Below are 56,033 nucleotides of genomic sequence, written 5' to 3' on the forward strand. Positions count from 1 at the left end.
GAGACGACGGCAAAGGCCGAGAGGATGGTGGCGATCACCGGCAGACCCACCGACTGGAAGGCGACGGCGAACGCGGCCGTCGGGTCGATGTCCTGCCAGTTCTGCATGCCTGTGAGTACGAGGGTAGCCAGCACGTACAGCACCATGGCAATGGCCAGGGAAAGCAGAATCGCCTTCGGCATGTGCTTCTTGCCGTCCTTGGCCTCCTCGGCCGCGGTGCTCATGGCGTCGTAGCCGAACACCGCAAAGAACACCGTGGCCGCGCCGGTGAAGACGGCGCCGAATCCATTGGGGAGGAACGGGATGTAATTCTGGGTGTTGATGTAGAAAAAGCCGAGCACGATGATGGCCAGAATCAGCAGCACCTTCAGGCCAACCGCGACGAGTTCGAAGCGGCCGAAAGTCTGGGTGCCGCGGCTGAGGATGAACGTGACGAGCAGACAGACGATGATCGCCGGCAGGTTGATCAGTCCGCCGTCGAGGGTGTCGGCCGTGCCCTGCATCCAGATCGGCACCTGCACGCCAACCCCGGACATGAATTCGGTGAAATAGCCCGAGATACCGATGGCCACCACGGCCACGATGGCAATGTATTCCAGCAAAAGGTCCCAACCGATGAACCAACCCACGATTTCGCCGAGGGCGACATAACCGTACGTGTAGGCCGACCCTGCGCGCGGGATCATTCCCGCGAACTCGGCATAAGACAGGGCGGCGGCGGCGCTGGCCAGGCCAGCGATAAGAAACGAGATGAGTACGGCGGGGCCGGCGCCCTCGCCGTCGGGGCCGCCGTTGGCGACCAGGCCGGCCAGGGTGAAAATGCCGATGCCGATGATGCCACCGACGCCGATCGCGGTGAGCTGCCAGAGTCCGAGGCTCTTGAACAGTCCGTTCTTCTTGGATTCATCGCCGACATCGTTGATGGGCTTTCGCCGCAAGACAGAGTGGGGATTCTGAGCGGACATGACGCCTCCATTGGCTAATCGGCCTGTCCCCGGCTCGCGGGGCACGAAAATAACCTATACCTTCGGTTTGCCGGGGACGAGGCGGCCTGGCAGCCGATCTAGCAGCAGCGTCCCTGCGGGTTCGCATCCTGACGGTCGGTCTGGTCGCGCCAGAATTCCCGCTCAGTCATAAGCGGATGCGGTGCCGCGCCGTCAGTACCGTCATCAGCACCGGCCGCATGCAGCGCCGCGTGGTGCGCCACATATTTCTCGTAGGCATCCTCGCCGAGGATCCCCTTGAGGTACCAAACCACCCCGCGGGCGCCCTTGCGGACGCCCGCCAGCAGGGTCATCAGTGACCCTTGATTTTGATCTTCTTGTGCACCGGCAGGGCATCCCACTCGGCCTGCAGCACCTTCTCGGGCGGGGTCATGATGAATCCAGCCGGGGCGTAGGTCTGCGACTGCACGGCGTCATCTTCACTCGTCGCACTGGAGTTCTTGCGGTACGCGTTCCAAGTGGCCTGAAGAGCCGTGAGAATCACGATGATCGCGAGCACCACGAACACGATCGACAGCACGCCCTGCACCATCGTGTTGCGCACGACAGCTTCCATGGCTTCGACGCTCGGTGCGGTGCCAAAGCTCGTCTCGCCAGCGGCGAGGGCCTCGGAGAATGCGCGGTTCTGCGCGAAGTAACCGATGCCCGGGGTGGTCGAGAAGATCTTCAGGAACGACGCCGAAATCGTGACGACGGCAGCGAATCCGAGCGGAAGCGCCACGACCCAGAGGTATCTGAACAGTCCACGCTTGGCGACGATGGCCATGCACACGGCCAGCGCGATCGCCGCAAGCAGCTGGTTGGCGATTCCGAACAGCGGGAACAGCGTGTTGATGCCGCCGAGCGGGTCGGTCACCCCCATCAGCAGCACTGCACCCCAGGCGGCGACCATGATGGCCGTGGCGGCCCAGGCGCCAGGACGCCAGGAGGTGTTCTTGAACTTCGGGAAGAAGTTGCCGAGGCTGTCCTGCAGCATGAAGCGGGCGACGCGGGTGCCGGCATCCACTGCGGTGAGAATGAAGAGTGCTTCGAACATGATGGCGAAGTGATACCAGAAGCTCATCATTGACGTGCCACCGACGAGCTGCTGCATGATGTGCGAGAGGCCGACGGCGAGCGTCGGCGCGCCGCCGGTGCGGGAAACGATCGACTCCTCGCCGACGTTGGTCGCCATGTCGGTCAGCATGTCGGGCGTGAGGTTGACGCCGGTCAGGCCGAGGCTGTTCACGAAGGCGACCGCACCCTGCACGGTGCCGCCAGTGAGGGCGGGCGAGGAGTTCATGGCGAAGTAGATGCCGCGGTCGATCGACAGCGCGGCGACGAGGGCCATGATCGCGACGAGCGACTCCATAAGCATGCCGCCGTAACCGATGAAGCGGGTCTGGCGTTCCTTCTGAATGAGCTTCGGCGTGGTTCCCGAGGCGATGAGCGCGTGAAAACCCGACAGGGCGCCGCAGGCGATCGTGACGAACAGGAAGGGGAACAGCGTTCCGGCGACGACCGGACCGGTGCCGCTCGATGCGAATTCGCTCACGGCCGGCACGCTGATTTCGGGACGGATGATGACGATCGCCACGGCGAGCATGCCGATCGTGCCGATCTTCATGAAGGTCGACAGGTAGTCGCGCGGGGCGAGCAGCAGCCAGACCGGCAGGATAGCGGCGATAAAGCCGTAGAGGATGATGCCCCAGGCGATGGTCACCTTGTCGAGCAGCAGGTAGGTCTGACCCCAGTCGGTGCCAGCCACCACGCCGCCGCCGATGATGGCGGCGATGAGCAGCACGAAGCCGATGATGGATATTTCGGTGATCTTGCCCGGGCGGAAGAAGCGCAGGTAGCAGCCCATGAACAGCGCGATCGGGATGGTCATGCCGACCGAGAAGACGCCCCACGGGCTTTCGGCGAGGGCGTTCGTCACCACGAGGGCGAGGATCGCCACGATGATGACCATGATCACGAGGGTCGCGATGAGGGCGGCGGTGCCGCCGATCACACCGAGTTCGTCGCGGGCCATCTGGCCGAGCGAACGACCGCCGCGGCGCATGCTGAAGTGCAGAATCAGGTAATCCTGTACCGCGCCGGCGAGAACGACGCCGACAATGATCCAGATAGTGCCGGGCAGGTAGCCCATCTGCGCGGCCAGAACGGGGCCGACCAAGGGGCCGGCGCCGGCGATGGCAGCGAAATGGTGGCCGAACAGCACGCGACGGTCGGTCGCGGCGAAGTCCTTGCCATCGGCCTTGTACTCGGCCGGGGTGGCGCGACGGTCATCCGGGCGAATGATGTGCTTCTCGATGAACTTCGAGTAAAAACGATAGCCAATGAGATAGGTGCAGATCGCGGCGAACACGAACCAGATCGCGTTGACGGTTTCACCGCGCACGACGGCGAGCATGACCCAGCTGAGGCCACCGAGCAGTGAAATAGCTGACCAGATCGCAATTTTTAGGGGCGTCCAGTGGCGATCGTGGGCGTCAAGTTCCTCTGGATCCAGAGCGACCGCGAGGTCGTGCGGAATCCGTTTCAGAGCGGTCGGTGATTCGGTCGTGTTGGACGCGGCGCCCATTTCTCCTCCTTGAGCCAAGGCAAATCCTGTGAATCTGCCTACTAACGTTACCTCCGCGCGAGAAAGGCTCCGAACCAGAGCGGGAACTCGGGTCGGATCGAGCGCGTAAAATGGATAACCGGGCATTCGCTCGCATTCTGCGCCTTCGACCATTGGAGCCACCGTGGCCGCACCCACTCATCTTGATTCCGTCATCGCCCTCGCCCGCCACCGCGGCTTCGTTTTTCAGGCCGGCGAGATCTACGGCGGTTCCCGCTCCGCCTGGGACTACGGACCCCTCGGCGTTGAGCTTAAGGAAAACATCAAGAAGCAGTGGTGGCGTTCGATGGTCACCAGCCGAGACGACGTCGTCGGCCTCGACTCCTCCGTGATTTTGCCTCGCCAGGTCTGGGAAGCATCCGGTCACGTCGAGGTTTTCAGCGACCCGCTGATCGAGTGCACGAGCTGCCACAAGCGTTTTCGCGCCGACCACCTCGAAGAGCAATATGAGGAGAAGAAGGGCCGCCCGCCCGAAAACGGCCTCGACGACATTGCCTGCCCGAACTGCGGCAATCGTCACATCTGGACCGAGCCGCGTGCCTTCTCCGGCTTGCTCAAGACCTACCTTGGCCCGGTCGATGACGAGGCCGGTATGCACTACCTGCGCCCCGAAACCGCGCAGGGCATCTTCGTGAACTTCGCCAACGTGCTGCAGGCGTCGCGCTCCAAGCCTCCGTTCGGCATCGGCCAGATCGGCAAGAGCTTTCGTAACGAGATCACCCCCGGAAACTTCATCTTTCGCACCCGCGAGTTCGAGCAGATGGAGATGGAATTCTTCGTCGAGCCCGGTACGGACGAGACCTGGCACCAGTACTGGATCGACACCCGCATGAAGTGGTACACCGACCTCGGAATCAACCCCGAAAACCTGCGCCTGTTCGAGCACCCGGCCGAGAAGCTCTCGCACTACTCCAAGCGCACCGTCGATATCGAATACCGCTTCGGCTTCACCGGCACCGAGTTCGGTGAACTCGAGGGCGTGGCGAACCGCGGCGACTTCGACCTGTCGACGCACGCCAAGGCATCCGGTAAAGACCTCTCCTACTTCGACCAGACCAAAAACGAGCGCTGGACGCCCTGGGTGATCGAGCCCGCGGCCGGCCTGACCCGCTCGCTCATGGCCTTCCTGGTCGATGCGTATGTCGAAGAAGAGGTTCCGAACAATAAGGGCGGCGTCGACAGGCGCACCGTGCTCAAGCTTGACCCGCGCCTGTCGCCGGTCAAGGCCGCCATCCTGCCGCTGTCGCGCAACGAGAAGCTCTCCCCGATGGCGCGCGAGCTCGCCGCGAGCCTGCGCCAGCTCTGGAACGTCGACTTCGACGACGCCGGCGCCATCGGCCGTCGCTACCGTCGCCAGGACGAGATCGGCACCCCGTTCTGCATCACGGTCGACTTCGACTCGCTCGACGACCAGGCCGTCACCGTACGCGACCGCGACACCATGGCGCAGGAGCGCGTGCCGCTCGCCGAGCTCGAGGCCTACCTCGCCGCGCGCCTCCGCGGCGCGTAGCGTTCAACCAACGGATGCCGCGACTCGGTCTCGAAAACCGCGCCGCGGGCATCCGTCGGGCAGACTGTAGAGCATGAAAGCGGTCTATTTCGAAGAATTCGGCGTGCTTCCGGTGCTGCGCGAGGTGCCAGAGCCGCTGATAAGTGCGGCGGGCGTGATCGTGCGGGTCGAGGCGACCGGACTCTGCCGCAGCGACTGGCACGGCTGGCTCGGCCATGACGCCGACATTGCGCTGCCGCACGTTCCCGGCCACGAACTGGTCGGCGTGATCGACGTTGTCGGGCCGCTCGTGCGCCGATTTCGGGTTGGTCAGCGCGTGACGGTGCCGTTCGTCTGCGCCTGCGGCGAGTGCCCGGAGTGCGACGCCGGCAACGGACAGGTCTGTCGCAACCAGACCCAGCCCGGATTCACCCACTGGGGTTCCTACGCCGAGCGGGTCGCGCTGCACAACGCCGACGTGAACCTCATCGCCATCCCCGATGACCTCGACGCCGGCGCTGCCGCGATGCTCGGCTGCCGGTTCGCCACCTCGTACCGCGGACTCGTGCACCAGGCACGGCTGCAGGCGGGCGAAACCCTTGTGGTCGTCGGCTGCGGTGGAGTCGGCCTAAGCGCGGTCATGATTGGGCAGGCGCTCGGCGCCATCGTCATCGCCGTCGACATCAATTCCGACGCGCTCGAGGCGGCGAGCCGGGTGGGAGCTGCTCACGTCGTCAACTCGGCCGAACTGCCCGACGACGAGGTGGTCGAGCGCATTCGGGCGCTCGCATCAGGGGGTGCAGACGTGAGTCTCGAGGCGCTCGGCCGGGAGAATACGGTGGCCATCGGAATCCGTTCCCTGGCAACGCGTGGGCGGCACGTGCAGATCGGCCTGCTGGCGGACGACCCGCGGATACCGCTCGGCACGGTGATTGCGCGGGAACTGACTGTACTCGGCAGCCATGGCATGCCCGCCCACGACTATCCGGCGCTGCTGGACCTTGTGCTGAGCGGCGGGTTGCGCCCTCAGGACCTGATCAGCCGCCGAATCACCCTCGCCGAAGCGCCGGCGGCACTCGCCGCCATGTCCACGCCCGGTGCGGCCGCCGGAGTCACCCTGATCGAGGTGACCCGGCCGATCTGACCCTCGAGAATTGCCTCGTTTGGCCCCCTGAGACCGCAGCGCCTGGCCCGTCGGTATCAGCAGGCGGCGCTGAACGGATGCTCAGGGCTGGCCGACACCGTCGGCCGTTCGGGAAAGCTAGGAGGCGATTGCACCGGCATCCGCTGCGCCGGTGGCGGGTAGCGTCACGTCGATGCCGAACAGGGCGTCGAGGCCCCCGAGGTAGGCGTCTTGCTCGCCGGCGCGGGCGAGCTCGCGGGCCCGCACCATGGGAGTGTGCAGCAGCACGCCGGCCAGGTGGCGCAGGGCCGACTCGGTCGCCTCGCTCGAATCGCCGCGGCTGCGGGCCCGGGCGATTTCGGCGTCGCGCAGCTCGAACACGTAGCTGCGTAGCGCCACCACGGCCGGGGTGAGGCTCTGCTCTTCGGCAACGTCGGAGAACTTGCGGGCCGCCTTGCCGACGATTTCCCGGGCTTCGGTCGTGGCGTTGAGCTCTTCGAGCGGGGCGTGGATGCTGATGGTTTCAAGGTCGAGCAGCTCGACGCCGGGTACCAGGGTCACGTCGGGGGCGACGTTGCGGGGCAGGCCGAGGTCGATGATGAGCTGCGGCGGCGCCTCTGGACCGGCGTCGGCCGGGCAGATGCGGGTCGGAGCATCGGCGGTGGCGCCCGAAATGGCGAACGGATCAATGCCGATCTCGGCGCGGCCACGACTGATCAGGGCCGCATCGATCACGTGGTCATCGCGCAGGGTACAGGTGACGACAACGTCGGCACGCGCCACCTCGGCAGCGAAATCCGCAGCGGGAACGGCTTCGATGCCGTGCGAGGTCGCGAATCCAACGGCGCGCCCGGACGGCGAGTAGACGCGAACGTTCTCGGCTCCGCGGTCGCGCAGGGCGGCGAGCGAGGCGCCGGCGTAGCGGCCGGTACCGACGAGCAGCACGCGGGCACTCGACCAGTCGCTGACCCGGCTTTCGGCCAGTTCGAGGGCGAGGCGCACGATCGAGCGGCCGGCCGAGCCGATGCCGGTGCGATTCTTGACGCCGCGAGAAGTTTGGGAGGCGCGCTGAAACAGACGCTCAAGTTCGGGGCTCGTGGTGCCATCGGCGCGAGCCTGTTCCAGTGCGCGCCGCACCTGGCCGGCGATCTCGACCTCGCCGACGACGACCGATTCGAGGCCGCTGGTCACGGCGAACAGGTGCTCGGCGACGCCATTACCGTGCACGAGGGTGAGATTGTCACGCAGGGTGTCTTCGGCGACGCCGGTGCTCGCGCTCACGGCTTCGATCGCCGCGTACACGGCGGGCAGCGGCGACACGCCGTAGGGTTCATCGAGATCGAGGTAGGCCTCGAAGCGGTTGCAGGTCGCGACGACGACGGCACCGCTGAGCCGACCGTGCTGCGCGACCATGCGGGTGGCCGCAACGCTTCCGCCGACAGACAATTTCTCCAGCACATCGAAGGTGGAGTTTTTGTGACTGGCCGACAGAAGAATGAGCACTAGCCAATTCTACGACTTATTGCTGTACGCTCCCGGCGCGCATCGTCAGGGATGTTTGAGAGGATGGGGGGGATGATCCTCGACGCGCAGCATCCACTCTCCTCCGGCCTCACCGCCGACTCCCGCCTGATTCAGGCCTATCAGGGCGTTCGACCCGACGTGACCCCGGTGTGGTTCATGCGCCAGGCCGGGCGATCACTGCCCGAATACCGTGAACTGCGCGTCGGTACGCGCATGCTCGACGTGTGCCTCGACCCCGAACTGGCGAGCGAAATCTCGCTGCAGCCGGTGCGGCGCCACAACGTCGACGCCGGAATCTTCTTCAGCGACATCGTCGTTCCACTCAAGCTCGTCGGTGTCGATGTGACGATTGTGGCCGGCAAGGGCCCGGTGCTCGGCAAGGCCGTGCGCACGTCAGCGGATGTCGACGAGCTCACCGCCCTGGATCCCGCGATTCTCGATGAGGCTCTCGCGCCGATTCGCGACGCCGTGGGCCGCGCGGTGTCCCAGCTCGGATCGACCCCGCTGATCGGTTTCGCCGGCGCGCCATTCACCCTGGCCGCGTACCTGGTCGAGGGCGGTCCGTCGAAGGATCACATCCACGCCCGCACGCTCATGCACGCCGAGCCCGAAGCGTGGGCGCGGCTCATGGCCTGGACCGCCGATGTCACCGGCCGGTTCCTGCGCGCCCAGGTGCTCGCCGGCGCGAGCGCTGCCCAACTGTTTGACTCGTGGGCCGGAGCCCTGTCACTGGTCGACTATGCGGCATCCGTTGCGCCAGCTTCGGCGGCAGCGATCGCGCACGTGCGCGACCTCAGCTACAGCGTCAACGGCGCTGATCGCAATGTACCGATCGTGCATTTCGGCGTGGGCACCGGCGAACTGCTGAAGGAAATGCACAATATCGGCGCCGACGTCGTGGGCGTCGACTACCGGGTGCCGCTCGATGAGGCCAACCGCCGACTCGGCGGAGCTGTTCCGGTACAGGGAAACGTCGACCCGGCCCTGCTGACGGCGCCGTGGCCCGTGCTCGAAGCGCACGTGCGCGACGTCCTCGAACGCGGACGCAGCGCACCCTCGCACGTGCTCAACCTCGGCCACGGCGTTCCGCCCGACACCGACCCCGACGTGCTCACCCGCCTGGTCAGCCTCGTGCACGACGTCAGCGCGGCCGAGTAGGAGCCAGCATGACCAGACCAATCGACGTTGTCGTCATCGGCGGGGGAGTGGCCGGCCTGGTCGCCGCCCGCGAATGCGCCCAGGTCGGCCTGGCCGTGACCGTCATCGAGACAACGGATGCCGTCGGCGGTCCGGTCGCCGGCCACGTTCTCGACGGGCTCACCCTCGACAGCGGCGCCGAGAGCTTCGCTGTGCGCGGAGGCACGGTCGCGTCATTCATCGAGGATCTCGGCCTCACCGACCAGGTCGTGGCCCCCAATGTCGCCGGGGCCTGGCTGCACTTGCCGGCCCTCAAGCAAGCGGATGCCGCGATGAGCGTTCCGCTCCCCAAGGCCGGCGTTCTAGGAATCCCCGGTTCACCGCTATCCGACGACGTGCGCCGCGTCATTGGCTGGAAAGGGTCGCTGCGCGCTTACGCCGACCGACTCATGCCCGTGCTCACGATCGGCCGCGAGCACAGCCTCGGTGACCTCGTGAAGAAGCGCATGGGCCAGCGCGTGCTCGACCGGCTGGTGGAACCCGTCGCGTCCGGCGTCTACACGACGAGCGCCGTCGACCTCGAGATCGATGTGGTCGCCCCCGGACTCAACCGTGCCCTCACCACGGCCGGCTCCCTCTCCGGCGCGGTCTCGGCCCTGCGTGCTGGCGCCCCGGCCGGGTCCAACGTCGGCGGCCTGCTCGGCGGAATGGCCAGCCTGCCCGCCGCGATCGTGGCCGCCCTGCAACGCCACGACGTGGCGATTCTGACCGGAACCACGGCCACAGCGCTGGCCCGCTCGGGCACAGACGACGCGCCGACCTGGTCCGTCACCGTCACCCGGCAAGCGGATGCCGCCCCGACCGACCCCGCTGCCGAGCGAACCACCAGCACCCTCACCGCCCGTTACCTCATCATCGCGACCCAGGGCGCGCAGGCACTGCGCCTGGTCAACCCGCTCGGTGACCAGTTCGACGCCCTCGCCGAGCTCGACTGGCCAGCACCGACTGCCGTCACTCTCACCACGCTCGTGCTCGATGCGCCAGCCCTCGACGCGCACCCACGCGGCACCGGCGTGCTCGTCTCGGCCGATGCCCCCGACGTCACCGCAAAAGCGCTCACCCACGTCACGGCGAAGTGGGCCTGGGTCGCCGAAGCGGCCGGCCCCGGCCGCCACGTCGTGCGGCTGTCTTACGGCCGTGCCGGCCAGCCCAACCCGACCGACGACCTGAGCGACAAGGAGCTGCAGGCCCTCGCCCTGCACGACGCGAGCGCCCTGCTCGGTGTGCCACTGGCAGCGGCCGCGGTGCGCGCTTTCGCCCGCACCGAGTGGCGCGACGCCCTGTCGCCGGCCACCCTCGGTGCTCCGGAACGCGCGCAGCAGGTGCGCGAGGCCGTCGCCGCGACCCCCGCAATCGAGATCACCGGTGCCTGGCTGGCCGGAACCGGCCTCGCCTCGGTCATCCCACACGCACTCGAGGCCGGCGACCGCATCCGCCACGCCGCCCTCGGCCTGACCATCACCGGGCCGGACGAGTAGTCCCGGTACCGAACCGCGGAGATCCTCGTCTTGAACCGCGAATGCGGCCCGATTCGCCGGATTCTCCGAAGTTATGCACGGGCCCCCGAACGGTGGGCGCGCGGGTGCCCCAAACTGTGCACTTCCTGTATTGATACGAGCACTACGAGACATACCCGGGCATCACCCGAGATCGAAACGGCGAACCGGGTTACTCTGGGGAGACCTTACGAAAGTGGAGACTCAATGCGCGGAAAGCTTCTGTTCATCACGGGCGGACTCGTTGGCTATGTGCTCGGTGCACGCGCCGGCCGCAAACGTTACGACCAGATCGCCGCCGCCGCCAATGACCTCTGGAACGCCAAACCTGTGCAACGCCGGGTGACCGAGGTGCGCGACGCCGCGCTCGAACTCGTCGGCGACGTTCCCGTGACCCTGTACAACGCCGGCAAGAAGGCCGTCACGCAGGCTGTCGCCAAAAAGAAGAAGAACAAGACGGCGGCTGCCCAGACCTCGACAACGTCAGCGAAAGCGGATGCCGCCGCCCCCGCAACCACGGCCAGCACCACGACGAGCCGCACGGCCGCCGCGAAGCCGAAGGCGACCGAGAAGCCGACACCGACGGCCAAGGCCAAGCCGGCGGCTGACGACGCCCAGTAGCTCGTAGAATTCGGACACCCGTTACATCGCCGGGCGCGACACCCCGACGACACCCGAAAACAGGGAAGGCAATTCGTGACTAGCAGTGGATTCAACCCGAAGAGCAAACGTCCGTTGCTCGCGCTGATCGGGGAACTGCCCGGCCAGATCAGCGCTCTCGTGAAAGCCGAACTCGATGCCTTCAAGGCCGAGTTCACGGCCAAAGCCAAGAATTTCGGCATCGGTGCCGGCCTCTTCATCGTGGCCGGGGCTTTTCTGTTCTTCGCGCTCGGGGTGCTCGTTGCCCTCTTCGTGATCTTGCTGGCCCTCGTGCTGCCGCTGTGGCTTGCCACGCTCATCGTGCTGGTCGTGCTCCTGCTCATTGCCGCACTCCTCGTGCTCATCGGCGTCAACCGGGTGAAGGCGGCAACGAAACCCGACCCAGAGGGCGTGCACGCGAGCATCCGTCACGACGTTGATGCATTCAAGGGAGTTGGCGAATATGACCACAAATGACCTGCGCGCCGAAGCCCGACACGCTCGCGCCGAGCTCGCCTCGACGCTCGATGCGATCGAGTACAAGCTCAATATCCCCAAGCAGCTGCGCATCAAGCGCCGCCGCCTGACCCACGCCCTGTACCAACTCGGCGAAGACAGCCCGGCCGCCCTCATCAGCATCGCCCTCGGTGCGGCGACCGTGGTCGGTGTCATCGTCTGGTTCGGCGCCTCCGCGGTGGCCAAAAACCGGTAGCAAGTGGGGTGGGTTCACAGCAACCGCACTGCTCATTTTGGTACCGGGGGCAATTCAGAGCAAACTAGACCCATGACTCACCCGGCTGCCGGAGAGGCAGTAACCAGCGTTCAGCCCACCACTCCCACCGATACCGAGGTAACCGCGGCTTCGCCGCAAGGATTCACCCTCTTTACCGTGCTGCGAAGAGACCCGCACAACCCCGATGATCTCGACGGCCGCGATGTTCCGCACGCCGTGAACGAGCTCGACGACGTGGTGGCCTTGATCGAAGCCGAGGGCGTCACCGTGCGCGGCTTCTACGATGTCTCCGGCCTCAAGGCCGATTCCGACGTCATGATCTGGACCCACGCGCCCGAGGCAGAGACCTTGCAGTGGGCGAACCGTGAGCTGCGCCGCAGCCGCCTGCTGAAGAGCCTGTTGCCAACCTGGAACGCCATGGGCGTGCATCGGGACGCCGAATTCAACAAGAGCCACGTGCCCGGATTCCTGCGCGGAGTCGAGCCCAAGGCCTGGCTCACCATCTACCCCTTCGTGCGCAGCTTCGAGTGGTATCTGCTGCCCGAGACTGAGCGCAGCGCCATGCTCGCCGACCACGGCCGCAAGGGCGCCGCCTACCGCGGTGCAATCGCCAACACCGTCTCCGCCTTCGCCCTCGGCGACTACGAATGGCTGCTGCCGATCGAGAGCGACGAGCTCACCGAGCTCGTCGACCTGATGCGCGGCCTGCGCGACACCGAGGCGCGTCGCCACGTGCGCGAGGAGATCCCGTTCTATACCGGACGCCGCATCTCCACCGCCGAGCTGGTCGAGGTGCTTCAGTAATGACCGCGTACGACGCAGTGCTGCTCGCCGGTTTCGGCGGACCCGAAGGCCAGGACGACGTGATTCCGTTCCTGCGCAACGTGACCGGTGGTCGCGGCATCCCGGAAGAGCGCCTCGAAGAGGTGGCCACCCACTACCGCCACTTCGGCGGTGTGAGCCCGATCAACGACCAGAACCGCGTGCTCAAGGCCGCTCTGCAGGTTGAACTCCAGCGTCGAGGCATCGACCTGCCCGTGATCTGGGGCAACCGAAACTGGGCGCCCTACCTGAAAGACACGATCAGTGAGGCCCACGATGCCGGTCAGGATCGCCTGCTGGCCATCGCGACGAGTGCCTACAGCTCCTACAGCGGATGCCGCCAGTACCGTGAAGACTTCGCCGCAGCCCTGACCGACACGGGCCTAAACGACAAGGTCCACATCGACAAGATCCGCCAGTTCTTCGACCACCCCGGCTTCGTCACCCCGTTCATCGTCGGTGTCACCCAAGGACTCCAGGATGTCGTCGCGGCCATGCCCGGCATCGACGTCGACTCCGAGGTCGAGATTCTGTTCTCGACCCACTCGATCCCGATGACGGACGCCAACAAGAGCGGCCCGGCCGATCGCGGCTTCGGCGAGGGTGGCGCCTACGAGGCGCAGCACCGCGCCGTCGCCCAGGTCGTCATGGACGCCCTCGTGGAACCCGAAGACGCGTCCACCCCGCTCAAAACGCAATGGCAGCTGGTCTACCAGTCCCGCAGTGGACCGCCCAGCATGCCGTGGCTCGAACCCGATATCAACGATGCGATCGCCCTGCTGCCGGCCCGCGGCATCCGTGCTGTGATTATTGTGCCGCTCGGTTTCGTGAGCGATCATATGGAGGTCATGTGGGACCTCGACAACGAGGCCATGGAAACCAGTGCGAAGTTCGGGATTCACGCCGTGCGCGTACCGACCCCCGGCATTTCGCCCGACTTCGTCAGCGGCCTGGGCGACCTGATCGAGGAACGCCTCAACGACACCCCGGTCGAAGACCGTCCGGCCAAGACCACGCTCGGCCCCTGGTACGACGTCTGTCGCCCCGGCTGCTGTGAAAACGTGCGGCTCGGCTTCAAGCCGGCCGTCGCGGGAATGGCACCATGACCGTCATTCGAGTAGGTACCCGCGCGAGTGCCCTCGCCCTCGCGCAGACCCAGACCATCGTCAACCGCATCGCTGCGTCGGCCGGCGTCGAAGTTGAAATCGTGAGCGTCACCACGCACGGCGATACCTCCACCGAGCCACTCTCGAGCCTCGGCGGCACCGGAGTGTTCGCGAGCGCCCTGCGTGAAGCCCTGCTGAATGACGAGTGCGACGTCATCGTGCACTCGTTCAAAGATTTGCCGACCGAGGCCCACGCAGGCTTGCGCATTGGCGCAATCCCCAAGAGAGCGGATGCCCGCGACGTGCTGGTCGCGCGCGCCGGCTTCACCCTCGATACCCTTCCGGAGGGTGCCCGCGTCGGTACGGGTTCGCCCCGCCGCGTCGCCCAGTTGCTGGAGCGTCGCCCCGACCTCACGATCGTGGACATTCGCGGCAACATCGACACTCGGATCGGGCGCGTCGCCGAGGGCGACCTCGACGCCGTCGTGCTGGCCGCGGCTGGCCTAGGTCGTCTCGGTCGTCTCGAATCCCTCGCGCCGGAGTTTCTCGAGCTGTCAGCCTGGCCGACCGCTCCCGGCCAGGGTGCGCTCGCGATCGAGGTGCGTGACGGCAAGCCGGAGCGCCTGCTCGGCGTGGCACTCGCGGCGATGAACCATGGCTCTACTCAGGCGACAACCGCCGCCGAACGCACCGTGCTGGCCCGACTGGAGGCCGGTTGCGCCGCGCCGATCGGCGCCACCGCCGTGGTCGACGATGGACTGCTCTTTCTCACCGCAACCGTGTACAGCCCGGATGGATCCCGCAAGATCACCAGCTCGCACGCGGCGACGCCCGATTCCCACTCCGCACCCCATCTCACCGAAGCCGCGCTCGATGTGGCCGAACGAGTGTCCATAGATCTTCTGGCCGGTGGCGCGGCCGAGTTCGCTCCCCTGAAAGTGACTGAGTGACCACGTGACCAATCGACTGACCAAGCCCCTCGCGGGCTGGCGTGTTCTCGTTCCGCGCGGCGGCCCCTGGGGCGACCAGGTCGCAGCGAACCTGCGCGCCAAGGGCGCACACCCGATCGTCGCACCGATGATCAACTTCGCCGCCACCGATGACGCCCCGGCTCTGAACGCGGCGCTGACCCGTCTGGCCGCCGGGGATTTCGACTGGATGACCATCACCAGCGCCACGACCGTCGACGTACTCTCGTCGCACCGCGCGGTCGTCGCCCCGGGAACTCGCATCGCCGCCGTCGGTGAGACCACGGCCGCCGCACTCATCGCGGCCGGCTACCACGTGGACATCGTGCCCTCCGAAGACAACTCCGCCCGAGGACTGCTCGAGGAATGGGAAACCGCGACCGCGGGGGTTATTCCGTTGCGCGTGCTCACCCTGCGCAGTGAGATCGCCAAGCCGCTGCTCAGCGAGGGACTGCGCCGCGTCGGCCACGACGTTGAATCGGTCGTCGCTTACCGCACCATCGGTGTTCCGGTCAGCGACCAGGTGGTCGCCGACGTTAAGGCTGGGCTCGTGCACGCCGTACTCGTCACGAGCGGCAGCGTTGCTCGTCAAGTGCGCGAACAGTTCGGGGACATTCCCGAACGCACCCTGGTTGCCTGCATCGGCCCGCAGACCGCCAGGGACTCCCGGACCCTCGGACTGCGCGTCGACGTTGTCGCCTCGGAGCGCAGCGCCGAGTCACTCATCGATGCACTCGTCGATGCAGCACTCGCGGGGAGCACGCCAGCAGCCTGACCCAGCGCGGTAACGAGCCTATAACGAAATGCACAGCCGGGCGGCGTAGTGTAAAGGGGTGACCAAACCCGTTATCCGCCCACGACGACTGCGCACCAGCGGCGCGCTTCGTCGCCTGGCCAGTGAAATCCGTCTCCACCCGGCCGAGCTCGTGCTCCCCATGTTCATTCGGGAGGGCAACGAGCAGCGGCCGATCAGCTCGATGCCCGGCGTCGTGCAGCACAGCATCGACAGCGCCCGTCGGGCCGTGGCTGAGGCGGCAGAAGCTGGTGTCGGGGGCATCATGCTGTTCGGAGTGCCAGAGGTGCGCGACGCGACCGGGACCGGCGCGACCGACCCCAACGGCATCCTCAACCTGGCCACCCGTGCTCTCGTCGACGAGATCGGTGATGCGCTCGTGGTGCAGACCGACTTGTGCCTGGATGAATTCACCGACCACGGCCATTGCGGCGTGCTCGCCGCCGATGGCCATGTCGATAACGACGCCACCCTCGAACGCTACCGCGACATGGCGCTGGCCCAGGCGAGCGCCGGTTCCGCGCTGCTCGGCCTCTCCGGCATGATGGACGGCCAGGTCGCCGCCGTGCGCGAAACCCTCGACTCCAATGGTTTCGAAGACACCGCTGTGCTGGCTTACTCGGCCAAGTACGCCTCGGCCTACTACGGCCCGTTCCGGGAGGCCGTCGCCTCGACCCTGGTCGGCGACCGCCGCACCTACCAGCTCGACCCGGCGAATCGACGCGAGGGCGTACGCGAAGCCCAGCTGGACATTGACGAGGGCGCCGACATCGTCATGGTCAAACCGGCCGGCAGCTACCTCGACGTGCTCGCCGAGGTCGCCGCGATGAGTGATATTCCCGTTTGGGCATATCAAGTCTCTGGCGAATACGCCATGATCGAAGCCGCAGCTGCGCAGGGCTGGATCGACCGGCGCCGCGCCGTCGAAGAGTCGGTACTGAGCATCCGTCGGGCCGGTGCCGACGCTGTACTTACCTATTGGGCCGTTGAATTGGCCACCTGGCTCAAGGAGGAGCGAGCATGACCGACACACTGTCAACCGAAGTGCACCACGTGGCCACCCGCAACGACGAGCTGTTCGACCGAGCCCGGAAGGTCATTCCCGGGGGGGTGAACTCTCCGGTGCGGGCCTTTGGCTCGGTCGGCGGCACTCCGCTGTTTCTGGTGAAGGCCGCCGGCGCCTATGTCACCGACTCCGACGGTCGCGAATACGTCGACCTCGTCAACTCCTGGGGACCGGCCATTCTGGGCCACGCCCATCCCGAGGTCATCAAGGCCGTTCAGGATGCCGCCGCTCTCGGCCTGTCCTTTGGCGCCTCGACGCCCGCCGAGACCGAACTGGCCGAGCTCGTCGCCGAGAGGGTCGGCGCGGTCGAAAAGCTGCGCCTGGTGTCCACCGGCACCGAGGCGACCATGACCGCCATCCGACTGGCCCGCGGTTTCACCGGTCGTGACCTGCTGATCAAGTTCGCCGGGCACTACCACGGCCACTCCGACGGCCTGCTGGCCCAGGCCGGTTCCGGCCTCGCTACCCTCGCCCTGCCCGGTTCGGCCGGCGTCACGGCCGCGACCGCCGCGCAGACCCTCGTGTTGCCGTACAACGACCTCGATGCCGTGCGCGCCGCCTTTGAGGCACACCCGGGGCGCATCGCCGCGATCATCACCGAGGCTGCCGCCGCTAATATGGGCGTCGTCGCGCCGGATGCCGGCTTCAACGCGGCCCTGTCGGCGATCGCGCACGAGAACGGTTCCCTGCTCATCCTCGACGAGGTGCTCACTGGTTTTCGAGTGAGTCGCTCGGGCTTCTGGGGACTCGAGACCAGCAGTCTCGAGTCGGCCGGTGAAGAGTTTTACACGCCCGACCTGCTCGCCTTCGGCAAGATCATCGGCGGCGGCCTGCCCGTTGCTGCCCTCGGTGGCCGGGCCGATGTGATGGACTTTCTGGCACCGACCGGCCCGGTCTACCAAGCCGGAACGTTGTCGGGCAACCCGGTCGCGGTTGCGGCGGGCATCGCCACGCTCAACCTGCTCGACGAGAGCGTGTATGACCGGCTCAACGCGACCGCCATCATCCTCTCTGAGGCTGTTTCTGCCTCGCTTGCCGCCGAGGGTGTCGCGCACCGGGTACAGCGGGCCGGCAACCTGTTCAGCTTCGTGTTCGGCGAGGAGGCGCAGGGTTCGGCTCCGCGCACCTACGCCGATGTACAGCGCCAGGAGGCTTTTCGCTACGCCCCGTTCTTTCACGCCATGCTCGATGGCGGCGTCTCGCTGCCGCCGAGCGTGTTCGAGGCCTGGTTTGTCTCCGACGCACACGATCAGAGCGCGATCGGGCGCATCTTCGAGGCGCTGCCCGCCGCGGCCAAAGCTGCAGCGGCAGCCCAGCCAACGGTCTAATTGAGCACACGCTCCCGGACCGGCCGGGAGCGTGTGCTTCAGTTGGAGAGTTCCTGCGCTGGGACATTACTGCTTTATTCGCGTCAGACAACGAGTTTTCGGGCCGGACCGGGCAGACTGGGATAATGGCTTCCCTGAGCGTGCATTCCGACCGGCTCGAGATCCACTTGACGCGCACGGAAAGAACGCTCGCGCTGCGGCGTGACTCGATTGTGGTGCAGCGGGAGAACATCCGCTCGGTGATCATCACGGAAGATCCGTGGATCTGGCTGCGCGGCATCCGCTCACCGGGATCGATGATTCCGCTCGTGCTGGCGGCCGGAACCTGGAAGTTTCACGGCGGCAAGGACTTCGTCTCGATCAAGCGTCACCGCCCGGCCGTGGTGATCGACCTGGTCGACGAAGAATTCGCCCGCGTCATTCTCACCAGCCAGCACGCGGCCGACTTCGTCGACTCGCTGAAACTCCCCGCCTGACCCACTCGGGCTTGGCGTGGGCGCCATTGTCTTTGCGGCACCAACTTAGGACAATGCCGTGCGCCCCTGTGCCATCAGGTGTTCTGCTGTGACAACATCAGTGACAAGTACGTTGACCCATCCACCAGAAATAGCGGCATGAATGGCCTTATATTTGCTGGGGCCACCGGCCACCCCGAGCCTTCGGTCGGTATTACGCAGCTGCTTGAGGGTCACCCCGATGACAAGTTCATCGAGCTCTGACATTACCGGCTCACCATGAGCATCGATGAAGCGGAGATTTACTTCACCAACAGCTCCGAGCGACTTCGCGAGATCAAACTGCTCCTGGCTGAAGAAATTGCCTCCGGCCTCCAGTGGCGGTACGATTTCGCAGTTTCCGATACCCATCAAGGCGATATCCATCTCGTCTAGGGCGCTCAAGGCTGCCCGAGTATGGAGGTCCTGCCCGAGTATTGCCGCCTTGACTTCCCGGGACGACACCACACCGGGGACCCGCAAGAATAGGGCGGCGGCTCCGGTGAGATGGGCCAAACGCTGAGTTGCACGAGTTGCTTCGTGCTGGAGCGTTGGCGGACCGACATCTCCCAGCATTTCCACGACTCGCGTCGCGGCCAAACGTTGCAGGGGTTGTAGAGCTGACGTCATTTCTCGAAGCGATCGGCTCCAGGAAGTGAAACCTATCGTTTTTGTTTCTAAGGGCATGATGCGCAATATCGATGCCACAGCGTTTCCGAGGTCTTGGGTCAGGCGCGCCTCATCGTCATCGATCACGTCCACCACGTGAACTTCATCGATACCAAATTCTTGCTCGAGGGAGTCTTCGAGGTCCACGTGCAAACCTGGAGGGATCACGACGATCGTTCTGATTACATTAGCCTCTTCGGCGGCGCGCAGCAGCCGCGAAACGCGGGCCTGCGACACGCCGAGCAGGCTCGCAATCTCCGTTTGACGCATGTTGCGCGTGTGATAAAGCCTCGCGACTTTGGTGATCAAGCGTAGGTGCTCAACGTCGGCGCCACTGTCGTGGATCAAATTGTTCCTCAATCATTCTGGTCACCCGGGCCGTGACATTCCAAGCCTCGATGTGCCAGACGAGTTTCGCGCTTTGATGCCCAGTTTCTCATTTGACACCTTCAACACCGACCCATATAGTTTCGATGAACGGTGGATTTTCAGTCCAGGCTAGCATAAATATGTTGGCAACATTGTTCGAGTTCCGTTCGTCCTCGGAGGACGAGTCATGAACCATGATGTTTCAAGGAAGAAACGTAATGATCAAACGCAATTTTGCTCTGCGCATCGCCGTTGCGGCGGTGGGGGCTGTTGCTGCAGCCTCCGTATTCTCAGCCTGCAGCCAAACGGTCACTCCATCCACTACGGAGCCCGCCGCTGGCGGAAACAAAACCATTGGAATCGCAGTGGCCGACCAGAAATCTCTGTTCTATGTTGCCGCCGTCGACGGAATGGAGCAGGCGGCAAAGGAGGCTGGTTACAAGCTGATCACGCTGTCGGCCAACAACAACTCCAGCCAGCAGGTGAACCAGGTACAGGACCTGATCACTCAGCAGGTCGGCGCCATCATCTTTATCGCTCAGGACGCTACTTCAGCCGCTGCGGGAGTAAAGCTCGCCAACGATGCGGGCATTCCGATCATTGCTGTTGACCAGAAGCCTGAATCGGGTGATGGAAAACTGGCCACGTACATTGCAACGGACAGCGTCAAGGCCGCCGAAGAACTGTGCACCTGGCTTTTCGATCAGATCGGTGGCGCTGGAGACCTGGCAATTCTGCAGGGGCCGCTTGGAGCCACGGCCGAACTGCAGCGCAGCGAAGGCTGCGACAAGGCGCTGGCGAATTATCCAGACATCAACGTCGTGGCGATGGAATCGGCAAATTGGGACGAGACTGAGGCCTTCACCGCCGCGCAGAACATCCTCACCGCGAACCCCAACCTGAAGGCATTCTTCGGCGAGAGTGACGCGATGGCCATGGGCGCCGCCAAGGCAGCCAAGCAGGATGGCCGCGAAGGACTGTTCTTCGTCGGAATCGACGGGTTCCCGACCATGTTTGAGGCCATCACTGGCGGACTGACGCAGGCCACCATGGCCCAGCAGCCTTACCTCATGGGTCAGATGTCCGTCAAGAACGCGGTCCAGATCGCGGAGGGAAAGACGGCCGACGTTCCGGAACTTCAGTACATGGACACTGTCCTCGTCACCAAAGAAAACGTCGCGGACAACGACCCGACGAAGTTTTACGGGCCCGACTTCTAAATAGAACGGGTGCGTGTGGGGCCGTCCCGAAGGTGAGGGCCCCATACGCACCACTGAGCTTTGACTGCAACGAGGTGGAACACGGTGACAGAAGTAGTATCCGACACCCTGTATTCGGCGGACCGGGTGTCCAACGCGAATGGTTCCTCGGCGGGCTTGGTTTGCCTGGGGCTGTCGAAGAGCTACGGCGGAACATCCGTCCTAACTCAAGTGGATCTTTCCCTGACCCCCGGCAGTGTGCTCGGGCTGGTCGGGGAAAACGGAGCGGGAAAGTCGACGACTTCGTCCATCATCGCGGGAATGGTGCGCCCCGACGGGGGCAGCATGACCATCGACGGAGAGATTTACGATCCACAGTCGCCTGCCGATGCCCTCAAGGCCGGGGTGGCGCTCATTCACCAGGAAATTCGGATGGTTTCCGAACTGTCGGTTGCCGAGAACATCTTCTTGGGTCGGCTCCCGATGCGGCGCGGCCGTGTCGACCGCAAGCTCATGAATGAAGAATCCCGCAGTATCCTCAAGCTTCTTGGCTCTGACACCGATCCCCGGCGTCAAGTAGCTGGCTTGTCGATAGCAGCCCAGCAAGAAATCGAAATTGCGCGGGCGCTAACTCGCGAACCGCGATACATCATCTTTGACGAACCCTCTGCTTCCCTCGGCGAGTCCGAAACCGAGCGCGTGTTCGACCAAATTCGTATTTTGCGTGACCAGGGCGCTGGAATCGTCTATATCTCCCACCGGTTGGAAGAAATTCGCACCCTCGCGGATACCGTCGTGTGCCTGCGGGACGGTAAGCGGGTAGCCGCGTGGGAAACGGGAGACGTTTCGAAAGAAGACATTGTTCGAGCAATGGTTGGCCGAGACTTTGTCTTTAGCCACCTCGCGCCCAAAGACGCCACCACTGAGGTTGCGCTCGAAGTGCGCGGGCTCGGTCGAACCGGCGTCTTTGAGGGAATTAACTTTGCGGTAAATCGTGGAGAAATTCTCGGGTTTTCGGGCCTCGTCGGCGCCGGTCGCACCGAGATGGTGCGAACGATCGCCGGAGCCGATCGACATGACGCCGGGGAGATCCTGGTTGACGGTACTGCCGTCAAGATCCGCGGACCGCGTTCAGCGATTAATGCCGGCATCGCTATGGTCCCGGAAGATCGCAAGGGTCAGGGTCTTAACCTGGACCGCACCGGCGCCGAAAACATTACCTTGCCCTGGGAGCCCAGCCTTACAACGGGTGGAATAATGACCGTTCGCACGGTCAACGCGACAGCGAATCTGCAACGGGAATTTCTCGACATTAGAAGCAAGCTCGACATTCCGGTTGGTTCGCTGTCGGGGGGTAACCAGCAAAAGGTCCTCCTCGGAAAATGGCTCGTCACGCGACCGCGTGTGCTGATTCTCGACGAACCAACCCGCGGCGTAGATGTTGGCGCAAAAATGGCCATCTACAAGACGATTCGATCGTTGGCCGAACAGGGTGTTGCCATCATCGTCATTTCTTCCGAACTCGAAGAAGTCCTCGGTCTCTCGCACCGTGTCCTCGTCATGTCCGGCGGAAGGCAACGCGGCATCCTCGACCGCGCCGACGCCACCCCGGAAGCCGTGATGGCGCTCGCGCTGATCACCGACTCGAGTGACGATGCCCAACCCTCGAACCAACCCGGCAGCTCGCCACAGGGAAGAAGTGAATCACAATGACGCAAATCAATAACGAGCCCCGCACGTCCGGTGCGGTGGACAGTGCCGCCGCTGCGCCCTCCGACCTCGGCACCGGGTCGTGGAAGTCAACCGCCGGAAGCAAGATGGCGTCGGTTATGGGCAGTGTTCCGGGCCCCCTTATCGGCCTGATCATCATCTTCATTGCGCTGTCATTTCTTTCCCCGTTCTTTCTCACACCGCGCAACCTGCTCAATATTCTGAGCCAGGTTTCAGCAATCGGCGTGATGTCGGTTGGTGCTGTCCTGATTATTATCATCGGGGGCATCGATCTCTCCGTCGGCTCGGTGGTGGCTTTGAGCTCCATGTCGATGGCGTGGCTATTCCGAGTTGCCGAGCTCCCCTTTGAAATTGCCCTCGTCGGCGGACTGGTTGTCGGCGCATTGATCGGATTGATCAATGGTCTTCTGACTGCATATGGAAAGCTTCAGCCGTTCATCGCCACACTCGCAACGATGTCTGCGGCTGCGGGCCTCGCCCTCTTCCTCACGAATGGAAACCCGGTCAACGGGTTCCCGCAGTGGTTCTTGGCGATTACCTCAACCAGTTTCATCGGCATCCCGATTCAGGGAATTGTCCTTATTCTGATCTTTGCCATTACGGCATTCTGGCTCCGGTATCGGCCGAGCGGTCGAGCGCTTTACGCCATTGGTGGAAATGAAGAGGTAGCACGACTTTCGGGCCTGCCGATCCGACGGGCCAAAATAGCCGTTTACGTGATTGCCGGGATTCTCGCGGCGATTGCTGGCCTCCTCGTTACATCGCGGCTCGACTCCGCCCAGCCGACCGCTGGAGTCGCCGATCTGCTTAATGTGATCGCCGTCGTGGTAATCGGCGGGGCGAGCCTGTCTGGCGGCTCCGGGAGCATGCTCGGCACTTTCGTCGGCCTCCTGATCATCGGAGTGCTCAACAACGGGATGTCGCTTCTCAATGTCTCCCCCAACCTCCAGCCCGTTGTCGTCGGCTTCGTCATCGTTGCCGCAGTCATGACGGATCGACGCACTAGCCGGAAGAAATCATGACTTCATTCTTAGACATCTCGGATCCCACTGATCTAGACAGCTTGCGTCTGGTTATTGCCGCTGCTCCCGGCGCGGACGAACTGGTACCGCTGGGGCTGCGGCTTCTGGACATCTCGCCGCTTGCCACCGACAGAATTAGCGAGGTGGTCGGCGAGGAACTGCGCCTGGCCGGTCGGGTGAGCGCCGGGGCCAAGGTTATTATCCTGGTGGACTCGACGACGATCCTGCGTGATGGCGAAGACTTGAAAGCAAAAATCGCCGACCTTCTCGTCGAAAACTTCAGTGTGGAAACCTACGTTCTCGGCGATGACGCTCATCTGCTGGCCAACGAGGCGTCGCTGGATCTGGCCACCGAGGCGGTCCGTTCCGCGGAGTGTGTTGTCACCATCGGCGGCGGCACGATCACCGACATCGGCAAGGTGGCCACAAATCGAAACGGCGACATCCCCCTCGTCGTCGTGCAGACGGCCGCGTCGGTAGACGGCTTCACGGACAACGTGTCCGTCATTCTCAAGAACGGCGTCAAGCGCACGGTCCCGTCCCGATGGCCCAACGCTGTTCTTGCCGACACGGTGACGATCGCGGGCGCTCCTCGGGCAATGAACACGGCCGGTTTCGGCGAAGTTCTGTCGCTTTACACGGCCCCGGCCGATTGGTACCTCGCCTCCCTCTTCGGTCTGGATTCGACCTTTCACGAAACGCCCCGCGACCTATTGCTGGCATTTGCGGGTGACGTCAGCGAGTGGGGAAACGGTCTTTCGGATGGCGACAGCGCCTCGGTCGAGCAACTCACCCGAGTCTTGGCCATTCGGGGAATCGGCACCGGCGTTGCCGGCACGACCGCGTGCCTGTCCGGGGTTGAGCACGTCATCAGTCACATGCTCGACATGTACTCGGGATCGCACCACCTGCCCATCGGTCTTCACGGCGCGCAAGTGGGGGTGGCTTCCCTCATCGGAGCGGCCGCCTGGCAGCTTCTGTTCGAGCGCCTCGGCGAGGGCGCACCGGCGCTGGACTTCCCCACCGATGATGAGCTCGAGCTACGCGTGCGCTCCGCGTTCGACTGGTGCGACCCGACGGGGGAAAAGGGCGCCGAGTGCTGGGCGGGTTACAGTGCGAAGCTCGCGGATTGGCGCGAGAACAAGCCTCGCGCGCTAGCGGTCCTGCAGGACTGGAAAGACTACGAGCCGGTATTCTCGGGATCGCTGCCGACGCCGGACACGCTCTCCAGCGGACTTCGCATCGCCGGGGCGCCCTCCCAGCCGGCACAGCTCGGCGAGTGGGTCACCGCCGATGTCTGGAAATGGGCCGTACTCAACTGCCTCTTCATGCGAGACCGTTTCACGGTCGTCGATCTGCTCTTCTTTTACGGCTGGTGGACCGCCGAAGATGTTGACCTTGTCATTGCTCGGGCCGCCAGCGCATCTGTAGCGGAAGGCTGATGACCCAAGATGTTGTGGTGTCCGTAGATTGCTCGACCACGGGCGTCAAGAGTGTGGTGTGGGATTCGCAGGGACGGCTCGTCGGTGAGGGCCGGTCGTCCTTAGATCTGAGTATTCCGTCCATCGGTTACGGCGAACAAGACCCGCGTCAATGGTGGAGTGCCATGTGTATTGCCGTCACCGAGGCGGTGCGAAACGTGGACGCGCATCGGATCGCATCAATTTGTGTCACCCACCAGCGCGAAACGTTTGTCTGTTTGGATGGCTTCGGAGAGCCTATTCGCCCCGCCATGCTGTGGTTGGACGCCCGGGCAACCTACGAAGTAGAGACCGCAGGCACCAAACGCGTGCACGACATCACGGGTAAACCACCGAACACAACGCCCGCGTTCTATAAGCTGCTCTGGCTCCAGTCGCACGAGCCAGAAACGCTGCGCCAGACCAAACACGTCGTCGACGTGCACGGATACCTCGTCCATAAGATGACGGATCAATGGCTCACATCCGTGGCCAGCGCCGACCCTCTCGGGCTGGTGAACCTGAACACGGCGGACTACGACGATGAGTTGGTGAGAGAAGCGGGACTTCACCGAGACCAGCTCAGCACCCTGGTTCCGCCGGGAATGGTCTTGGGCGAACTGAGCGCGGCGGCGGGATCTGCGCTCGGTCTCCCGGAAGGCCTGCGCGTGATATCGGGCGCCGGCGACGGACAAGCCGCCGGACTGGGTGCGGGCATCACCGAACCCGGTAGGGCCTACCTCAATCTCGGCACCGGGTTGGTAGCGGGCACCTACAGCGACACCTATTCACCGAATTCCGCCTACCGTGCGCTCACCGGGTCTATTCCGGACACCTTCACGTTCGAATCCTTTATTGGTGCCGGAACCTACATGATCAACTGGTTCATTGACACATTCGTCGAGAAATCTCCAGACGTCCACGAACCCGCTGGCACCATTGAGAAGCGCCTGGAGCTAGAGGCTGCGCACATCGCTCCGGGGTGCAACGGTCTGCTCGTGGTCCCTTACTGGAACGGGGCACTGACCCCGTACTGGGACCACAACGCACGCGGAATAATCCTCGGCCTGACCGGCATCCACAGTCGAGCGCACATTTATCGCGCGGTACTGGAGGGTCTGGCTTATGAACTTCGCCTCTGTTTCGATCGAGTTGAACTTGGTCTGTCGGAACCGATCTCACTCGTTGTAGCCATGGGAGGCGGCACCCAAAGCGCGTTGTGGTGTCAGATCCTCGCCGACGTACTGCGGCGCCCCATTCTCATCTCGGGACAGCAGGAGAGCACGTGCCTGGGCGCGGGAATGCTGGCGGCGGCCGGAGCTGGGATCTATCCCACAGTGCGGGAGGCCAGCTCTGCAATGACCTCCTTCGGTAAACGGTTCGACCCCAATGAAGACCTGGCGGAGACCTACGACCGATTCTTCGCGGTTTATCAAGAAATTTACCCATCAGTGCGCCCCGTTTTTTCTGCCCTCAAGAAAGCCCTGACATGATCACATCGACACACGCCAGCGTCGAATCTCTGCGAACTTCTCCCCTTCGTATCTACCCGGCTTACGTCTTCGACCTCGACGGCACCATTTACCTCGGCGATAAATTGCTCCCCGGTGCTCGGCGACTGATCGAATACCTGCAGGAACGCGGGAGCCGGACGGTTTTCCTGTCGAACAACCCCACGCTCGACCCGGGAATGTACGTGGAAAAGTTCGAGCGTCTGGGCCTGCAGATTAACGAATCAGACGTGGTCAATTCTGTGGTGAGTATTGTGGCCTGGCTGCAGCGGGAGCATCCGGGCGCCGTGGTATTTCCGATCGCGGAAGCACCCCTGATTCGGGCCCTCGGGAACGCCGGAATTCGCATGTCCGAAGATCCCCAAGAGATCGACATCGTCATCGCCAGCTACGACCGCACGTTCGATTACCGAAAGCTTCAGATCGCTTTCGACGCCATTTGGCAATTCGGTCGCGCCATCTTGGTCACGACCAATCCCGATCGATTCTGCCCATTCCCCGGCGGCCGCGGCCAGCCCGATGCGGCGGCCATTGTCGCAGCGATCGAGGCGTGCACGGGCGTCAAGAGTCAGGCCAATGCGGGCAAACCGGATCAGATCATGATCGACACCGTGATCGAAGCGCTCAAAATGGATGTCCGTGACTGCATCATGGTCGGCGACCGTCTGTACACGGATATTCAAATGGCTCTCAACGCGGTCATGGATTCCGCCCTCGTGCTCACCGGCGACAGTTCAATCGCCATGGTGGAAGAGCGTGAGAGCGATCAGCGACCATCCTTTGTGCTCGACCGGGTCGATCATTTGATTCCGACCCAGCTTCGAGACGAACTCGGTTGGAATATCTAGCGGTCGCCTTGCGTCGCCAACATAGACCCGCGTAGAATAGTCAATCACAGGCAGTATATATATTCAGGCTCTCTGGATGTTGAGTCCAACGCAGGCGTTGGTGAAAGGCGGTTCCGATGGCAGATTTGTCACGCGATACTCTGCTCGAGATGCAGAGGCGCATGTTGCGGATTCGAGCGTTCGATGAGCGAGCCTCGAAGATGGTCAAGCGCGGTCACATCCCCGGCACGGTGCACACCAGCATTGGTCAAGAAGCTCAGGTCGTCGGGGCGACTATGGCCCTCGGCGACGGTGACTACATGTCCGGGAACCACCGCAGCCACGGCCACCCGATCGGCAAAGGCTCACCGCTGGGTCCGCTAATGGCCGAACTCGTCGGCAAGGCAACCGGAGTCTGCAAGGGCAAGGGCGGCTCCCTTCACCTGGCCGACTTCGCCGTGGGAAGCCTCGGCGAGTCGGGAATCGTCGGTTCCTCGATTCCTATCGCCACCGGCGCAGCGCTGTCGTCGAAAGTCTTGAACAACGGCAAGGTTGCTCTCGCGTTCTTCGGAGATGGGGCAGCCAACCAGGGCGTCCTCTACGAGTCGATGAACCTCGCTGGCGTATGGAAGCTTCCCATGATCTTCCTATGCGAGAACAACCAGTATGCGCTGAGCACTCCCGCGCACACGGTTACGTCCGGCGTCATCGCCGAGCGTGCGGCCGGCTTCGGAATGCCGGGTATCCGGGTCGAAAATGGCCAGGACATCCTCGCCGTGTATGAAGCAGTGAGCGCAGCGGTCGATCGCGCTCGTGCTGGCGAGGGCCCCTCGCTCGTTGAAGTTGTGACCTACCGCTACAACGAGCACTCCGAAGGCCTTCGTCTCAAGACGGACTACCGGGACGCCGACGAGCGCGCCGCCTGGCTCAGCAAAGATCCCATCGTTATGTTCCGCGAGTACCTTGAGGGCCAGGGATTCGATCCGGCACAGCTGGACGAACTCGAAGCCGATGTTCTCGCCGAGGTGGATGCTGCCGTCGAGTTCACCAACCAAAGTCCTTACCCCGATCCGTCAGTAGCCTTTGACGATCTCTATACCGACAAGGAGGTAGCGGCATGAGTGTAATGAGTTACTTGGGCGCCATCGGCGCCGCACAACGCGAAGCCATGGACGCTGATGAACGCGTCGTCATTATCGGCGAGGATGTCGAAGCAAACGTTTACGGCACCACCGGTGGCGGAAAGTCCCGCAGCGACAAGGGTGACTTCCTACAGATGTACGGAAAGAACCGGATCCGAAACACTCCAATTTCGGAAGAGGGAATTGTTGGCGCCGCCGCGGGCGCCGCTATGACCGGCCTGCGGCCAATCGTTGACCTCTCCTATTCCAGCTTCCTGTACATGGCCATGGACCAGTTCGTCAATCAGGTGGCCAAGAACCGGTACATGTTTGGTGGACAGGCTTCTATGCCGGTCGTCTTTCGCTCCGCCATGTTCTATGGCATGAATACGGGAGCTCACCATTCTGACCGCCCGTACCCGATGTTCATGAACGTGCCAGGGTTGAAGATCATCGCGCCGTCGAGCCCGTCAGATGCCAAGGGACTGCTTCGCGCCGCAATCGATTCCGACGACCCGGTGCTTACCTTCGAGGCCTGTCTCTTGTGGGGAACGAAGGAAGAGGTCGACGACAACGAATTCTGGATACCCCTCGGTGTCGCTCGCACTGTGCGTGAAGGTACCGACGTGACCGTGGTCGCCATTTCAGGTTCCGTTCCGGAGGCAATTCTTGCAGCAGAGGATCTTGCCGCCGAAGGCGTTTCGGTGGAAATTATCGACCCGCGCACGCTTGTTCCCCTCGATCGGGACGCCATAGTCCGTTCGGTGGTAAAAACTGGTCGCCTCGTCGTTGCCGAGCCCGCCCACCGCACGTGTGGTGCCGCCGCTGAGATCAGCGCCATCGTGGCTGAGGACGCGTTCGACGCCCTTCGAGCGCCGATCGTTCGCGTTACGGCTCCCGACATGCAGATACCGTTCAGCCCGTCGTTGGAGAGCCAGATGTATCCGACACGACTGACCATCGCCGCCGCGATTCGTCGTGTTCTCGATCTGGAACCTGCACTTACATCAGCGTCAATCATCCGCTGATTTACCGCACGAGCGCTTAAGAAAAGAAGGAAATCGCATGGCTAGAGTGGATGTTCTGTTGCCCCAGTGGGGCATGGGAATGAGTGAAGGCACCATCGTTGAGTGGCTCAAGAAGGTGGGAGACAAGGTTCAAGAGGACGAGCCTCTCGCGGACATCGAGTCGGAAAAAGTCGAAGAATCTCTCGAGTCGCCGGCTACTGGAACGCTCATCGAAATCCTCATGGCGGAGGGTGAGACCGTTCCGGTTCGCACCGTTATCGCGGTCATCGAGACGGACTAACCATGGCGGGCGGGCGGGGTGCGCAGTCAGGCCAACTTTCTACGAAAGACAGCAAGGAACTCATGTCGAACGAAGAAGTACAAGCGTCGCCACTTCCCGTGGTGCCATTTGATCTCATTGTGATCGGGGCTGGGATAAATGGCCTTGGCATAGCTCGGGACGCCGCCTCCCGCGGCCTGCGTGTGGCCGTGGTTGAACAAGACGACTTGTGCAGCGGTGTTTCAGCGTGGTCTGGACGACTCATTCACGGTGGTCTGAGATACCTTGAGCACAAGGATTTTGCCTTGGTGCGCGAATCGCTCAAGGAGCGAGAGCGCCTCTTCAAACTGGCGCCCCACCTTGTCCGTCCCGTTCCGTTGCTCATGCCGTTCTACGCAAAGAATAAGCGTCCGGCATGGTTGATCCGGCTGGGCATGATCGCCTATGACGTGTTGTCGTTTGATAAAACGCCGCCGAATCATCGCATCCTGTCCCGCGAGAAAGTGCTCGCGCGCTTTGGCGGAATGGAAAAAAAGGGGCTCGGCGGTGCGGCGCTGTTCATCGACGGCCAGGTTGAATACGCCGAACGCCTGTGCGTTGAGCTCGCCATCGCCGCGCAGGCAGATGGCGCCGTCATCCTGACACACTCCAGGGTGGACTCGCTCCTGTCGCGCGGTACGACCGTAACCGGCGTGCGCTACTCCGACGCTGCGACCGGTGAAAGCCGTGAAATCTATGGTTCCGTGGTTATGAATGCGGCGGGGCCCTGGTTGGACTGGGTGTTGAACGCCACGCCAAAATCCAATCTCGCCCAGACTGAGAAGCAGCTCATTGGCGGTTCAAAGGGCAGCCACATTATTGTTGACGCCTTCGAGGGCGCGCCCACTGACGTGGTCTACTACGAGTCTCAGTCCGACGGACGCCTTGTTCTGGTCATTCCGTGGATGGGGCGCTTTTTGATCGGGTGCACCGACGCGTTGTACGAGGACGAGCCGGGAACCGCGCGTGCGGAGTCCAATGAGGTTGAGTACCTCCTCGCCGAGGTGAACGCACTCATTCCGCAGGCGAAGCTCACCGTCGACGACATCCTCTTCACCTACAGCGGTGTGCGTCCGCTGCCGTATGCCCCCGGGGTGCCGGAGTGGAAGATCCCCCGGAGCCACGTCATTCATGACCACGCTGGTACTGGGCGAAAGGGCTTGTTCTCCGTCGTTGGCGGCAAGCTGACCACGTTCCGTCAGCTGGCCGAAGATGCCGTTGATATCACGTACCGCAGCCTGGGTCGACCGCGAACGAAAACCAGCACGCGGGATATGCCATTACCCGGCGCACGCGTGGCGAACTGGCCGGAATTTCAGAAGGCATTTATCGCTGCACCTGGCCTGGACCGGGAAACCAAGAAGCGACTCCTGAAAATTTACGGAGTTCGCGCGGATTCCGTGTTGGATCTCGTCAGGGCGGATGCCTCGCTCGGCGAAAAATTCGACCCACTGTCGAATGCGATCGCGGCAGAGCTGGTCTTTGCGGTGAAGTATGAAATGGCCAAGTCGCTGACGGACGTGTATGCACGACGCACCCTCATCGCTTTTGAACCCGATCACGGATTGGCTTCGGTATCTCGGGCAGCCGACATTTTGGGCGAGACTCTGGGCTGGGACGCCCAGCGGCGCGCGGTGGAAATTGCCGGCTACGAGAAGTGGCTGGAACATCTTGCTGTGCCCGGCCGCGCCCTGAAATCGCAGTCGAATGGTATTGCTGCGGCCGGCACCGGTTCAGGGGAAACCACGTGAGCAAGCACTATGTTCTTGCGCTAGATGAAGGATCCAGCAGCGCGCGAGCGATACTCGTTGATCCTGACGGTCGAATCGTAAGCGAATCCGCGACACCGATTAAGGCACGTTTCCCCTCTACGGGTTGGGTCGAACTTGACCCGTGGGACCTGTGGAACGCTGCGAAGGGGGCCATGGACCGAACCATGGCCCAGGCAGGAGTGACCGCTTCCGACATTGCCGCGGTCGGCGTGACTACCCACCGTGAAACCTGCCTCATCTGGGACCGTCAAACCGGGCAGCCGGTCTATAACGCAATCATGTGGATGTCGAAGCAGACAGATGACATCGTCGCTCGGTGGTCAGCCGACGGCCTCGATGGGCAAATCCGCGCCCGGACGGGGCTGCGCAACGACTCGTTCTTCTCGGCTGGCAAGCTGGCTTGGCTCCTCGAGCACGTGCCAGATGTGAGAAGGCGGGCGCAGCTGGGAGAACTAGCCGCTGGCACCGTCGAAACTTGGTTGTTATGGAATCTCACCGGTGGGCGCTCCCACCTGACGGATCCCAGTTCGGCTTCGCGTACCGCCTTGTTTAATATTGGCGAATGCAAGTGGGACGAATGGTTGTGCGCTGCGTACGGTATCCCGATGGAGTTGCTGCCTGAAGTCGTGCCATCCGACTCCTGTTTTGGCTATTTAGATGCTGCCGTGCTGCCGGGCGGCCACGCGGCGAGTGTTCCGGTAATGGCCATTTTGGCGGATCAGCAAGCCGGACTCTTTGGCCAGGCATGTCTGGAAGCCGGATCCGCGAAGAACACCTATGGAACGGCGGGTGTCCTCACGGTCAACGTCGGCGATGCACCCCTAATCGTTGACGGTATGACCAGCAGCGTCGCGTGGACGCTTGGCGGTCGAACGACCTATGAAGCCGAGGGCGTCGTTTTTCATAGCGGTCAAACTTTGCACTGGCTTCGCGACAAAATGCGGGCGATTGATTCTTCGGAAAGCAGCGAAGCGCTTGCTGCCAGTGTTCCCGACAATGGCGGCGTGTACTTTGTTCCGGCATTTGCCGGACTCTGCGACCCGCACTGGGACCGGAACGTTCGGGGTGCGATTGTTGGGCTCACGCTAGAAACTGGCATTGAGCACGTCGTCCGGGCGGCCCTAGAGGCAATGGCCTACCAAACTCGCGACAACATCGACGCCCTAGCCCGAGGTGGTATGCGCATACCCACCCTCAAAGTCGACGGTGGGGGGATTGCCAATGATTTCCTCTGCCAATTTCAAGCAGACATCCTCGGCATAGCCGTGCATCGACCGCATGGACTCGAACGCACTGCCCTCGGCGTAGCGCACGTCGCTGGATCCGGCGTTGGCCTGTGGAACGGGGCGGACGACATCGCTGCGTCCTGGCGAGTCGAGCGTGTATTTGAGCCAGCCATGTCGGAGACGCGGCGTGAGGAGCTCTACGCCGGTTGGCAGGATGCTGTCACTGCCGCCCGCGGGTTGCCCCTTCGCAAACCCTCCTCACAAATACTTCCCGCAGACAACCAGCCGCTGCTGGTTGCGCGCTAAAAATATCCCCAACACGAACGAAAGAGGAATGACCATGGGCAAATTTGACCCGGCAGAAATAGTTGAAAGCGCCCGTCGCGGAGGCTACGCCGTTGGCGGTTTCAACATGCACAACGTCGAGACAACACAGGCGCTGCTCCAGGCGGCCGAATTGGCGGATGCCCCTGTGTTCATGCAAGTGGGGCGCGCGGTAGTGCCACACATGGGTCTCGCCGAATCATTTCGGATGACACAGCGCGAACTGAGCAAATCAGACGCCCAAGCCGTCATTCACCTTGACCACGGAACGTATGACGAAGTTTTCGAAGCCCTGCGGCTGGGCTTTGACTCCATCATGTTCGACGGCTCCCACCTGGACTTTGAAGACAATATCAAAGCCACGAAGTATGTCGTAAAAGTTTGTCACTCATTCGGCGTTCCGGTGGAAGCTGAACTGGGCAAGATCCCGGATGCGAATACGGCCATCAACTGGCCGGACTTCTACACGAGCGTGGACGAAGCTGAACGCTTCGTCGCTGAAACCGGGGTCGACTTTCTGGCAATTTCGGCCGGGGTTATGCACGGTGTGACGGCTACGGAGCCGTTGCCCCTCGACATTGAACGCATTGCGCGCATTCGCGACGTGACCGGCATCCCCCTGGTCCTTCACGGCGCATCCGGCGTTCCGCTCGATGACATTCGTGCTGCGATCGCTGCGGGGATTAACAAACTCAATGCCGACACCGACCTGCGTCATGCTTTCCGCCGCGGTATAGAAGAAACCTGGGCACTAGGCGATCGTCAGTTAGAAGACGGAATGGCTGAAGGCCGGCGTCAAATGATCGAAGCCACCGTTCAGAAGATGCGCGAGTTCGGCTGCGCAGATCGATCGCAGAACCAGAATCTCGCCCAGGCAGTCACGGCATGAGCGACACAACGGCTGCGCCCGTCGGAGTGACAACGCCGCTGAAAGGGATCCGGCGCACAGCTGCACGTCGTATGGTAGCGGCGTGGGAAGCGCCAGTCTTCCACCTGACCATCGAGATTGATATGACGGAAGCTTCGAAGGTAAAGCAGGTTGTGCCGGAAGCGACCGTCACGGACGTCCTGGTCGCAGCAGCAGCTCAGGCGCTTATTGCAGTGCCAGCACTTAACAGCTACGTCGGTGACGATGAAGTGACCGTTTTTAGTGAGGCGAATGTCGGCGTCGCCGTGGCCACCGATAAGGGCCTCACGGTGCCGGTAATCCACGGTGCTGATCGCCTGACCATGACTGAGATCGCGGCACGCCGTCGTGAAGCTGTCGATCGCGCCCGCACAGGAACCCTGGTCAGGGACGACATCACCGGCGGAACCTTCACCATCTCCAACCTCGGGATGATGGGAATCGATCGATTCGATGCAATTCTTAACATTCCGCAGTCCGCGATCCTCGCTGTCGGGGCCACAAAGAAACGACACGTCTGGACCGAGGCGGGTGGCGAGTGGCTACCGATCGCGGAGTTCACTTTGACCTGTGACCACCGCTCAGTAGACGGAGCCACCGGCGCAACTTTCCTAAAGGCATTCAGTGATGCCCTCACCACTCCGATTGCCGTTTAGCCAACTCCCGCCGCTCGGATGAGTCGTCTGTGTCTGGAGTGACGACTCGCGGCCCGGAACCAGCCAATCTGCGAGAATCACGTATGGATGCATTGCTCGTCACTCACAGCGTCGGACACGGCGCAGCTGGGGATCTGGACGTATCTCTGCGAATGCTCAAGTACGTCGCGGCGAACCCAGAAACCCCCCGGCTGGTTCGGGTCTACCAGCCGGAGCCGACCGTTGCTTTCAGTCGACGCGAGAGCTTGCTCCCTGGATTCCCTGCTGCGGTGAGCGCAGCTGCCAGCCATGGCTTCACGCCTGTGATACGACCCGCCGGAGGACGAGCGGTTGCGTACGATGAATCATGCCTAGTCGTTGATCTCGTGAACGTTGAAGATGGTGCGTACGGAGGTCTCGATAACGAAGCTCATTTCAAGACGGTAGGGAATCAGTTCGCTGATGTCCTGCGAGAGTTGGGAGTGGATGCGCGGGTGGGTCCCGTGCCGGGCGAATACTGCCCCGGAACCTACAGTGTTAATGCCCGCGGCCAGGTGAAGCTCGTGGGAACGGCGCAACGCGTGACACGTGGCGCACGCCTCATGAGTGCCTCAATTCCCGTCGCTGAAACTGGTGCACTCATCGACGTTCTGGTCGCGGTGAACCGTGAGCTCGACTTCGCCTGGAACGAACGCACATTCGGGTCGGTGCTCTCTGAAACGAGCGGAATGACCGCCGGCGATGTTACCGACTCCATCGTTCGGGCGTTTGCTGGTCATCGGAGCGGCGAAATTCAGTATCACGTCTTAGCGAATCGCCTGGAATCATGATCCACGAATGAATTCAGGGGGCGAAACAGTCGTTGCTTCTGGCGTGGCATTGGTCAGCTTGGATTTTTTTCTTCGTCGCTCGGTAGGTAATCGGCAGAACGCCCACGGGAGCGGGCGACAGCCGATCGCCAGCGTTCTCTGCGTACGAGAGATTGCACTGGGTCCATGCCGGGAAGGAAGACTGAGGTTTCGCGGGGGAGTCGTGCGCATTCGTCGGCGCTCCATAACCCCGACGAGATGCCCGCCAAATGGGCGGCCCCGGTAGCTGAGAGCTCCGCGATATTGCTACGAATGACGTCTCGTTGGCTAAAATCTGCTTGCAGCTGCATGAGCCAATCGTTCTGTGACGGACCTCCATCGGTGAGTACGGTCTCTATTCGTGCACCCAATAGCTGTTCGACGGCCTCGAATAGAGCTTCCGTCTGAAGAGCCACCGATTCGAAGGCTGCACGGGCCAGCTCAGCGGGTTTGGTTCCAAGACCAAACCCACAAATCACAGCAACCGCTTTCTCGTCCCAATAAGGGGCACCCAGGCCTGCAAAAGCAGGTACCAAGTCCACACCTTGGCTCGTGGAAACTGTCTGGGCGATTGCACTCAACTGTCCGGGGCCCATTCCCAGCAACTGACCCAACCATAGGAGAGTGGCGCCGGTGGAAAGAATTGTGCCCTCGAAAGCGTATACCGGATCAGGGGTGGCCCACGCGATGGTGCGCACCAAACCCCTCCCGTCGGCAGGGTCTGGCGCGCCCGGTTGGAGCAATCCCATGACCGAGCTGCCGCTGCCATGCGTCGCCTTGACTTGTCCAGGGCCTCGAACCCCGTGAGCAAAAAGAGCCGCGTGAGAATCGCCCAGTACTGCGTAAATCCGAGTATCCGCAGGCAGCACTGGCACACCCACAATGGGGCCAGTTGGTTCGCTTGATGCCGCGAGACGCGGCATGCACTGGAGAGGAATCTGAAAAAGCTCGAGGAGCTCGAGATCCCAGCTCGCTGACTCGAGATTCAATAGTTGAGTGCGGCTCGCGTTGCCGAGTTCAATCCGATGTTCCCCGGTAAGAGAATGAACAAGCCAGGAGTCCACGGTGCCGACTGCAATACGACCGGCCATCGAAGCGGTTCTATCAGGGTCGATCTGGTCAAGCAGCCATTGGATTTTCAGAGCCGAAAACATGGGGTCAAGCGGGAGCCCCGTCTTGTGGCGCACAATGTCGCCCCAGCCCAGATCCTCGTATTCCGCTACCCGACTTGCTGTTCGACGGTCTTGCCAGCCGAGCATGGGGCCAAGTGCCTTGCCGGTCTCCCGGTCCCAGACAACGGCCGACTCGCGTTGGTTGCTCAAGCCGATTCCGCGAATGTCGACGTCACCATCCAGCCCTGCGAGTGCCGCAGTGATCGAACTAATAACACTCGACCTTATTTCCTCAGCGTCCTGTTCGACCCAGCCGGGTCGGGCATCTACCCGGGATACCTTGACGGAAGCACGACTAAGGATTCGCCCTTCTCCGTCGACGACGATTGTCTTCGTTGAGCTGGTTCCTTGGTCCACGGCCACAATTGCCGGGAGAACAATCTTGGTGCTGGGTGACATGTTGAACACCTATTCATCATTGAATGCAAGTTTCCAAGGCTCACATGACGTGTGCAACTTGTCAAAGATTCGCCGGAAGTGAATTACTTGATTTTGTACAGAGCTCTGGTCTCGTCCGGGGTTGCAATGGGGCGGCCCACCTCACGGGCGATTTCCTGGGCCTGCTGAAGCAGCTCAAGGTTCGTGGGGTTGCGGGCCGGATCGTAGAAGAGTTCCAGTCCAGTCTTAATGTGGCCCCCGAGCTCGATGGCCCTGCGGAGGATCGAGGTGTCGTCGAGTGCCCCTTGGCCCCAGATCGAGATGTACCAGGGGTGCTTCACCTTCGCTTCCTCGATCATCGAGAGGTAGTAATACAAGCTCTCCAGAGTCGGCTTCATGCCGTTCGTTCCGATGGGTTTCGTAGCGGTCAGACCATAGTCTCCGATGAGGTAGAAATCCCACATCGATCCGGGCGTGGAGAGCCCGTTGTTGACATAGTGCATGGCGTGCCGGAGGTGCCCTGGTTCGTAGACGCCGAAGACCATGGGGGTATTGTGCTCGCGCAGCATCCTGATTTGGCTGGCAACGCGCTCGTAGTTGAAACCGAATTCGGGGCCGATGAGGTAACCATCGGCATCCGTTTCTGTAGCGAAGAGCGTGAGCCCGGTGTCGACACAGGCGATTCGAACGTTTGCGTTCTCGACGAGGAAGGGTACGTGCTGAAGCCCGTTCTCGTCTCCCTTGAGGCGAAGGTTATTACAGGTGGTGGGGTACCAGGTGATGTCGGGATGTTTCTGCAGCACCTTGTCCCAGGTGCGCATGTAGTCCTTGTACGCGTCTTTGCCCATGAGATCGAAACTGGTGTTGTGTGCGTGGATCGCGCCCGCGCCGGCCTCCCAGCACCGAATAGCATCTTCCGCAATTTCATCGTAAGAAATTGGGGTGTTCGGGTTCATTTCTTTCGTGCGGATGCCGTTGATGTGAGACTCGATGATGACCGGATAATCCCAGTTCGGCTTCATATCTGCATATTTGTCGAGGGCAGTGCCCATGGTTCACTTCTCTTTCTCACGAGGGCTGCATGTGCAGCGATTTGATGCCTTCGCAAAGCCGAACAACGACGTTCGGTTCCCGTCCGCAGACTGTAGCGCAGGTGCTGGAGCTCAACTTCGAGTCGACCAGCCTTTCGCCGAACCGCATGAATAGACGAACGAGCGCAACTTCTCAGTTGGCACGATTCGTCGCCACATATACCCCGTCGGGATGTAAAGTGAATATACACGCAAATGCTGAATATAAAATTCGACACGTGTCCTGCACTGAACAAGGAGGTTCAAGATTGTCAAATTCTTTTGATGTTCGTCCGTACGAGATCCGTATCCCCGATGCAGATCTTCACGACATGATGGAGCGGCTGAAGCGGACACGCTTTCCGCAAGACTTCGCCAACGAAGATTGGCGGTACGGATACAACACCGAGTATCACCGCACTCTTATCGACTACTGGATCAATGAGTATGACTGGCGTGCTGTGGAGCGCCGGATGAACGAGCTGCCACATTTCAAGGTCGACCTGATGGGCGTTCCCCTCCACTTCATCCACGTGCGCGGCAAGGGCCTAAACCCGAAGCCGCTGCTTCTCCACCATGGCTGGCCCTGGACTTTCTGGGACGTTCGCAAAATCATCGAGCCGCTGACCGACCCGGTGAAATTCGGCGGTCAGGAGTGTGATTCGTTCGATGTGGTTCTCATCTCTCTGCCCGGCTACGGGTTCTCCTCGCCACTGACGGAGACGGGGTGGAATTTCTGGAAGACCGCCGATCTCGAGAACGTCCTGATGAAGCAGGTGCTCGGGTATGAGCGCTATGCCACCGCTGGGGGGGACTGGGGGGCGCTGATCGCCCAGCAGCACGGGCACAAGTACGAATCCGACGTCATCGGCGTCTACACGCACTTTCCCGCTCAGTTGTCGCACTACCTCGCGGAGCATCCCGACCAGCCCGAGGGTGTCGAGTACGACCCTGCTCTGGGACTGCCGGCTTCGAGCGAATATTCGACTGACGAAGCAGGCTGGTTTGAACGCGGCAAGTTGTTCGTCGAGAATGAGAGCGGCTACGGGGAGCTCCAGTTGACGAAGCCACAGACGCTTGCGGCGCTCGTCGCCGACTCCCCGGCCGCCCAGTTGGCTTGGATTACGGAGAAGCGGTATTTTTGGGGCCTCGCGGAACGTGGTAGCGGCACGGAGGCATTCGAGGGTGTCTGGCCTAAGGAAGACTTGATCACGACCGCCGCGGTGTACTTTCTCACGGGAACAGGCGGAACGTCTTCCCGGTATTACTGGGAGTGCCGCGGGAACCCGTGGACGCCCAGTCATGACCGGGTCCCCGTCGTGGGAGTGCCGACCGCGGTTTCGATCTATCCGGGCGAGATTTACAAGCCGCCGAAAACCTGGACGGAGAAGTACTTTAACCTCCAGCAGTACCGGGTGCACAGCAGCGGTGGCCACTTCGCGCCTCTGGAGGAACCGGAAATCTACGTGGCCGACGTTCGGGATTTCTTCCGAACTCTGAGCTGACGCCCCAAGAAGAGCTCCCCACGTCGGAGCCGAATTATAACGGTTCGGTCACGTGTGGGGCATTGACCGAAAACTTCTTGCATGTGCACGTCCACTCGCATAATGTCACTATGAATCAATACCGATCTACTGAATAAAAATGCAGTAGAACTAAATATAGGAGTCAAAGATGTCTCTCAAGAACAAACGCGGCGTTCTCCGCCTCGCGGCCTTCGCGGCTGTTGCTGCGCTCGCACTCGCCGGGTGCACGTCAACCGCAAGCGGAGCCGACAAGGCTTCCTCTGGGCCGATTGCTAAGGAGGACCTAGTCCTCGTTGCATCCGTGATCAACACCACCAACCCCTACTTCATCGCCAACATTGAGGGAGCGAAGGCCCTCTCCAAAAAACTGGACATTCCTCTCGAGATCATTGACTCGCAGGGCTCGTCGCAGACTGAAATCTCAAAGATTCAGGCGATTTTGGCGCAGGGCAAGAAGGTCGTGATGTTCGTCAACACCGTGGCGAGCTCGGACGCCCCGACAATCGTGGACGCCGTGGAGCGTGCCGGCGGTTTCGTATCGATCTGGTGGAACAAGCCCGACGACTTCGAGCCCTGGGACTCGGGCGACAACTTTGTGGCCTTTCAGAAGCACGCTGGCGTGGACTCAGGCCGCTGCAACGCTAAGGCAATCGGTGATTCGCTGGGAGGTAAGGGCAACGTGATCATGTTCCCTGGCGTGGAGGACAGCACGACCAGCGCGACGCGTGTCGCCGGCTTCGAAGCCGAGATGCGTGAGAACTACCCCGACATCAAAATTCTCGAGAAGCAGGCTTCGAACTGGGACCCGCAGCTCGCCAACCAGAATTCCAAGGACCTGATCGCGAAGTACGGGGATCAGATCAACGGCGTCTGGAGTGCCGATGACGGCATGCAGCTTGGCGCGATCCAGGCCTTCGAGGACGCGGGTTTGCTGGACAAGGTCAAGTTCGCCTCCGACGGTCTGTACCCCGACACCGTGGAAATGATGAAGAACGGCTACGGCAACAACGCCATTGTCGGGGAAACCTTCCACCGCGGCTACATGGCCTCCGCCATCGGCCTCTACACGGCCTACCTGGCCGCGACCGGAGAGATCGTCCCGTCCGAATTGCCCAAGGAGAAGCGCACGAGTTTCTTCGACATCAAGTGCGTCACGCCCGACACGCTAGACGACTACCTTCAGTACGACGGTCCCGATGCTGCAGCTAACTTCGTTGATGAGCTCATTAAGACTGGCCCGTGGGACACCGAGCCGGCGACTCTCGTCGGCGGCGGCGGACCAGAGGTCCTGCCCACGTCGTAGTATTACGGCCAGCCTGTTCCCGGCCCTCGTCAACAGACGAGGGCCGGGAACAGGCGCATCACCATTATGTGATCGGTATCTGCGAGGAGAATTTTCATGGTTCACAAAGTTTTAGCGGAACAGGGCGCGGGAGGCATAAATACCACCGCGATCAGGATCCGCGAATCCGGTATCGAGCGCCGCGCTCGGTTCCGGGGTCTGGCCGAGCCGCTGAGTCTACTCGTGGCTCTGGCCGTCCTTATCGGTGTTTTTTCCCTGTTTAACGAGCGTTTTCTGACGGCATCCAACTTTCAGAACGTGCTCACCCAGTCCGCCATTCCCTTGATCGTTGCCGTCGGCGCGACCCTGGTCATCCTTCTCGGATCCATCGACCTGTCCGTGGAGGGGGTCATGGGGGCAACCGGAATGACCTGGATCCTCCTCAGCGCCAACTCGCGTGGAGGAGCGGACCTGGGACCATGGGCTTGGGTCATCGCCCTCGGCGTGGCCGTCGTGCTGGGTGTCGCCAGCGGCCTCATTTTCACCGCACTAAAAGTGCCCTCTTTTATCGTCACCCTGGGAATGTGGTACGTAGGGCTCGGAATCGCCACAATGCTCTACGGGACCGACCTTCTCCCTCGCCTCGAAGACGAGGCGCTCAGCGGCTGGACTTCGCACATTACCCTCGGTCTGCCTAACTCCTTCTGGGTGGCGCTGATCGTTATTGGCCTCGGCATACTCGTTCTACGCAGTACCCGAATCGGCCGGGTAACTCTTGCTATTGGAAACAGCGAGACGATCGTGCGCTCGGCGGGCCTTCCCGCTTTCCGCGTCAAGGTTGCCGTCTTCGCCATTGCCGCTGTGCTCAGTGGCCTCGGCGGAATCCTTGCCACCGTCCAACTCGACATCGGGTCGCCCACCGTAGGCTCCGGTGTGCTCTTCATCGTCATCCCTGCGGTTGTCATCGGAGGTACGCACCTCGGCGGCGGAAAAGGGGGAATCCTGCGCACCGTACTGGGCGTGTTCTTGCTGACGATCCTCAATAATGGACTCATCCTCTCCGGCGTCGAATCGAGCTATCAATCGGCCGTCACCGGAGTGATCCTGGTCGCAGCAATCGTGTTCGCAGCGTGGTCTCAGCGCGACAGATTGCGGGTGGCAAAGTGAGCGACGTGACCACAACTCCCGCAGTGCTTCACCTGGACGCAGTCTCTAAAAGCTTTGGATCGAATCATGCCGTTCGCGGTGTGTCCCTCAGCATTCGATCCGGTGAGGTCATCGGCCTTATTGGAGAGAACGGCGCTGGCAAGTCCACGCTACTAAAAATACTTTCGGGCAACTATCGGCACGATGGAGGAACAATCGCGGTAAACGGACGGGAAGTCCAGTTCCGCGGACCAGCCGATGCCTTGCGCGCAGGGATTGGGGTCGTGCACCAGGAGCAATCACTGTTCACGAACCTCACCGTCGCCGAAAACATCGAGGTCAACACCCCAATCGGCCGGGGCGGGATCAACCGGTTGGGGCTATACAACTGGCGACGCCTCCACGCGGACGCAGCCAAGGCGCTCGACCTCATCGGATCGCACTTGAATCCGAGAACGCGGGTCAGCGACCTGTCATTCGTTGATCGCCAGATGGTGGAGATCGCACGGGCGATCCGGGTAAGTGCCTCCAGCCACACGACTCCTCTCGTGATCCTCGACGAACCGACCGCGATTCTGGAGAGAACGGAGACCGAAATTCTGGAGAGGGAAATCTCCAAGCTTCGCAACATCGGCTCGGTAATCTTCGTCTCGCACCGACTCGACGAGGTCATGCGTATCTGCGATCGCGTCGTCGTCATGCGCGATGGCGAGTTGATCGCCGACCGACGAGTCGATGACGTGACCGAAGAGGAACTATTCCGGCTCATGGTCGGTCGGGAAACTCATGCCGCCGTTCGAGACCGCCACAGTATTGAGCCGGACAGCAGCCCGGTCATCTCGATCCACGATCTCACGAAGGCCGGCGCCTATACTGAGGTATCGATCGATGCCTACCCGGGTCGCATCCTGGCCATTCTTGGTACCAGTGGTTCCGGCCGAGAGTCCGTAGCGCGAGCGATATTCGGGGCAGAGGGCTTCGATTCCGGATCCATCTCGATCGCGGGTTACTCCGGGCACCACTTGTCCATTAAGAAGGCCGTCGCCCTTGGTGTGGGCTACGTTCCCGCGGAGCGCAAGACTGAGGGAATGGTCGGGGAAATGCCGGCGGATCAAAACATCACGCTCACGCATCCAGGTTCCGCCGCCATCGGGCCGTTCGAGCTTCCCCGACGCAGGCTGTCTCTGGCACGTATGTGGTTTGAGAAGCTGGACATCCGGCCTCGGGAGCCCGAGCACATGCTTCAGGACTTTTCTGGCGGTAACCAGCAGAAGGTCGTCCTTGCCAAGTGGTTGAACTCTTCGGAGCTGAAGGCGCTCGTACTTGACCACCCACTCCGAGGCCTCGACCCGGGCGCGGGTGAGACAGTCAAAGCGCAGATCCGGTCGGTATGCGATGACGGAACCGCGATCATCCTCATTCCCGACACGATCGAAGAGGCGCTTGACATCGCCGACGACATCGTGGTGATGCGAGACGGTCGGATCTCAGGCGTCTACGACCTTGGGCACGATAATCCCGCCACTCTGGACCTGCTCGAAAGGATGCTGTGATGTTCAAGACTGACAGCGAGACAACGAAGATCGCCGTGCCTGCCCGCGAAAAGTTGCAGTCTATGAAGCGCATCGGAGGCTGGCATGCGATTGGCCCGATTGTCATTTTCCTTGCGATACTCGCCGTTGTTGCGATCCTCACGCCAGCATTCATCGGGAGCGGAGGGCTCGCGGTAATCGCGTCGTCGTCGGCCCCCATCCTGTTGCTGGCACTCGGGCAGGCCATGGTGCTCAACGTCGGGTCGATCGACCTGTCGAATGCCGCGATCGGGTTGCTGGGCGCAATTCTTCTTGCACTCACGCTCGGGCCCGTAGCGGGACTATCTCCGATCATCGTGCTCCTGGCCACCACCGCCTTTGGCGCCGTGAACGGTCTGATCCTGGCATACGCGCAGGTACCGTCCTTCGCGCTGACACTGGGCACGTTGGGAATTTTTCAAGCAGTCGCGCTCGTGGTCAGCGGCCGGACGACCGTCTACGTCGCCAGCAACGGGGAGGGCGTCCACTCGTTGTACGAAAGCGGGATCGCCAATGTGCCGATGACGTTCTGGATGGGCGTCCTGCTTGCGGTCGCTCTCTGGGTGCTTCTGCGGTACACCCGCATCGGCCGTGGAATGACGGCCATCGGAAAGAACGAATCCGCAGCGATCTTCTCCGCGGTGCGAACGCGCGCGCTCAAGGTACTCGCCTTTGCTCTCTCCGGGTTTGCCGCCGGACTCGCCGGCATCGCGATCATCGCGCAGGCGGGGTCAGCGTCACCCACCGGCCTGGGCAGCGACCTGCTGCTGCCCGCCATCGCCGCAGCTCTAATCGGAGGAACGTCGATCTCCGGAGGTGTAGTTAATCCGCTCACAGTGATTTTCGGAGCGCTGACCATTGCCCTTGTTCCCATCGCGACGACCGCGGTCGGCATCGAGGCCCAAGCGCAGAGCCTGGTCTACGGCGCGGTCATCATCGCGGTGGTTGCCCTCACCATGTCGCGCAACAAATCAAGCATTGTTAAGTAATTAACGTAACGAACAAGCGCAAGTAACAAACGCAAGTAACAAACGAGAGGGAACACACATGCCCACTGTGGACATCATGGAAGCGACCAACTCTGGCGTGCTTAAAGACCTCGAGCCCCGCGAGGTTTTCCGATTCTTCGAGGTGCTCACGAGCATCCCGCGAGGCTCGGGTAACGAAGAGCAGGTCGCCAACTGGGTTGTGGATTTCGCGCGCTCGTGTGGACTCGAGGCGACGAAGGATGACCTGCACTGCGTACTCGTGCGCAAGCCCGGTCAGGGCGGCCTTGAGAATGCAGCACCGCTAATCCTGCACGGCCACTTGGATATGGTCTGCGAAAAGGCAGAGGGGGTCGAGTTCGACTTCGTGAAACAACCGCTGAGCCTCCTCGTCGACGGCGAGTACATCTCGGCGGCTGGAACCTCTCTGGGCGCGGACAACGGAATCGGAGTGTCCTACATACTTGCGTTGCTTGAATCAAAGGACATCCCTCATCCGCCGCTGGAGGCAGTCCTCACCGCCATGGAGGAAAAGGGCAAGGTGGGGGCCGGACAATTCAACGTCGGGCAACTTGTTGGGCGCCGCATGATCGATTTTAACTGGATCACGGACGAGGAGATCCTCGCGGGGTGCAGCGGCGACGTGACGTTCACCGTTGATGTCCCCGGTGAGTTTGAGCCAGTGCCTGTTGACTTGACCAGTGCGCGCTCGCTTGAGGTGCGCGGGCTCAACGGCGGTCACTGCGAATTCGACATTCAGCTGGAGCGGGCGAACGCTCTGCAGGTGCTGGCTCGTGCGGTCCACAAATTGGCGGGTGCGCACGAATTGCGCATTAGCAACCCGTTCGGAGGTGCCCAGAACAGTGCGATCCCGGCCGACGCATCCGCTGTCATCGTCTTCGGAGACGCAGACACTGATTCGATCGAGGCGCTCATTGCCCAGCTAGACGGCGAGCTCAAGAGAGAGTACGAGCTTTCTGACCCTGCTATTCGCGTCGAGCTCAAGAGTGCAATACGCCCCGATAGTGCATTTTCACGCGGCGCAGGGCTGCGGCTCATGTCCATTTTGCGCCTCATTCCTCATGGGGTGATCAGTTGGAACCTTCACGTTCCCGGTCGCGTAGAGACGTCGAACAACCTCGGAACGGTGCGGCCGACTCCTGAAGGTGCGCGCGTGATGTCGACGGTCACGTCTGCCCTCACCTCCCGGAAGCACGAGTTGGTCGAGCGAATACAGGCGCTCGTCGCGCTCGCCGCCGGTGGGGTCGTGTTCGAACTCTACGGCCTCGACGCTGCAGAGTTCCCGTATCGTCCTGACTCGGAGCTGCTCGCAGCGGCATCCGAGGCCTATCGTGACGTGCTCGGCAAAGAACCCAACATTGAGGTGTCACAGTGCTCACTCGAGCTGGGCATGTTCAGCAAGCGGGTGCCGGTAGCCGACATCATCTCGATCGGCACTGAGCTTCAAGCCCTGCATTCGTCAGCGGAGCGGGTGAACCACAAGTCCGTGGAGCGCGTCTGGCCGTTGATTAAGAGTGTCGTGTCGCGACTGGGATAGGCACGCGCCGGTAGCGCCGTGGGGCTGCAGCTAGCTGACGTCCTTCTTCCAGCTCACGGCGTACCCGATGACGGTGGCCACGAGCGCGTAGCCGAGCAGCACGAGGCCGCCCTGCCACCAGTCCAGGGGCGCTGCGCCGGCCGGGTTCATAACCGTGAAGATGCTCGCGCCGACCAGGGCGTCGGAGGCGGCACCGGGTAGAAAGTTGCCGATCTTCGCGGTGACCTCGAGAAAAGAGGCCGCGAGCCGCAGCAGAGGTTCGACGAACTGGGTGAAGGCGAGCACGATCACGATCGAGGCGACCTGATTGGGCACGAGCACGCCGAGACCGACGCCGATCGCGGCCCACAGGGCCATGGCGAGCACCGAACGAGCTACCAGGAGCCAGGTCTCCGAATCGAGTAGCAGCGCATCCACACCGAAAGCACTCATGACGCCGCCGCCGATACCAACGGATGCCGCCAGCGCGATGAGACCGAATGCCGCGCCGACCAAGAGGAGTGTGACCGTCTTGGCGCCGAGCACGACCCCGCGGCGTGGTATCGCCAGAAACGTCGGGGTCAGCGTCTGGTGGCGAAACTCGCCGGTCGTCGCGAGGGCACCGATCAGCACCGGAAAGACGTAGCCGACCGACGATGCGAAGCTATAGATGATGGGTGGGAGACTCCCGAAACCGCTCAGCGCGCCGCCGCCGGTATTTACAGTATCGGGGCTGATCACACCGGACTGAAGCCCGGAGAACAGAGCGGCGAGGCCGCCGGCCAGCAGCCCGATGTAGCCAAACAGTACGAGGGCGAGTATCCACCAGAGGCGAGTGGTGAAAATCTTGGCGAATTCGGCCGCAATGGACCGCAGGAACGAAGTCATAGTGAGTGGCCTCCGCCGACGAGGGCGAGAAACGAGTCTTCCAGGCCGGCTTTCTGCCGATGCAGCACGCTCAGTTCGACCCCGGCTTCGAAGGCGAGGTGGCCGAGCAGGGCCGGGTCGCTGGTTGCCGCGATGAGTCCGGTGCGGCCGGTCGTGAAGGTGATGCCGGCCGCCGTGAGTGCGGTGGCGAGGTTCTCGCGGTCGGGAGAATCCACGATCGTCTGGGCCGCGGCATCCGTGTCGAGGCTCGACAAGGGCCCGAGGTGCACGAGCTCGCCGCGGGCGATGATGACGACATCGTCGACGCTCTGCTGCACCTCGGAGAGCAGGTGCGAACTGACCAGAATGGTGCGTCCTTCGGCGGCCATGTCGCGCAAAAACCCCCGAATCCAGCGGATGCCCTCCGGGTCGAGCCCGTTGATCGGCTCGTCGAGAACCAGTACGCCCGGGTCGCCGAGCAGGGCATAGGCGAGGCCGAGGCGCTGACGCATGCCGAGCGAGTAACCGCCGACGCGTTGGGCGGCATGGGCGGCGAGGCCCACCTGGGTGAGCACCTCCAGCACCCGGGTGCGCGGCAGTCCGGCGGCGATGGCGTAGACGCCGAGGTGGTCGCGAGCAGAACGACCCGGGTGAAAACTCGCCGCTTCGAGGGCGGCCCCGACCGTTTTAAGCGGATGCGGCAGGTCGCGATAGCGCACGCCGCCGAAGGTGGCCGTTCCGCTGCTCGCGGCGACCAGCCCGAGCAGAATACGCAGGGAAGTGGTCTTTCCGGCGCCGTTCGGTCCGAGAAAGCCGGTGACCCGGCCGGGTTCGACTGTGAAGGACAGATCGTTGACCGCGGTGACACCGCCAAAGCGTTTGCTGATGTTCGTGAACTCGATGAGCGCGCCGGTAGGCATCCGACTCCCCTCTGTGCTGCTTCAAGAAATAGTGCTCCCAGCCTATTCCCCGTTTGGGTGTTTTCGGCTGCCGACCGGGGATTATTTGGTGAGGGCATGCTGTTCGCAGGTCGGAGCAGCCAGCGCAACGCACTCGGGGCAGACCACGAGTTGCTCCCGGCAGGAGGCGTCCCGGCAGTTGCGCATGTTCGTGGTCGGTGCCGCGCAGACCTGGCAGCTGCCGAGTACGGCAGCCTCTGGGGCGAAGTCGATGGACATCCGCTGGTCGAAGACGTAGAGCGAACCCGACCACAGGCCTTCGTTGCCGAAGGTCTCGCCGTAGCGCACGATGCCACCGTCGAGCTGGTACACCTCGCCGAATCCGCGCGATTTCATGAGACCGCTCAGCACCTCACAACGGATGCCGCCGGTGCAGTAGGTCACGACCGGCTTGCCCTTGAGATGGTCGTATTTACCGCTGTCGAGCTCGGCCACGAACTCGCGGGTATTGGCCACATCCGGCACGACCGCGTCCCGAAAATGGCCGATCTCGGCCTCGAACTTATTGCGCCCGTCGAAGAAGACGACTTCATCGCCCCGCTCGGCGACGAGCATATTGAGCTCGGCCGGTTGCAGCTTGGTTCCGCCGCCGATGACGCCGTTCGCGTCGACGCGCAGTTCGCCGGGGGCTCCGAAGCTCACGATTTCGTCGCGCACCTTGACCACGAGCTTGGGAAAGTCGAGGCTGTGGCCGTGCGAGTCGAGCCCGGTGCCCTCGCTGAACTTGAAATCGATGTTCTTGAACGCCGGGTAGTCGCGGGTCCTGCGAATGTACTTCTTGATCGCCGGCAGGTCGCCGCCGACCGTGCCGTTCAGGCCGTCCTTGGAGATCAGGATGCGCCCGCGCAGGCCGAGCCCGGCGCACAGGTCGCGTTGCCAGAGCCGCACAGCGTCTGGATCGGCCAGGGGAGTGAAGATGTAATAGAGCAGAATCTTCGGAATGGCCATGAGCCCATTTTATTAGGGGCGCGTAGGCTGGCCGCACAACAAATAGGAGGCCCCTCGTGACCGTAGATCCGCTCGCCCGCTTCGGCGAAGTGCCCCAGTTCTCTCTCACGAGCGCCGACATGACCGACGGCGGCCCCCTCGCCGCGCCCCAATACGGTGCCGGTGCCGGGGGAGCGGATGTCTCCCCCCAGCTGGCCTGGACAGGCTTCCCGCCCGAGACCCGGAGTTTCGCCCTGACTGTGTACGACCCCGATGCCCCGACCGGCTCCGGGTTTTGGCACTGGGCGGTAGCGAACCTGCCGGTATCGGTGACCGAGCTGCCCGCCGGAGTCGATGCCCTGCCGTCCGGCTCGCTCGTGTTGCCGAACGAGCAGCGCCTGACCTCCTTCTCCGGTGCCGGACCGCCGCCGGGAACAGGCACCCACCGCTACCAATTCATCGTGCACGCCGTCGACGTTCCCATGCTTGATCTCGACGCGCAGTCGACGCCGGCCGTTCTCGGCTTCAACCTGCACTTTCACACGCTCGCGCGTGCGGTGCTGGAGGCGACCGGGGTCGCGGGCGGGGCATCCGCTGCCTGAGTTGAAACCGGGAGTTTACCCCATATGGGGTAACTCTCAGCGGGGATTCGGGGGAGTCGACATAACCTCAGGTGATGAGTTACACCAGTACCGCATTCGACATCGTTCGTCCCACTCCCTTCGCAGCACACCCCTCGACTTCGGCGGGCACCGCCCGCGCTGACCGCCGCGCACCGGCCTGGCTGCACGGTATCCGTTTGCACGCGGACGGTGTCACCGTTGATCGGTCTACGCATCGGGAGACGGGCATCCGTCGGTTGCCGGTCTGGGCTTGGCGCGCACTCATGTTGCGCCCCGCGACACCGGTGCACAAGTTCAATCTGCACCCGATCGACTCCGTGGAGTACGACCTCGATATCGACTACATCGGCGACGGGCAGAAGATTCACCGGCTCGACGTCCTCGTGCCCAAGCGCACGGATGCCGTAGCGGCGCCCCTGCCGGTCTACGTGTACTTTCACGGTGGCGGCTGGACCTCGGGCGACAAGGATCCGCTGACCAAATATTGCGCAAGCCAGGCCGCTGAGGGCATGATCGTCATCAACGCCAACTACCGCATGGCGACGCGGTTTCAGCTGGGCCACATGATGCAGGACGGCAACGCGGTGCTCGACTGGGTCGCCCGCAATGTCGCGGCCTATGGCGGCGACCCGACGCGCATCGTGCTCGGTGGCGATTCCGCGGGCGGCCACATCGCCGCGCTGCTCACGGCCGCCGCCTATGCGCCCGAACTCGCCGAGCACTACGGCATTCGTCCCCCGGTCACTGCCCGCCATCTGCGCGGTCTGGTGCAGCACTGCAGCATTGCCGACTTTTCGGTGCTGTTCGACCGCGGATTCGTCTTGAGCCTCAATTTCGTGCGGATGCTGCTGCCCGAGCGGGGCCGCGGGCTGCACCTGCGCACAGCTGCCCGGTTCATGTCGCCGATCGAGTGGCTCGACCGGGGCTTTCCGCCGGTGTTCGTCACGACCTCGGAGCGGGACTATTTCTATCGCGCCAACCTTAACTTCATCGAGGCGCTGCGGGCGCGCAAGATCTGGGTGGACACCCTGATTTACGGACGTCGCAGCGTCAACACCAAGCACACCTGGCAGCAGGACGACTCGCATCCGGAATCGCAGGAGGTCTACCGCCGCCTCGGCGCCTTCGTGCGTGCAGTCGCGCCGCGCGCGGTGGTCGCTGTTTAGGACCGTGCGCCGGTCGCGGCGAGCACCCCGCCGAGCCCGATCATGATCACGCCGCCGGCCGAGGAGAGATTCTCGACGCGCTGCGGTGATTTCGCGAACCAGGTCCGCGCCGTGCCGGCCGCGAGAGCCCAGGTGCTGTCGCCGAGCAGGGCAAGCACCACGAAGACCAGCCCAAGCACTGCCAGCTGCAGCGGCACATCGCCAGCCCGATAGTTCACGAACTGCGGCAGTACCGCGATGAAGAACACGAGCGACTTCGGATTGCTGAGCCCCACCACGAACCCCTCGAACACGAGCCGCCACTTGGTTTTACGCGCCACGCGGGCCTCGCTCATCCGGGCCACCTTGTGCCGGTTTCGAATAGCCTGCACCCCGAGATAGATGATGTACGCGGCACCGGCGAACTTCACGATCGTGAACAGCAGCACGGACTGGGTCACGATCGCGCCGAGTCCGAGCGAAACCGCGATGATCACCGGAATCAGACCGAGAGCGTTGCCGAGAACGCTGAGAAAGCCACCGAGGCGTCCGAGAGCGAGCGAACGCCCGATCACAAACAGCACGGTCGGGCCGGGAATGACGATGAGCGCGATCGACGCGAGGGCGAACGTCAGCAGGGTGGGCAGGGAAACCATGTTTGAGCATATCGTGCAGGCAAGCTGGTCTGGAGAGATGGATGCTGGCGCTCACCCACAACGGATTGCTCGCCTGCACCGCGGCCTCGCTAGCATCGGTGTCGTGCATATGTTCTTCAGAACCCTCCTCCATGCCCTGCTGTCGCAGTTCGGCCCCCGGCTCGGTCACTTCGACGTGGCGCGCACCAACTTCGTGACGCTGCCCACCGACCAGGACATTTTGCGGCACATGAACAACGGCGTCTACCTGTCGATCATGGACGTGGCCCGCTTCGACATGCTGCACCGCACCGGCGTCTGGACGATCTTCAAACGGCAAGGCTGGTATCCGGTCGTCGTGTCGGAAACGATCAGTTTTCGCAAGTCGCTCAAGCTCGGCCAGAAGTTCACGGTCGAGTCGCGCATCATCGGGTTCGATGAGAAAGCCGTGTACGTCGAGCAGCGCTTCGTACGACCGGATGCCGATGGCACGCCCGAAATCTACGCCCACGGTCACATTCGTGGTCGCTTTCTCAAGCGCACCGGTGGAATCGTCACGATCGACGAACTGCTCGAGGCCATCGGCGTCGCCCCCGACAACGTGAGCGTGCCCGACTGGCTGCTGGAGTGGGCAGCCACCGCGGCGGTCCCGCCCACGCGCGCTCCCGCCCCCAGCATTTGGAACTAACCGCGCGGATACGGTGACGTCGGGGGAATCCATGCTCGCAACGCTAGGGCGACTTGACTGCGGGGCGCTTGGTCTTTCCATGAAAATCGACCTCTTCGGCTCACGTGCGCCAGGGTGGTTCCGGGCTGGGCGTATTGGCCCGGTGGGTTTGGGCTGGTCGCCAGGTCTGAGACGGGTCCCACAGGACGGGGCCGAGTAGTTGGGGTCGGCCGTGGATCATGCGGATTGTCCAGCCGCTGATATCGATCATGTGGTGGTGGTACCAGCACAATAGGATCCCGTTGTCGATACGTTGCTAATACGACCCCAACCTTGGCCTGTGGCGAGGTATGATGCGCCTTCGGTGCCTAATTCGTTGCCTTCAATCGCCCTACCGGGCTCCCGAGTTACGCTGCTTATTCAAGCTCAGGCGGGCTTTCTGAGCAAATGTGATCCCTTTTCGCTCGCCCATAGCGAACGCTCTTTGTCATTATTCAGGAGGTGGCGAAACGGGTGGCCATCATCATTCAGGATTTGGTGTGGCCCACGAGGCGGATGTTGCTGGTGGGACAGCGCCCCGGCCCTCGAAGGTCATGCTGGCCAGATACTCCTAAATTCTGACGGTCGCACCGCCCAGGAACTCCCGAATGGTGAAAGGGAAAGGGGCCGGGATGCTGGCGGCATCCGATCCCCGCCAGTCGCGCTACTGCTTGTTGAGTGGCAGCAGGATTCCCTTCACCGACGGATCGGTCGCGAGGAACTTCTGCACGGCCGGGTCCTGGAAGGCCGCGACGAGCTTCTTGATGTTGTCGGTGTCGGCGTAGTCGCTGCCGATCGTGAGCTGGCCGGCGAAGTCGTCCGGTGCGGCGGGGGCGAAGATTTGCTGCTCGAGCGGGATCTTTGCGGCGAGGTAGTACTCGGTGTACCCGGCGGCGGCATCGATGTCGGGCAGCGCGCGCGACTGGGCGGCGAAGTCGAGCAGCACGAACTTCAGGTTCTTCGGATTCGACGCGATGTCGTCCTGGGTCGCGGTGCCGGCGGTTGCGCCGTCTTTGAGGGTGATGAGCCCGGCGTTCTCGAGCAGCCATAGCCCCTGTGCCTCGTTGGCGGGGTCGGAGTAGAGCGAGATAGTGGCGCCATCCGGGATATCCTCGACGCTGTCCCACTTCTCGGACCATAGCCCGAAGCCCCACCGGAAGACCGGTGTCGCCGCCGTCTCCCGGAAGTCGGGGTTGGCCTCGAGCACCTGGCTCAGCCAGAGCTTGTGCTGGTAGATCGTGCCAGCGACCTCGCCCTCGCTCACCGCGCGGTTGATCGTGTTGCTGTCGGAGAGTCCCCTGAAGGCGACCGTGACCCCATAGTCGGCGGCCACGTTCTTGGCGACGAACTCGACGAGGGCCTGCTCGGCCGCGTTGCCCTCCGCCGTCGCGATGACGAGCGTGGCGCCCGCGACCTCGTTCGGCGAGACGCTCGGATTGAGCAGCGGGATGCCGATCGCGGCGGCGACCGCGACGACGGCCACCGAGGCGCCGGCGATCCAGGGCCAGCGGCGGCGCGTCTTGAGCTCGAAGCCGTGCGGCTCGTCGGGGTCCTGCGAGGTGGGTTTGGTGATCGTGCCTTGGGACATGGTGTTTCCTTTCGAGGTGCTGGAGTCGTGGTGACGCAGTGGCGTGAACGGGCGGGTGGCAGGGTCGAGCGGATGCCGGGTGGGGAGGCTCATGCCAGGCAAGGGTGGTTCGACGGAAGCGTCCCCGCGCTCAGCGTGGGACGGGCATCGACTTCGCGCGCCTCGGCTGGCGCTCGCGGGCGTGCGGCGTCGCCAGTCGCACGAGCCGGTCTCCGAGCAGCTGCACCGTGGCGACCGTCGCGACGAGGATGATGATCGTCGCGAGCATGACGGTGTTGTCGAAGCGCTGGTAGCCGTAGGTCACCGCCACGTATCCGATGCCGCCGGCGCCGATCGTGCCGGCGATCGCCGAGTACTCGATCATCGCGATCGTGTTGATCGTGAGCCCGCCAATGATCGCGGGCAGCGCCTCGCTCAACTGCGCGGTGCGGACGATCTGCAGAGGCGACGCACCGGACGCCCTCGCGACCCGCACGAGCGTGGGCGGTACGCCACGCAGCGAGTTCTCGACAATGCGGGTGAAGAACGCGATCCCGGCGATCGCCATCGGCACGACGGCCGCGGCGATGCCGATGTTGGTTCCGGTGATGAAGCGCGTGAACGGAACGATCGACGCCATCAGGATGAGGAACGGCAGCGACCGGCCGATGCTGACGATCCAGCTGATCGACTGGTGTAGCGCGGGGTTCTCGACTAGGCCGCCAGGCGCGAGGTTGTGCACGAGCGCGCCAAGCGGCACCCCGACCAGCACGACGATGACCATGACGATGCCGACCATGATGAGGGTGTCGATCAGCGCCGGGAACACGAGCGCCGGGATCTCGGCGATCGGCACGTTGTTGTTCGTCGGAAGGGCCGTGCGGATGCCGGTGGCGAGCACGCTCAGGGCAGCGCTCATGCAACACGCTCCAGTGCGGGCACTGTGGACGAGATCGAGGCCTCCGGGGTTGTGTCGCCTGCCGCAGCCGGGGCGGACGCATCCGCGGACGTCGAACGCCCGCCATCCGAGGACCTCGAAGACTCCTCCGCCGACCGGTCGGCCAGAGCCGCAGCCTCCGGATCCTCGGGCACGGGCCGGGCATCCAGCCCCAGGCGGCGGGCAGTCTCAACAAGCAGGGCCGGTTCGACCGCGCGCACGCCGATGTTCGCGTGCCCGACCGTCTGGCCGGCGACGGTCTCGATCGACGCGCCGAGCACGGAGACCGGGGCGTCGAGCTCGCTGGCCAGCCGTAGAACCCAGTCGGCCGGCACCGCGCCGGAGGTGTAGCTCACGAACCAGTGCGTCTCGCCCAGCTGCGGTGTGGCGTGCGGGCGGGCCGGGCGGAGGGCGCGGCCGAGGGCGGATGCCGGGTCGCGCAGCAAGTCGACGATGCGCCCGGACTCGACGATGTGGCCGTGGTCGAGACGGGCGACGGCGTCCGCAACCTGGAGCACGGTGTCCATCTCGTGGGTGATGAACAGGATGGAGAGGTCGAGGTCGTCACGAAGCTCCTTGAGCAGGGAGACGATGGATGCCGTCGACTCGGGGTCGAGGCCGGATGTCGCCTCGTCGGAGAGCAGCACCTGCGGGCGCAACGCGAGCGCGCGGGCGATACCGACGCGCTGGCGCTGGCCGCCGGAGAGCTGGTGCGGGTAGTGTCCGGCGCGGTCGGAGAGCCCGACGCGGTCGAGCAGTTCGGCGACGCGGCGCTTCGCCTCGGCGGTGGTGACGCCGAGGTATTCGAGCGGTAACGCGACATTCTGGGCGGCCGTGCGACGGCTGTAGAGGCCGTCGGACTGGAAGATCGTTCCGATGCGGCGGCGGGCCGCGCGCAGCTGGCGCTCGCCGAGCTGGGAGAGGTTCTCGCCGTTGACAAGCACCGAACCGGACGTGGGCCGCTCGAGCAGGTTGACGCACTGCGCGAGGGTCGACTTGCCGGCGCCGCTCGGTCCGACGACGGCGAAGATCTCGGCGGCGTCGACGCGGAAGTCGAGCCGGTCGAGGACGACCGTCGCTTTGGCGCCGTGACCGTAGACCTTGGTCAGTTGTTCGATGCTGATCATGGCCGTGAGCCTATTGTCGGCGCGGCGCGGCGCCTAACCGCGGCGAAACAATGTTGCGTCGCGTGACGATGTGTGACGCGAACGACTTCCGCTGGTTGAGCAGGTCTCGGAGCGATCGTCTCGAAATCAGAAGATGCGGCGGGGTTTCGACTCGTGCCAGAGCGCGTTGCTCAACCAGCAGAAAACAGCCCGGGGGTCGTGGTGGTCTCGGTACGAAAAGTTTCCAGCGGCGCTTGGGTTTGCGGCTGGGGTCGATGCTCGCTGGTGGGGCGAACCAGCGCACGTTGTCGACGACCTGCACCCTTCAGCCTCTATGGATCACGTGGTGGTGGCTGGGGCCGGGCAGCGTGCCGTTGTCGATGTTGGTTAGTCCTCCTTCGTGCCAGGGGAGGACGTGGTGGACTTCGGTCCAGCGGGCGGGGATGGTGCAGCCGGGGATGATGCAGCCGCCGTCGCGGGCGGCGATCGCGGCGCGTTGTTTGGCGGTGAAGCAGCGGATTTTGTCGCCGAGGTAGAGCACGTCGCCGTTCTCGCCGAA

At 62.9% G+C, this 56,033-nt stretch carries 52 protein-coding genes (1 of these 52 running past the window's edge); 37 read left to right on the forward strand and 15 right to left on the reverse strand.

What is annotated here, in order from left to right; genetic code table 11:
• The 3 genes from E3O11_RS08895 to E3O11_RS08905 all read right to left on the reverse strand — a co-directional run.
• Positions 1 to 965, reverse strand: partial view of an amino acid permease gene (locus tag E3O11_RS08895; RefSeq protein ID WP_092448128.1) — the 5' portion only. The gene continues 484 nt to the left of window position 1, outside the view; the window shows 965 of its 1,449 coding nt (coding positions 1–965); it begins with the start codon at positions 963 to 965; its stop codon lies beyond the left edge, outside the window.
• Positions 966 to 1,063: 98 nt separating this feature from the next.
• On the reverse strand, positions 1,064 to 1,297 hold the full coding sequence (locus tag E3O11_RS08900; protein ID WP_092448129.1) for a YbdD/YjiX family protein: 234 nt from the start codon (positions 1,295 to 1,297) through the stop codon (positions 1,064 to 1,066).
• Entirely contained in the window at positions 1,297 to 3,570 is a 2,274-nt protein-coding gene (locus E3O11_RS08905; RefSeq protein WP_092448130.1) for a carbon starvation CstA family protein, read from the reverse strand. Before E3O11_RS08905 ends, E3O11_RS08900 begins: the two co-directional genes overlap by 1 nt.
• A 163-nt stretch (positions 3,571 to 3,733) precedes the next feature.
• Here E3O11_RS08905 and E3O11_RS08910 point away from each other — a divergent pair, with 163 nt between their 5' ends.
• Both E3O11_RS08910 and E3O11_RS08915 read left to right on the forward strand, forming a co-directional pair.
• Positions 3,734 to 5,119: a glycine--tRNA ligase gene (locus E3O11_RS08910; RefSeq protein ID WP_092448131.1), complete on the forward strand. Its 1,386-nt coding sequence runs from the start codon at positions 3,734 to 3,736 to the stop codon at positions 5,117 to 5,119.
• Positions 5,120 to 5,192: 73 nt separating this feature from the next.
• On the forward strand, positions 5,193 to 6,242 hold the full coding sequence (locus E3O11_RS08915; protein ID WP_092448132.1) for a zinc-binding dehydrogenase: 1,050 nt from the start codon (positions 5,193 to 5,195) through the stop codon (positions 6,240 to 6,242).
• A gap of 117 nt (positions 6,243 to 6,359) precedes the next feature.
• Here the strand turns inward: E3O11_RS08915 and E3O11_RS08920 are convergent, their stop codons facing one another.
• Positions 6,360 to 7,724, reverse strand: coding sequence for a glutamyl-tRNA reductase (locus tag E3O11_RS08920; RefSeq protein ID WP_092448133.1), 1,365 nt, complete (start codon positions 7,722 to 7,724; stop codon positions 6,360 to 6,362).
• Positions 7,725 to 7,796: 72 nt separating this feature from the next.
• On the opposite strand from E3O11_RS08920, the gene hemE reads away from it, so the two are divergent.
• The 12 genes from hemE (at position 7,797) to E3O11_RS08980 (ending at position 18,369) form a co-directional block, all read left to right on the forward strand.
• A complete protein-coding gene (hemE, locus tag E3O11_RS08925) occupies positions 7,797 to 8,903 on the forward strand; it encodes a uroporphyrinogen decarboxylase (protein WP_092448134.1) in 1,107 nt (368 codons plus the stop codon).
• 8 nt (positions 8,904 to 8,911) lie between these two features.
• Positions 8,912 to 10,420: a protoporphyrinogen/coproporphyrinogen oxidase gene (locus E3O11_RS08930; RefSeq protein ID WP_092448135.1), complete on the forward strand. Its 1,509-nt coding sequence runs from the start codon at positions 8,912 to 8,914 to the stop codon at positions 10,418 to 10,420.
• Positions 10,421 to 10,645: 225 nt separating this feature from the next.
• The gene (locus E3O11_RS08935) at positions 10,646 to 11,059 is read left to right on the forward strand and encodes a hypothetical protein (protein ID WP_092448136.1); all 414 of its coding nucleotides are present in this window, start codon (positions 10,646 to 10,648) and stop codon (positions 11,057 to 11,059) included.
• A gap of 75 nt (positions 11,060 to 11,134) precedes the next feature.
• Entirely contained in the window at positions 11,135 to 11,554 is a 420-nt protein-coding gene (locus E3O11_RS08940) for a phage holin family protein (RefSeq protein ID WP_092448137.1), read from the forward strand.
• Positions 11,541 to 11,789, forward strand: a complete 249-nt coding sequence (locus tag E3O11_RS08945; protein WP_092448138.1) for a DUF3618 domain-containing protein — start codon at positions 11,541 to 11,543, stop codon at positions 11,787 to 11,789. Before E3O11_RS08940 ends, E3O11_RS08945 begins: the two co-directional genes overlap by 14 nt.
• Positions 11,790 to 11,861: 72 nt before the next feature.
• Complete coding sequence (gene hemQ / locus E3O11_RS18140; protein ID WP_092448139.1) at positions 11,862 to 12,614, forward strand: hydrogen peroxide-dependent heme synthase; 753 nt, start codon at positions 11,862 to 11,864, stop codon at positions 12,612 to 12,614.
• Positions 12,614 to 13,738, forward strand: coding sequence for a ferrochelatase (locus tag E3O11_RS08955; protein WP_241994681.1), 1,125 nt, complete (start codon positions 12,614 to 12,616; stop codon positions 13,736 to 13,738). The genes hemQ and E3O11_RS08955 overlap by 1 nt, the downstream gene beginning before the upstream one ends.
• Positions 13,735 to 14,688: a hydroxymethylbilane synthase gene (hemC, locus tag E3O11_RS08960; protein ID WP_092448140.1), complete on the forward strand. Its 954-nt coding sequence runs from the start codon at positions 13,735 to 13,737 to the stop codon at positions 14,686 to 14,688. Before E3O11_RS08955 ends, hemC begins: the two co-directional genes overlap by 4 nt.
• 4 nt (positions 14,689 to 14,692) lie before the next feature.
• Positions 14,693 to 15,481, forward strand: coding sequence for a uroporphyrinogen-III synthase (locus E3O11_RS08965; protein WP_092448141.1), 789 nt, complete (start codon positions 14,693 to 14,695; stop codon positions 15,479 to 15,481).
• Between the two features lie 58 nt (positions 15,482 to 15,539).
• On the forward strand, positions 15,540 to 16,523 hold the full coding sequence (gene hemB, locus E3O11_RS08970; protein WP_092448142.1) for a porphobilinogen synthase: 984 nt from the start codon (positions 15,540 to 15,542) through the stop codon (positions 16,521 to 16,523).
• Positions 16,520 to 17,893 (forward strand): glutamate-1-semialdehyde 2,1-aminomutase, encoded by a 1,374-nt coding sequence (gene hemL, locus E3O11_RS08975; protein WP_092448143.1) that lies wholly within the window; start codon positions 16,520 to 16,522, stop codon positions 17,891 to 17,893. The genes hemB and hemL overlap by 4 nt, the downstream gene beginning before the upstream one ends.
• A gap of 125 nt (positions 17,894 to 18,018) precedes the next feature.
• Entirely contained in the window at positions 18,019 to 18,369 is a 351-nt protein-coding gene (locus E3O11_RS08980; RefSeq protein ID WP_092448144.1) for a hypothetical protein, read from the forward strand.
• A gap of 45 nt (positions 18,370 to 18,414) precedes the next feature.
• Here E3O11_RS08980 and E3O11_RS08985 read toward each other — a convergent pair whose 3' ends face one another.
• Positions 18,415 to 19,404, reverse strand: a complete 990-nt coding sequence (locus E3O11_RS08985) for a sugar-binding transcriptional regulator (protein ID WP_092448145.1) — start codon at positions 19,402 to 19,404, stop codon at positions 18,415 to 18,417.
• 239 nt (positions 19,405 to 19,643) lie between these two features.
• Between E3O11_RS08985 and E3O11_RS08990 the strand changes: the two genes are divergently transcribed.
• The 14 genes from E3O11_RS08990 (at position 19,644) to E3O11_RS09055 (ending at position 35,316) form a co-directional block, all read left to right on the forward strand.
• On the forward strand, positions 19,644 to 20,645 hold the full coding sequence (locus tag E3O11_RS08990; RefSeq protein ID WP_166787539.1) for a substrate-binding domain-containing protein: 1,002 nt from the start codon (positions 19,644 to 19,646) through the stop codon (positions 20,643 to 20,645).
• A gap of 84 nt (positions 20,646 to 20,729) precedes the next feature.
• A complete protein-coding gene (locus tag E3O11_RS08995) occupies positions 20,730 to 22,337 on the forward strand; it encodes a sugar ABC transporter ATP-binding protein (protein WP_233195029.1) in 1,608 nt (535 codons plus the stop codon).
• Between the two features lie 116 nt (positions 22,338 to 22,453).
• Positions 22,454 to 23,377 carry an ABC transporter permease gene (locus E3O11_RS09000; protein WP_233195027.1) on the forward strand — a complete coding sequence of 308 codons (924 nt, stop codon included), beginning with the start codon at positions 22,454 to 22,456 and terminating at the stop codon, positions 23,375 to 23,377.
• Positions 23,374 to 24,819, forward strand: coding sequence for an iron-containing alcohol dehydrogenase (locus E3O11_RS09005; RefSeq protein WP_092448148.1), 1,446 nt, complete (start codon positions 23,374 to 23,376; stop codon positions 24,817 to 24,819). Before E3O11_RS09000 ends, E3O11_RS09005 begins: the two co-directional genes overlap by 4 nt.
• Complete coding sequence (locus E3O11_RS09010; RefSeq protein WP_092448149.1) at positions 24,819 to 26,330, forward strand: xylulokinase; 1,512 nt, start codon at positions 24,819 to 24,821, stop codon at positions 26,328 to 26,330. Before E3O11_RS09005 ends, E3O11_RS09010 begins: the two co-directional genes overlap by 1 nt.
• Positions 26,327 to 27,196 (forward strand): HAD-IIA family hydrolase, encoded by an 870-nt coding sequence (locus E3O11_RS09015; RefSeq protein WP_092448150.1) that lies wholly within the window; start codon positions 26,327 to 26,329, stop codon positions 27,194 to 27,196. The genes E3O11_RS09010 and E3O11_RS09015 overlap by 4 nt, the downstream gene beginning before the upstream one ends.
• Positions 27,197 to 27,312: 116 nt before the next feature.
• Positions 27,313 to 28,296: a thiamine pyrophosphate-dependent dehydrogenase E1 component subunit alpha gene (locus E3O11_RS09020; protein WP_198415578.1), complete on the forward strand. Its 984-nt coding sequence runs from the start codon at positions 27,313 to 27,315 to the stop codon at positions 28,294 to 28,296.
• Positions 28,293 to 29,324: an alpha-ketoacid dehydrogenase subunit beta gene (locus E3O11_RS09025; RefSeq protein ID WP_092448151.1), complete on the forward strand. Its 1,032-nt coding sequence runs from the start codon at positions 28,293 to 28,295 to the stop codon at positions 29,322 to 29,324. The genes E3O11_RS09020 and E3O11_RS09025 overlap by 4 nt, the downstream gene beginning before the upstream one ends.
• Positions 29,325 to 29,361: 37 nt before the next feature.
• On the forward strand, positions 29,362 to 29,604 hold the full coding sequence (locus E3O11_RS09030; protein ID WP_092448152.1) for a biotin/lipoyl-containing protein: 243 nt from the start codon (positions 29,362 to 29,364) through the stop codon (positions 29,602 to 29,604).
• A 62-nt stretch (positions 29,605 to 29,666) separates the two neighbouring features.
• Entirely contained in the window at positions 29,667 to 31,373 is a 1,707-nt protein-coding gene (glpD, locus tag E3O11_RS09035; RefSeq protein WP_092448153.1) for a glycerol-3-phosphate dehydrogenase, read from the forward strand.
• Positions 31,370 to 32,926 (forward strand): FGGY family carbohydrate kinase, encoded by a 1,557-nt coding sequence (locus E3O11_RS09040; RefSeq protein WP_092448154.1) that lies wholly within the window; start codon positions 31,370 to 31,372, stop codon positions 32,924 to 32,926. The genes glpD and E3O11_RS09040 overlap by 4 nt, the downstream gene beginning before the upstream one ends.
• A gap of 34 nt (positions 32,927 to 32,960) precedes the next feature.
• On the forward strand, positions 32,961 to 33,833 hold the full coding sequence (locus E3O11_RS09045; protein WP_092448206.1) for a class II fructose-bisphosphate aldolase: 873 nt from the start codon (positions 32,961 to 32,963) through the stop codon (positions 33,831 to 33,833).
• A gap of 26 nt (positions 33,834 to 33,859) precedes the next feature.
• Positions 33,860 to 34,507 carry a 2-oxo acid dehydrogenase subunit E2 gene (locus E3O11_RS09050; protein WP_198415579.1) on the forward strand — a complete coding sequence of 216 codons (648 nt, stop codon included), beginning with the start codon at positions 33,860 to 33,862 and terminating at the stop codon, positions 34,505 to 34,507.
• Positions 34,508 to 34,590: 83 nt separating this feature from the next.
• Positions 34,591 to 35,316, forward strand: coding sequence for a lipoate--protein ligase family protein (locus E3O11_RS09055; protein ID WP_134495480.1), 726 nt, complete (start codon positions 34,591 to 34,593; stop codon positions 35,314 to 35,316).
• A 53-nt stretch (positions 35,317 to 35,369) separates the two neighbouring features.
• On the opposite strand, the gene E3O11_RS09060 is transcribed toward E3O11_RS09055, so the two are convergent.
• Both E3O11_RS09060 and E3O11_RS09065 read right to left on the reverse strand, forming a co-directional pair.
• Positions 35,370 to 36,905: an FGGY family carbohydrate kinase gene (locus E3O11_RS09060; protein ID WP_092448207.1), complete on the reverse strand. Its 1,536-nt coding sequence runs from the start codon at positions 36,903 to 36,905 to the stop codon at positions 35,370 to 35,372.
• An 83-nt stretch (positions 36,906 to 36,988) separates the two neighbouring features.
• A complete protein-coding gene (locus E3O11_RS09065; protein WP_092448158.1) occupies positions 36,989 to 37,936 on the reverse strand; it encodes a beta-keto acid cleavage family enzyme in 948 nt (315 codons plus the stop codon).
• Positions 37,937 to 38,193: 257 nt separating this feature from the next.
• Here E3O11_RS09065 and E3O11_RS09070 point away from each other — a divergent pair, with 257 nt between their 5' ends.
• The 6 genes from E3O11_RS09070 (at position 38,194) to pepD (ending at position 46,023) form a co-directional block, all read left to right on the forward strand.
• Entirely contained in the window at positions 38,194 to 39,459 is a 1,266-nt protein-coding gene (locus E3O11_RS09070) for an epoxide hydrolase family protein (protein WP_166787540.1), read from the forward strand.
• Between the two features lie 169 nt (positions 39,460 to 39,628).
• Positions 39,629 to 40,783 (forward strand): sugar ABC transporter substrate-binding protein, encoded by a 1,155-nt coding sequence (locus tag E3O11_RS09075; RefSeq protein ID WP_092448160.1) that lies wholly within the window; start codon positions 39,629 to 39,631, stop codon positions 40,781 to 40,783.
• 96 nt (positions 40,784 to 40,879) lie between these two features.
• Complete coding sequence (locus E3O11_RS09080) at positions 40,880 to 41,929, forward strand: ABC transporter permease (protein WP_092448161.1); 1,050 nt, start codon at positions 40,880 to 40,882, stop codon at positions 41,927 to 41,929.
• 80 nt (positions 41,930 to 42,009) lie between these two features.
• Positions 42,010 to 43,461: a sugar ABC transporter ATP-binding protein gene (locus E3O11_RS09085; protein ID WP_158251574.1), complete on the forward strand. Its 1,452-nt coding sequence runs from the start codon at positions 42,010 to 42,012 to the stop codon at positions 43,459 to 43,461.
• The gene (locus E3O11_RS09090) at positions 43,461 to 44,468 is read left to right on the forward strand and encodes an ABC transporter permease (RefSeq protein ID WP_092448163.1); all 1,008 of its coding nucleotides are present in this window, start codon (positions 43,461 to 43,463) and stop codon (positions 44,466 to 44,468) included. The genes E3O11_RS09085 and E3O11_RS09090 overlap by 1 nt, the downstream gene beginning before the upstream one ends.
• A 58-nt stretch (positions 44,469 to 44,526) precedes the next feature.
• Positions 44,527 to 46,023 (forward strand): beta-Ala-His dipeptidase, encoded by a 1,497-nt coding sequence (pepD, locus tag E3O11_RS09095; protein ID WP_092448164.1) that lies wholly within the window; start codon positions 44,527 to 44,529, stop codon positions 46,021 to 46,023.
• 30 nt (positions 46,024 to 46,053) lie between these two features.
• On the opposite strand, the gene E3O11_RS09100 is transcribed toward pepD, so the two are convergent.
• The 3 genes from E3O11_RS09100 to trhO form a co-directional block, all read right to left on the reverse strand.
• Positions 46,054 to 46,890: an ABC transporter permease gene (locus E3O11_RS09100; protein ID WP_092448165.1), complete on the reverse strand. Its 837-nt coding sequence runs from the start codon at positions 46,888 to 46,890 to the stop codon at positions 46,054 to 46,056.
• Complete coding sequence (locus tag E3O11_RS09105) at positions 46,887 to 47,789, reverse strand: ATP-binding cassette domain-containing protein (protein ID WP_092448166.1); 903 nt, start codon at positions 47,787 to 47,789, stop codon at positions 46,887 to 46,889. Before E3O11_RS09105 ends, E3O11_RS09100 begins: the two co-directional genes overlap by 4 nt.
• Before the next feature lie 81 nt (positions 47,790 to 47,870).
• The gene (trhO, locus tag E3O11_RS09110) at positions 47,871 to 48,776 is read right to left on the reverse strand and encodes an oxygen-dependent tRNA uridine(34) hydroxylase TrhO (RefSeq protein WP_092448167.1); all 906 of its coding nucleotides are present in this window, start codon (positions 48,774 to 48,776) and stop codon (positions 47,871 to 47,873) included.
• Between the two features lie 56 nt (positions 48,777 to 48,832).
• Between trhO and E3O11_RS09115 the strand changes: the two genes are divergently transcribed.
• Positions 48,833 to 49,357: a YbhB/YbcL family Raf kinase inhibitor-like protein gene (locus tag E3O11_RS09115; RefSeq protein ID WP_233195026.1), complete on the forward strand. Its 525-nt coding sequence runs from the start codon at positions 48,833 to 48,835 to the stop codon at positions 49,355 to 49,357.
• Positions 49,358 to 49,431: 74 nt separating this feature from the next.
• Entirely contained in the window at positions 49,432 to 50,544 is a 1,113-nt protein-coding gene (locus E3O11_RS09120) for an alpha/beta hydrolase (protein ID WP_233195022.1), read from the forward strand.
• Here the strand turns inward: E3O11_RS09120 and E3O11_RS09125 are convergent.
• Complete coding sequence (locus E3O11_RS09125) at positions 50,541 to 51,179, reverse strand: LysE family translocator (protein ID WP_092448168.1); 639 nt, start codon at positions 51,177 to 51,179, stop codon at positions 50,541 to 50,543. The two genes, E3O11_RS09120 and E3O11_RS09125, sit on opposite strands and share 4 nt — an antisense overlap.
• Here E3O11_RS09125 and E3O11_RS09130 point away from each other — a divergent pair.
• A complete protein-coding gene (locus E3O11_RS09130) occupies positions 51,178 to 51,846 on the forward strand; it encodes an acyl-CoA thioesterase (protein ID WP_307725688.1) in 669 nt (222 codons plus the stop codon). The genes E3O11_RS09125 and E3O11_RS09130 overlap by 2 nt on opposite strands.
• 682 nt (positions 51,847 to 52,528) lie before the next feature.
• On the opposite strand, the gene E3O11_RS09135 is transcribed toward E3O11_RS09130, so the two are convergent.
• The 4 genes from E3O11_RS09135 to E3O11_RS17605 form a co-directional block, all read right to left on the reverse strand.
• Positions 52,529 to 53,545, reverse strand: coding sequence for a MetQ/NlpA family ABC transporter substrate-binding protein (locus E3O11_RS09135; RefSeq protein WP_241994682.1), 1,017 nt, complete (start codon positions 53,543 to 53,545; stop codon positions 52,529 to 52,531).
• Between the two features lie 37 nt (positions 53,546 to 53,582).
• The gene (locus E3O11_RS09140) at positions 53,583 to 54,350 is read right to left on the reverse strand and encodes a methionine ABC transporter permease (protein ID WP_092448170.1); all 768 of its coding nucleotides are present in this window, start codon (positions 54,348 to 54,350) and stop codon (positions 53,583 to 53,585) included.
• Positions 54,347 to 55,495 carry a methionine ABC transporter ATP-binding protein gene (locus E3O11_RS09145; RefSeq protein ID WP_092448171.1) on the reverse strand — a complete coding sequence of 383 codons (1,149 nt, stop codon included), beginning with the start codon at positions 55,493 to 55,495 and terminating at the stop codon, positions 54,347 to 54,349. The genes E3O11_RS09140 and E3O11_RS09145 overlap by 4 nt, the downstream gene beginning before the upstream one ends.
• 304 nt (positions 55,496 to 55,799) lie before the next feature.
• Positions 55,800 to 56,033 (reverse strand): HNH endonuclease signature motif containing protein (locus tag E3O11_RS17605; RefSeq protein ID WP_166787542.1); only part of this gene is annotated, 234 nt, incomplete at its 5' end.

The sequence above is a fragment of the Cryobacterium levicorallinum genome, from assembly GCF_004402405.1.
GTDB lineage: Bacteria > Actinomycetota > Actinomycetes > Actinomycetales > Microbacteriaceae > Cryobacterium > Cryobacterium levicorallinum.

Bases quoted from the DNA above. Each gene is read 5' to 3' on its own strand.
- E3O11_RS08900 (WP_092448129.1), bottom strand. From the start codon at position 1,297: ATGACCCTGCTGGCGGGCGTCCGCAAGGGCGCCCGCGGGGTGGTTTGG.
- E3O11_RS08905 (WP_092448130.1), bottom strand. From the start codon at position 3,570: ATGGGCGCCGCGTCCAACACGACCGAATCACCGACCGCTCTGAAACGG.
- E3O11_RS08915 (WP_092448132.1), top strand. From the start codon at position 5,193: ATGAAAGCGGTCTATTTCGAAGAATTCGGCGTGCTTCCGGTGCTGCGC.
- hemE (WP_092448134.1), top strand. From the start codon at position 7,797: ATGATCCTCGACGCGCAGCATCCACTCTCCTCCGGCCTCACCGCCGAC.
- E3O11_RS08930 (WP_092448135.1), top strand. From the start codon at position 8,912: ATGACCAGACCAATCGACGTTGTCGTCATCGGCGGGGGAGTGGCCGGC.
- E3O11_RS08935 (WP_092448136.1), top strand. From the start codon at position 10,646: ATGCGCGGAAAGCTTCTGTTCATCACGGGCGGACTCGTTGGCTATGTG.
- E3O11_RS08945 (WP_092448138.1), top strand. From the start codon at position 11,541: ATGACCACAAATGACCTGCGCGCCGAAGCCCGACACGCTCGCGCCGAG.
- hemQ (WP_092448139.1), top strand. From the start codon at position 11,862: ATGACTCACCCGGCTGCCGGAGAGGCAGTAACCAGCGTTCAGCCCACC.
- E3O11_RS08955 (WP_241994681.1), top strand. From the start codon at position 12,614: ATGACCGCGTACGACGCAGTGCTGCTCGCCGGTTTCGGCGGACCCGAA.
- hemC (WP_092448140.1), top strand. From the start codon at position 13,735: ATGACCGTCATTCGAGTAGGTACCCGCGCGAGTGCCCTCGCCCTCGCG.
- hemL (WP_092448143.1), top strand. From the start codon at position 16,520: ATGACCGACACACTGTCAACCGAAGTGCACCACGTGGCCACCCGCAAC.
- E3O11_RS08980 (WP_092448144.1), top strand. From the start codon at position 18,019: ATGGCTTCCCTGAGCGTGCATTCCGACCGGCTCGAGATCCACTTGACG.
- E3O11_RS08990 (WP_166787539.1), top strand. From the start codon at position 19,644: ATGATCAAACGCAATTTTGCTCTGCGCATCGCCGTTGCGGCGGTGGGG.
- E3O11_RS09000 (WP_233195027.1), top strand. From the start codon at position 22,454: ATGGGCAGTGTTCCGGGCCCCCTTATCGGCCTGATCATCATCTTCATT.
- E3O11_RS09005 (WP_092448148.1), top strand. From the start codon at position 23,374: ATGACTTCATTCTTAGACATCTCGGATCCCACTGATCTAGACAGCTTG.
- E3O11_RS09010 (WP_092448149.1), top strand. From the start codon at position 24,819: ATGACCCAAGATGTTGTGGTGTCCGTAGATTGCTCGACCACGGGCGTC.
- E3O11_RS09015 (WP_092448150.1), top strand. From the start codon at position 26,327: ATGATCACATCGACACACGCCAGCGTCGAATCTCTGCGAACTTCTCCC.
- E3O11_RS09020 (WP_198415578.1), top strand. From the start codon at position 27,313: ATGGCAGATTTGTCACGCGATACTCTGCTCGAGATGCAGAGGCGCATG.
- E3O11_RS09025 (WP_092448151.1), top strand. From the start codon at position 28,293: ATGAGTGTAATGAGTTACTTGGGCGCCATCGGCGCCGCACAACGCGAA.
- E3O11_RS09030 (WP_092448152.1), top strand. From the start codon at position 29,362: ATGGCTAGAGTGGATGTTCTGTTGCCCCAGTGGGGCATGGGAATGAGT.
- glpD (WP_092448153.1), top strand. From the start codon at position 29,667: ATGTCGAACGAAGAAGTACAAGCGTCGCCACTTCCCGTGGTGCCATTT.
- E3O11_RS09045 (WP_092448206.1), top strand. From the start codon at position 32,961: ATGGGCAAATTTGACCCGGCAGAAATAGTTGAAAGCGCCCGTCGCGGA.
- E3O11_RS09055 (WP_134495480.1), top strand. From the start codon at position 34,591: ATGGATGCATTGCTCGTCACTCACAGCGTCGGACACGGCGCAGCTGGG.
- E3O11_RS09060 (WP_092448207.1), bottom strand. From the start codon at position 36,905: ATGTCACCCAGCACCAAGATTGTTCTCCCGGCAATTGTGGCCGTGGAC.
- E3O11_RS09065 (WP_092448158.1), bottom strand. From the start codon at position 37,936: ATGGGCACTGCCCTCGACAAATATGCAGATATGAAGCCGAACTGGGAT.
- E3O11_RS09075 (WP_092448160.1), top strand. From the start codon at position 39,629: ATGTCTCTCAAGAACAAACGCGGCGTTCTCCGCCTCGCGGCCTTCGCG.
- E3O11_RS09080 (WP_092448161.1), top strand. From the start codon at position 40,880: ATGGTTCACAAAGTTTTAGCGGAACAGGGCGCGGGAGGCATAAATACC.
- E3O11_RS09090 (WP_092448163.1), top strand. From the start codon at position 43,461: ATGTTCAAGACTGACAGCGAGACAACGAAGATCGCCGTGCCTGCCCGC.
- pepD (WP_092448164.1), top strand. From the start codon at position 44,527: ATGCCCACTGTGGACATCATGGAAGCGACCAACTCTGGCGTGCTTAAA.
- E3O11_RS09100 (WP_092448165.1), bottom strand. From the start codon at position 46,890: ATGACTTCGTTCCTGCGGTCCATTGCGGCCGAATTCGCCAAGATTTTC.
- E3O11_RS09105 (WP_092448166.1), bottom strand. From the start codon at position 47,789: ATGCCTACCGGCGCGCTCATCGAGTTCACGAACATCAGCAAACGCTTT.
- trhO (WP_092448167.1), bottom strand. From the start codon at position 48,776: ATGGCCATTCCGAAGATTCTGCTCTATTACATCTTCACTCCCCTGGCC.
- E3O11_RS09120 (WP_233195022.1), top strand. From the start codon at position 49,432: ATGAGTTACACCAGTACCGCATTCGACATCGTTCGTCCCACTCCCTTC.
- E3O11_RS09130 (WP_307725688.1), top strand. From the start codon at position 51,178: ATGTTTGAGCATATCGTGCAGGCAAGCTGGTCTGGAGAGATGGATGCT.
- E3O11_RS09125 (WP_092448168.1), bottom strand. From the start codon at position 51,179: ATGGTTTCCCTGCCCACCCTGCTGACGTTCGCCCTCGCGTCGATCGCG.
- E3O11_RS09135 (WP_241994682.1), bottom strand. From the start codon at position 53,545: ATGAGCCTCCCCACCCGGCATCCGCTCGACCCTGCCACCCGCCCGTTC.
- E3O11_RS09140 (WP_092448170.1), bottom strand. From the start codon at position 54,350: ATGAGCGCTGCCCTGAGCGTGCTCGCCACCGGCATCCGCACGGCCCTT.
- E3O11_RS09145 (WP_092448171.1), bottom strand. From the start codon at position 55,495: ATGATCAGCATCGAACAACTGACCAAGGTCTACGGTCACGGCGCCAAA.